Source organism: Amycolatopsis sp., assembly GCF_025464955.1.
Lineage (GTDB): Bacteria > Actinomycetota > Actinomycetes > Mycobacteriales > Pseudonocardiaceae > Amycolatopsis.
Map to the genome: position 1 here is coordinate 56,020 of NZ_JAODNM010000023.1, position 54,789 is coordinate 110,808.

Below are 54,789 nucleotides of genomic sequence, written 5' to 3' on the forward strand. Positions count from 1 at the left end.
TCTTGCGGCACAAGGCGTCCGCATTCCGGTGCAGGACGGCGACCTGGCGACGATCTCGTCGCCGCTGGACTTCCTGGGCGTCAACTACTACTTCGGTCAGCAGTATTCCGGTGCGGGCGAAGGGCCGGACGTCGAGGACAAAGCCGTCCCGTTCGGCAGGCCGGTGACCGCGATGGGCTGGGAGATCCTGCCGGAGAAGTTCACCGAGCTGCTCGTCCGGCTGAGCAAGGACTACCCGGGCCTGCCGATGTACATCACCGAAAACGGGTCGGCGTTCGAGGACGTACCTGACGAGTCGGGTTATGTGAACGACTCCGACCGCACCGGGTACCTGTCCTCGCACATCGCCGCGGTCGCCGCCGCCCGCCAGGCCGGCGCCGATGTCCGTGGGTACTTCGCGTGGTCGTTGCTGGACAACTTCGAGTGGGCGTATGGCTACGCGAAGCGGTTCGGCCTCATTCGCGTCGACTACGAAACCCAGGAGCGCACCATCAAGCGCAGCGGCCTCTGGTACCGCGACACCATCCGCCAAGTCCGCAACTCCTAACCTCGCCCCGGAGGGCACTTTTCCACAAAAGTGGCTCTTCGGTCGTCTGTGAGTGTGGGACTCGCCCTCGCTGAGTGTGGGACTCGCACAGCACATCGGCGAGTCCCACACTCCGACCCGGCGAGTCCCACGTTCAGGCCGACGAGTCCCACAGTCACCACCAGCCGACCACACCCACTGACCTCAAGAACCTCACCCGGCACCCACTGAGGCGTCGCGGACCCACACATACGACACAAGAGCCACTTTTGTGCCCTCGTTGCGTGCGCCGATAACCAGCGCCTGCAACTACCGCAACTCGACGGCGAGTTGCGGTGTGTGGGGGTTAGTTGTAGAGGGCTCGGGCGATGATGGTGCGCTGGATTTCCGAGGCGCCTTCGTAGATGCGCGGGGCGCGGACCTCGCGGTACAGGTGCTCGAGCAGATGTCCTTTGCGGAGCGCCCGGGCACCGTGGATCTGGACGGCGGAATCGACGACGTACTGCGCGGTTTCCGTCGCGAACAGCTTCGCCATCGCCGCGCGTGCCGCGAGTCCGGTTTTGCCCGCGTCGTACGCGCTCGCGGCTGCGTAGACGAGCAGCCGGGCGGCCGCCAGCCGGGTCGCCATTTCGGCGAGGGTGTGCGACACGGTTTGCTGGTCTTTCAACGGCCCGCCGAACGCGATGCGACTCCCGGCGTGTTCGACAGCGGCGTCGAGCGCGGCCTGGGCCATGCCGACGGCGAACGCGCCGACGCTGGGCCGGAACAGGTCCAGCGTGCGCATGGCGACCCGGAACCCGCGATCGGCTTCCCCGAGCAGCTCGTCGTCGTGCACGCGGACGCCGTCGAACACCAGCCTGCCGATCGGATGCGGGCTCACCATGTCGAGGTGCTCACCCGAGAGCCCCGCCCGATCACCGGGGACGACGAACGCGCTGACCCCGCGTGAGCCGGCGCCCTCGGTCGTCCGGGCGAACACGGTGTAGAAATCGGCCTCGGGTGCGTTGGAGATCCAGATCTTTTCCCCGGTCAGCCGCCAGCCGTCGGTGTCCCGTTCAGCGGCGAGCTCCAGGGCGGCCGCGTCCGAACCCGCGTCAGGCTCGGTGAGCGCGAACCCGGCGATGGCGTCTCCCGCCGCGACAGCGGGAATCCACTTTCGCACCTGACCGTCCTGTCCGGACTGCAGCACCGGGTAGCTGCCCAAACCCTGCAACGCCAGCGCCGTTTCGGACTCGGTGCTCTGCGTGGCGAGGGACTCGCGCAGCAGGCAGAGGTCCATCGACGCCGCGTCTCCGGTGGGTACGCCGGTTTCGACCCCGGGAAAGAGGCGCGCGAGCAGGCCCTGTTGCCCCATCGCCTTGACCAGTTCACGGTTGACGCTGCCCTCGACCCCGGACTCGGCGATCGCCCGGAGTTCGCCTGCGCCCAGTTCCTTGACGTCGGCACACAGTTCCAGTTGCTGGGGGGTCAGAGCGAATGCGGTCATTCGGGCCTCCATCGGGCGTGGGCCGTTTTGGGTTCTCCGGTGCGGATGAGGGCGAGCCGCGGCTTCGGCCCGTCGGTCCGGCCGCCCTGCGGACGGCGGTTTCCGGCGGCGAACTGTTTCGGCCACGGAATCGGATAACCTTGCTCGGCTGCCGCGTGCAAAGTCCATTGTGGATCGTAGAGGTGCGTGCGGCCGAGCGCGCAGAGGTCCGCGCGGCCGGCGAGGATGATCGAGTTGACGTCGTCATACGAAGAAATCGCTCCGACCGCGATCACAGCCACCCCGTACTTGCGGCCGACCTCGTTGCGGATCCGGTCGGCATAAGGCGTCTGGTAGCTCCGGCCGTAGGCCGGCTTCTCCTCGCTGACGACCTGTCCTGTCGACACGTCGATCCCGTTGGCGCCATGCTCGGCGAACGCTCGCGCGATCTCGACGGCCTCGTCGGCGTCGATTCCGCCGTCATGCCAGTCGGTCGCCGAGATCCGGACGGTCATCGGCCGTTCGGCAGGCCACACCGCGCGAATAGCGTCGAACACTTCCAGCGGGTAGCGCAGCCTGTTCTCGGTCGAGCCGCCGTAGGAATCAGTACGGTGGTTGGTCAGCGGGGAAAGGAACGACGACAGCAGGTAGCCATGTGCGCAATGCAGTTCGAGCACGTCGAAACCCGCCGAGGCCGCCCGTCGCGCGGATTCGACGAACTGCGCGGTGATCTCGCTCAACTCGGAAACGGTCAGTTCTCGCGGCGTCTGGTTGTCGGCCGAATACGGAATCGCCGACGGCGCGCAGAGGTCCCAGTTGCCGTCGTCCAACGGCTGGTCGATACCTTCCCACATGAGCTTCGTCGAACCCTTGCGCCCCGAGTGTCCTAACTGGACTCCGATGCGGGCAGGACTGCTGCCGTGCACGAAGTCGACTACGCGGCGCCACGAGGCTTCCTGCTCGTCGGCGTAGAGGCCGGTGCAACCCGGAGTGATTCTGCCTTCGGGGGAGACGCAGACCATCTCGGTCATCACCAATCCCGCGCCGCCAAGCGCCTTGCCGCCGAGGTGCACGAGATGAAAGTCGGTCGGCACACCGTCCACCGCGGAATACATGTCCATCGCTGAAACGACGACCCGGTTGGGCAGGTCCAGTGAGCCGAGCCGGTACGGCTGGAACATCGGCGGCCGGACGTCCGAACCCTGCCGCTCGGCGAACCAGGTGTCGAGGTCCGCGACGAATTCGGGATCACGCAACCGCAGGTTGTCGTAGGTGACCCGGCGGCTGCGGGTGACGATGTTGAACGCGAACTCGTGCGGGTCCTGGTCGGTGTACTGCCCGATGTTCTCGAACCATTCGAGACTCGCTTGGGCCGCACGCTGGGTCGAAGCCACGACCGGACCTCGTTCGGCCTCGTAAGCCGTCAGCGCGAGATCCACAGTGGACTGCTCCTGCAGGCAGGCGGCCAGCGCCAGCGCGTCTTCCATGGCGAGTTTCGTGCCGGACCCGATCGAGAAGTGCGCGGTGTGTGCCGCGTCCCCGAGCAGGACGACGTTCTCGTGACGCCAGGTCGCGCAGCGGACCGTGGCGAAGTTCGTCCACTTGGAATTGTTCGCGAACACCTGGTGCCCACCCAGGACTTCGGCGCACAGCTCGCGGATGAGTTCGATGGATGCTTCGTCGCTCTTCCCCGGCGGCAGCGCATTCGTCGCGACTTCGCCGAAGGCGCGCTCCCAGACGTCCTCGTGCACTTCGAGGATGAACGTGCTCGCCTCGCGGCTGTACGGATAGCCGTGGATCTGCATGACCCCGGCCGGGGTGTCGAGGATGTGGAACTTGAACGCGTCGAACACGAGGTCCGTACCGAGCCAGATATAACGGCAGCGGCGGGCTTCCAGCGTGGGCTGGAACGTCTCGGCGAACCGCGTCCGGATCGGTGAATTCACCCCGTCCGCGGCGATGACGAGGTCGTACTCTGCGGCCAGCCGCTCGACGTCCGGGGCCTCGGAGCGGAATTTGATCTCCACGCCGAGTGCCAGGCAGCGCTGCCGCAGGATGGTCAACAGGCGCTTGCGGCTCATGGCCGCGAACCCGTGGCCGCCTGAGGTGAAGGCGGTCCCCCGGTAGTGGACGTCGATGTCGTCCCAGCGCGCGAACTCCCCGCGCATCGCGGCGAAGATCTCGGTGTCGGCGTGCTCGATGCCGCCGAGGGTCTCGTCGGAGAACACGACGCCGAAGCCGAAGGTGTCGTCCGGGGCGTTGCGCTCCCAGATGGTGATTTCGCGGCTGGGGTCCAGCTGCTTGGCCAGTGCCGCGAAGTACAGACCTGCCGGCCCCCCGCCGGCCACCGCGATACGCATGTCGCCGACTCCCTCCGTTGAGTACCGACCCAGGATATGTCGTTGATCCTACGATCGTCAAGAAGACGCGATATCGGGGTAAGCTGTGGCCATGTCGATCGAGCGGATCAACCCCGAAGAACTGGGCAGGCCGTCCGGGTTCACGCACGCGGTGTCCAGCACGGGCGGAAAGACCGTGTTTCTGGCCGGGCAAACCGCCCTGGACGCGCAGAACCGGATCGTCGGCGACGGCGTGGTCGAGCAGTTCGAGCGCGCGTTCGGCAACCTGCTCACCGCGTTGCGTGCGGCCGGTGGCACCCCATCCGACCTGGTCAGCGTCACGATCTACATCGTCGACATGGATGACTACAAGGCACACGCGCGCGAGATCGGCGCGGTCTGGAAACGGCTTGCCGGTTCGGACTACCCGGCGATGGCGGGCATCGGCGTCAGCCGGCTCTGGGACGTCGAAGCGCTCGTCGAGGTCCAGGGCTTCGCCTCGATCCAGTGATCCAGGGACAGCAACTCGACGGCGAGTTGCGATGGTTGCGGACGTCAACTACCGCAACTTGACGGCGAGTTGCGGGTGAAAAGTGCCCTCGGTTAGGCCAGGGAACGGGCGACATGCGCGCGGGCGGGTTCTTCGAGCCGCGCCCGCAGCGCGAAGAAGAGGTCGGCCGCGCGGATCCCGGCCCAGTCTTCGGGCAGAAGTTCCACGGGCAGCCCCGGGTCGAGGTACGGCAGCCGGCGCCAGTCGGTGAGCGCGGCGACGTAGTCGGCGAACGCCTCGCCGTCGTGTCCGGGCCGACGCAGCCGCCCGAGTGCGGAGGTGTGCGTGGTGAGGAAGTCCTCGTACAGCGATTCGAGCTGGTCGAGGTCCCACCACTGGCGGACCTTCTCGCCGAGATCGCCGAACGCGAGATGCTGGGCGTGGAAGAGGTCCGCGTACGCATCGAGCCCGAGGCGCCGCAGGACCTCGGCGGTGGCGTCGCGCAGATGCGCGGGCGCGACCCACACCCCGGACGCGGCCGTGCCGAACCCCAGCCTGGTCAATTGCGCTCGCAGCAGGTGCCGCTTGTGGCGTTCGGATTCCGGCACCGAGAACACGGCAAGCAGCCAGCCTTCGGCCAGCGTCGCGCGCTTGCGCCGGAAGATGCGCTCGTCACCCTCGCGCAGGATTGCGAGCGCCTGCTCGGACAGTTCGTACCCGGCCGTGCCGTCGCGGCGGACGGCTTCGAGGATCCCGCGCCGCTTCAGCCGCGAGATCGACGACCGGACGGCCGGTTCCTCGACGCCGATGTCCGCGAGCAGGCCGATCAGTGACGCGACCGAAAGCCAGCCGCCTTCTTTACGCGAATAGAGCCCATACACCGTCACGATGAGTTGCCGCGGCTGCGCGCCGCGGACGCCACTCTCGTCGTCGGGTGTTTCCGGTACGGCCGTCACGCGGTCACCATAACAAGGGATACGCTCGGTGAGAGGTCGATGGTCAGGGGGTTGAGTGGGTCCGGTGTTGCCCGGTCTGCGTCGCGCGAGCCGTGTCGTCGACGGCCGCTGTACCCGGAGCCGCCACGTCGTCCGCACCGAGCGGCTCCTGCTGCGCACACCGACCGAGTGGGAGATGGCCGCCGCGCAGGCCGCCGCGAGTGATCCGGTGGCCCAGCACTGGATCGGCTGGGCGCCGGAAGCCGTGATGGCCAAGGAAGACCGGCATCGTTTTCTGCAGGTCGTCCCCGGGACCGGCCCGGACCGTGACTGGCCGGACGCGGCGTACCTAGTGGCGATCCACCGGCGCGTGGACCGGATAGCCGGCATGGTCACCGTCTCGCGGATCGAGGGCCGCGGGCACGAGCTCGGCGGCTGGCTCGCGCCGACGTTCCGCGGCAGGGGCCTCGGCTCCGAACTGTTCCGCGCCGGGTTGGAGCTCGGGCACCAGCACCTCGGCCTGCGCCGGATCCGGGCCGCTGTCGAGGCGGGGAACGCCGGCAGCCTCCGAGCCGTCGCCGCCGCGGATTTCGACGCGGTGTCCGGCCCGCCGACGTACATTCTGGAGAACGGACGCGAGATCGCCGCCCGCTGGTTCTCTCACGAAGTCGAGCACGCCGGCTGCTGCCGAGGTCCCCAGCCCGCGTGACCGTCACGCAACGAAGTTTCGTTGGTAGTCCGGTAATGCGATACCGTTGGCGGCTTCCTCGATCGTTTCATGATGCCGCGCATGACCAGGCCCTTCCACGGCAGCTTCGGCAGGATCCTGATCATCTGGTGCTGGAACCAGATCTGCCACCACTTGCCCTGGGTCATCTGCTTGGCGATGTTAACGCCGAGCGCCTGGTTCAGCTGCACGAAGTCCGCGATTTCCTCGGCGTACGCGGGAAACGCCCTCGTGTGGTCGCCGCCGGTCGCGGCCAGCTGGCCGGCCAGCGCGTAGGCACCGACGAGCGCCATGCTGGTGCCCTGCCCCGAGGCCGGGGACGGGCCGTACGCCGCGTCGCCGACCAGGACCGTGCGTCCGCGTGACCAAGTGTCCAGGCGGATCTGGCTCACCGAGTCGAAGTAGAAGTCCGGCGTCGAGGCCATGTCCGAGAGCAGTTGGCCGATCTCCCACTCGCCGTCGGCGAACGCGTCGGCGAGGATCTCCTTCTGCTGGTCGATGTCGCGGTAGTCGTAGTCGAGTTCCGGTGAGGAGAACAGGAAAAACGCCTTGGCGTCGACGCTTCCCTTGGTGCTGTAGACATTGACGACCTTGCCCGGCGTGCTGTGGGTCAGCTCCCACCGGTCGAGGTCGAAGCGGTTGGGCACGGTGAAGATCGAGACGTAGCAACCGAGGTGGTTCGTGATGGGTGCTTCGGGGCCGAACGTCAGCGCGCGGACGCCCGAGTGCTGGCCGTCGGCGCCGACGACGAGGTCGAACCGCCGCGGCGCGCTGGTGGCGAAGGTGACGTACACGCCGTCGGCGTCCTCGGTCATCGAAGTGATGTAGTCGCCGAAGATGTACTCCGTCGTGTCCTTGGTCGCGTCGTAGAGGATCTTGCTGAGGTCGCCGCGCATCAGCTCGAGATCGCCTTCCGACCGGAAGCCGAACAACTCGCCGTCCAGCTCGGCGATGCGCGTGCCCTCGCCGTTGACGAACGAGCCGCCGCGCATCGACGTGTGCTTGCGCTCGAACTCGGCGCGCAGGCCCATCCGGTCGACGACGTCCATCGCGACACCGCGAATGTCCACTTTGTAGCCGCCGGGCCGCAGCTCGGGAGCGCGTTCGGCGATCGTCGGGTTGAAGCCGTAGCGGCGGAGCCAGAAGGCCAGTGCGGGGCCGGCGATGCTGGCGCCGGAGATGAGGATGTCGTTGCTTTTCATGTCACCGAGGCTGGGCCGGGCCGCTTACCGGCCGCGCACCATCCGCGCACCGCCGCGCCGGACCTGGGTGTCTGGGTAGAGTCCCGGTGTCAGCAGGCGCAGCCCGAAGGAGACATCGTCATGCGGTTCATGGTCCTGCTCAAGGCCACCGAAGCGACTGAAGCCGGCAAGCTGCCGTCGACGGAACTCCTCACCGCGATGGGGAAGTTCAACGAGGAAATGGTCGACGCCGGTGTGCTGGTGGCGGGCGAGGGGATCCACCCGAGCTCCCGCGGCTCCCGCGTGAAGCTGCTCGCCGGGAACGCGACGATCACCGATGGCCCGTTCACCGAGACGAAAGAACTGATCTCCGGCTTTTGGATCCTCGACGTCGAGTCGAAGGAAGAGGCCATCGGATGGGCGAAGCGCATGCCAGCGGCGCACGAGATCGAGATCAACCTCGAGATCCGCCAGGTCTTCCAAGCCGAGGACTTCGGTGAGAACTTCACTCCCGAGCTGCGCGAAGCCGAGGAGCGCCTGCGCGCCCGCAGTGACCAGCAGTAGAAATGACTGAAGGGGCCGAACCGGTCGGGTTCGGCCCCCTCAGCCTGTTCTTCAGTCGGTGGTGACGGTGTTCTCCCTGGCACGCGGCAGGTTCGCGATGATCAGTGCGAACGACGCGATGATGATGTTCTGCAGTGCCGACTGCAGGCCGTTCCACTTGGACGACTGCCACATCTGGAAGTACTCGCCGCCGACGGCGATGAACCCGCCGGCGAACAGCACCAGCCACATCAGCCAGCCCAGCGTGGACAGCCGGCGTGCGGTGTCCGTCGTTCCTCGTCCGCCGAGCGCGCGTACCCAGGCGACGACGGCCGCGATCAGGACCAGGGCCGCGATCGTCTCCCACGCGATGATCAGCACGTACGCACTGGTGACCAGGGTCGGGTTCGTGACCGACCGCCACATCAGGTGCGGCGACTTGAAGGTCGTGTCCATGGCGAAGACATGCACCACGAACTGGTGATTGGTTTCGTAGTCGGTGATGTTGCCGAGCGCGATCAGGGTCATCTGCAGGGCAGTGATGACAGTGAGCACGGCGACGACCGTCCGGAGACTCCCCATCCGGTGAAGGACACGCATGGTGGGAATCTAACTCACATCGCTTGAGGAAAGATCGGATCTTAGTTATTGACCTTATGGTCCAGAACGGCTACGGTTATGGACCATAAGGTCAATAACAACTCGACGGGATGGTCTCATGAGCGCCACGCTGCAGGACAAGGTCGCTGTCGTCACCGGTGGCACCACGGGGATCGGGCTCGGGATCGCCAAGAGGTTCGTCGCCGAGGGCGCTCGCGTCTTCATCACCGGCAGGCGCAAGGACGCGCTGGACGACGCGATCGCGGAGATTGGCGGGAGCGTCGAAGGGATCCAAGCCGATTCTTCCAGCCTTGCCGACCTGGACAGGCTTTTCGAGACGGTAAAGGCCTCGGCGGGCAGTCTTGATGTGCTCGTCGCCAACGCCGGTGGTGGCACGATGGAGCCGTTGGGCTCGATCACCGAAGAGGGCTTCGAGGCGACTTTCGCGACGAACGTGAAGGGCGTCGTCTTCACCGTGCAGAAGGCGCTTCCCCTGCTCTCGCCGGGGTCTTCGGTGATCCTCACCGGTTCGACCACATCTGCCAAGGGGATGCCGGGTGGCAGCGTTTACGCCGCCACCAAAGCAGCTGTCCGAAACTTCGCCCGGAGCTGGATCATCGAGCTGAAGGGCCGCGACATCCGAGTCAACGTCCTGAGCCCCGGACCGATCCGGACACCGGGCCTGCTCGGCATCCCCGCGGCCGGGCAGCAGGAGGAGTTCCTCGCCGCTCAGGCCGACGCGGTGCCGCTGGGCCGCATCGGCCGCCCTGACGAGATCGCGGCCGCCGCCCTGTTCCTTGCCACGGATGCGGCCAGCTTCGTGAACGGCGTCGAATTCTTCGTCGACGGTGGCCAGGCGCAGCTCTAGTTCCGGGTCTCCCACCCTCCTTGAACCGGCGAGGCGAGCGCGCGGACGGAGTCGTTATCCTCGCGGCATCGAACGCATCAACCACCTCCTCGACCTGACAATGGAGGACAGCGCAGTCGATGAATCCTCAGAACGAAGCGAAGCCCTGGAACAGGTGACGATCGCGAGCCTGTCCAAGATCAGTACGGCGATGCGGGTTTTTCGGCGGTGGGCGGAAAGCGCGGGCCTGCGACCCAGCGAAACGGTGTACGTCAGTTGGACCAAGGTTCGTCGGCGGCTCCGGTTCTCCAAGTCCGGCAACCCGGACATCGAGCGGGCGTACCGAACCCACTGGTTACCGCCGAAGGTTTGACTGGCCGGGTCGGTTCGGGCCGGGTTTGAGAACCCTCAAGGCCACTTTGACCGCGGTGAACGCGGTCAAAGTGGCCTTGAGGGAACGCGCGTACTACGTCAGACAGCGATCCGGCCGCCGTCCACCGGCAGCACAGCGCCGTGCACGAAGCTGGACCGGTCGGTGGCCAGGAACGCGATCGCCTCGGCGATCTCCGCCGCGTTGCCGGGACGGCCGGCCGGCGCCTGCGACGCCAGCTGGTCGAGGGCCTCGCCCATGCCCACGGTGCCTTCGGTGCGGGTGGGACCGGGGCTGACGGCGTTGACCCGCACCCCGCTCGGCCCGTACTCGGCGGCCCACGACTTGGTCAGCAGCACCAAGGCGGCCTTGCTGGCGCCGTACAGCGCCATGCCGTTGGCCCCGTACTCGGCGACCATGGTGGATACGTTGATGATCGCTCCGTGGCCACGCTTGGCCATCTCCGGTGCCAGTTCGGCGACCAGGAAGTACGGCGCCTTCACGTTGACCGAGAACACCTCGTCGAAATCCGACTCCACGGTGTCGGCGGTCGGCCCGAACGGGAAGATGCCGGCGTTGTTCACCAACACGTCGACGTGCCCGACCAGCTCACGGGCGCGGGCGGCCAGCGACCGGGCCGACGCCTCGTCGCCCAGCTCGGTGGCGACGAAGTCGGCCTGCCCGCCGGCACTGCGGATGGCCTCGACGACCTGCGCGCCTCGGCCCGCGTCCCGCCCGGAGAGCACGACGTGCGCGCCGAGCCCGGCCAGCGTTGTGGCGGCGGCGCGGCCGATGCCACTGGTTCCACCGGTCACCAAAGCCGTGGTACCCGACAATTCTGACGACATGTCATACCCTCGTTTCTTGACGCGGAAAAATCCCGACGGCCGGTGCAACGACAACACCGACCGGCGACTTCCGGCCAATTGGCCGCCATTTCTTATGGCGGCCATAAGAAATTCGGCTAGCCGCGGTCGAGACTCGCGACGAGCAGCCCGAGATCACGCCGGTGCGAACTCGCCGCCCACACCGCCCACGTCCGCCGCACCAGCGGGTGCCCGACCAGGGGTGTCCACACCACGGACTCGGGGACGGGCTGCGACCAGTCCGGTGGCGCCAGCGCGAACGCTCCGCCGCCGGTGACCGCGGCCAGCTTCACCTCGGCGATCAGCTCCTGCCCGGCTGGCGCGGCCGGTCCCAGGTCCAGCCCGTGACTGCGCAGGATCGCGGTCAGCTCGTCGTACCAGGCGGGACTGCCGGACCGGGGAAAGCCGACCCAGTCGAGACCGGCCAGCGCGTCCAGCCGAATGCCGTCGACCCCGGCGATCTTCGAGGCCTGCTCGGCGGCCATCAGCACGCCGAGCCGCTCCTCGGCGACGAGCATCGCGTCGAAGTCCGGCCCGATCGGGTGTTCCCGCACCAGGCCGAGGTCCAGCTCACCGTCACGCAGCGCCTCGAACTGGGCCGCCGTCGAGAGGTGCCGGGCCTGCACCCGCGTGCCGGGACGGGCCGCGGCGAGGTCGGCAAGCGGCTTGGGCAGCAGGTCCGCGGGCAGCTCCAGCGGGATGCCGATGCGCAATACAGTGCTGCCGGCCTCGGTGTGCCGGGCAAGGGCCGACAGCGCCTGATCGTGCCGGGCGAGCACTGCCCGTGCCTCGGTCAGCAGCGTCATCCCGGCCTCGGTGGGCTGCACCCCGGTGCTACGCCGCACCATCAGCTGGACGCCGAGCTGCCGCTCCAGCGCTGTCATCGTCTGCGACAGCGCCGGCTGGCTGATGTGCAGCTTCCGCGCCGCCGCGGACAGGCTGCCCTCTTCCACCACGACGACGAAAGCCCGCATTTCCCGCAATTCCACCCGTCCATCACACCACACACGGGCCAAAGAACGGCTTATGACAGCCATCGGTAAGTCGTCTGGCCGGCGCTGGGATAAGAGCCGGTAATGGGGTTGTGTGGTTTCGACGGAAAGGAATCACGATGAAGGACACCGATTGGCTCGCCGCGTTGCACGCGAGTTCCCGACGACTGGCCGAAGCGGTCGACGGCCTGACCGACAAGCAGCTGGCCACGCCGTCGTACGCGAGCGGCTGGACCATCGCCCAGGTGCTGTCCCACCTCGGCAGCGCCGCCGAGATCGGCGCGGTGCTGGTGCAGCGCGGCATCGACGGCGACCCGACCGGTCCGGGGGAGCAGGACACCAAGCCCGTATGGCAGCGCTGGGATGCGATGTCCGCGCTGGAGCAGCGGGCAGCGTGGCGCGAGGCAGACGCCCGCCACCTGAAACTGCTGGACTCCGCAGACATAGCGGACGTGCAGGTGCCGTATTTCGCCGGCCTGCTCAGCGTTCCCGTCTATGCCGGCTACCGGTTGTCCGAGCATTCGGTGCACGGCTGGGACATCGAGGTCGCGCTCGATCGGTCCGCGAAGATCCCAGCGGACGAGGTGGAACTGCTGTGGCAGCGGCTGGACCGGGTCGCGACCCGCTTCCGCGACGCGAAGACGTTGACACGCCTCAAACCCGGCCAGATCGCCCTCGAGCTGACAGAGCCGCCTCGCACGCTGTGCCTGGACCTGGGCGGCGAGCTGCACATCGTGCCGTGCGAACCCGGCGACCCCACGGCGACGGTACAGGGATCCGCCGAGGCCGTACTTCGCCTTGTGTACGGCCGAAATCGCGTCGAGGACGGCGTCGCCGCCACTGGCGGGGTGACTGTCGACGACGTCCGGTCCCTCTTCCCCGGCTACTGACTACCGCTGACCTGATCGACCGGCTCGTCGAGAGCGTCGGGACCTGGCACACGGCGTGACCGAGGCGGGTCAAAGACGAACGCCGCCGAGCGGAGGTGGCAGCAGCGATTGAGGACGAGCCGTTGTCGCCGACCGCTCTCTCTGCTGGCAACTGCACCCACGAAGCAGCGCGGCAATCGAGTGAAGTCTGTCGGCCGTCGACGACATTGCCCAGTGTGGATCGGATACCGCCGCGCGTGTGGCGGCGATGCTCTCCTGCAGTTGCTCCGACAGCTCGCCAGGTGCCCGCGCAGTAAAGGAGTCGAGCTCGGCGTCGATCGCTCGGAGTCCGTCGCGTGTGTCGGCGAGCGGGGAGCGGCGGCCGATGAGCCGGGCGAACCGGCGGTGTGAAGCGAGGGTGGGAGCGGCATTGTCCGCCAGCGTCAAAGCCTGACGGTACCGCGCTCGCGCCGAGATTCGTCGAGCTGCCGCCGCCTCACCTACTTCGCCGACGTCGGTGAGGTAGGTGGTGAGCGCGGTCAGGGCGGTGGTCGTATGGCGCTTGAGAACGTCAGTCGTCCGGATCGGAAGCACGAACCAGGCGGCTGCCGCTCCGAGTACCGCGCCGCAGGCAATCGCTTCCAGCCGAATGGCGAGCAGGTTCGTCCCGCTGAGCCCGAAATAGGCGTACATCAGGGCCAACCCGCTGGTGATGCTCGCGGCCCAATAGAAGTAGCTGAAGTTCCGAAGCCAGCTGGCGACCGCGAGGATCAGGAAGATCACGACGACGAGCCACGGATCCTGGCGACCGAAGTAGCCGGACAGCAGCGTCGCGATGACCGTTCCGGTGGCGGCGCCGGCCAGGCGCAGCATGCTCTTGTGGATGACATCACCGCGGCCGCGGTTTCCGCTACCGACGATGTACGCGGTCAGGACAGCCCACTGCCAGTGCTCGCCGAACAACCAGTGGCCGGCGGCGAAGGCAGCCCCGAGCGCACACCCCATCTGGACTGCCATCCGCGTTGTCGCCGGAAGTTGTTTCCAGCCACGGGCGGTGTCGCCGGTCGCCCGACCAGGCCGCGTGGCGGGTGGGGAAGCGGGCGGCATGAATCCTGTTCGGACCGCCGCGAGGTGGAGGATAACGGCCCACGACATGGTGGCGGCCGCTATCACCGCGATCCAGGCGATGTGAACAGGGTCGATCCGCGGATCCGCCGGTGTCACCAATGCGACGACGAAGGCGATCGACACGAGCGACCCGGCCCACGTGACGGTCGGGCCGAATTTCCGGATCCAGATCACTCCGGCGACGGACGCGCTGAACAGGGCGGCTCCCACGACCACATGCGTCGACATCAGGCTGCCGATCACGCTGGCAAGTGTCATCGCGGCTGCCTGTAGCAGCACGATGCCGGACACGTTCGCGAATTGGTTGCGGCGCAGGCCGGCGTTGGACGATCGGAGTACGCGTCCCGCGCTGAGCGCGAGCACGATCGAGAGCACGACGACATCGGTATGCAAATGGGCCGCGGTCTCGATGGACCAGGCGGTGAAGAAGCTCGCAAGCACTGTGCCCATGGTGACCACAGTGCCGCGTGCATAGTTGAGCCCGGGGTCCCTCGGTAGCCGCCACTGGTGAAATAGGTTCGCCATGTCGTATCAATCTCCGCGCGTAGTCGTCCTATGGGCCAATCTTACGCGCAATTTAGTTCGCAGTCACGTACTAGTTTCGCTGCGGCTCCTGGTCGGTCGCCTGGCCGGAGCGTCGACGCAGCTGGCTCTCTCGGACCGAACGCGCTGGTGATGACCAGTGAATGCGTACTGTGCCTGCTGCGCTAGCACGTCATGGTCGGGAAAATCTTGCCCATTAGTACTGTGATGCTTACGGTAGGTGCGTGGAACGCCAAACGCCGACAGCCGTGTTGCTTCAAGGGATCCTGCGGCTCGGGTCGCGTCTGCGGCACGACCGCCCGGAAGGCTCGCTCAGCCCGAACAAGATCGCCGTCCTGAGCCACTTGCGTCGCCGCGGTCCGACGTCTCCGGGAACTATTGCCGCGGCAGAGCACCAGCAACCGCAGTCCCTGACCCGCGTGTTCGCGGAACTCGAACACGACGGCCTGTTGGTTCGTGCTGTGTCCGAGGAGGACCGCCGTGGGCTTGTTCTGTCCATCACGGACGAAGGACGCGACACGTTGTCCCGCGACATGGCGCACCGGGCCGCTTGGCTCGGCAACGCGCTGCTCGAACTCACCGAAGTCGAGCGTCAGATGTTGCTTTTGGCCGGTCAGCTGATGAACAAGATCGCCGACTCGCCGTCCGCGCCCGAGCGCGGCTAAGGCGCGCCACGGCGGGCTTCACAAGCGCAGGATCTCCAAACCGTCCCTGGCCATCGGGCGGGCCTGCGGTCAGGCAAGCCGCGGTTCTCCTCCGCACGGGGGATCCTTCGTGACCCAGATAACACCCGGAAGTGCGTCGGGTGGGTTGCCGCCCGTCAGATCACCGACTATCTCGACCACGATCGAATCAGCACGACCCCAGATGACTACCTGGAGCGCGGCGTCGTGGAGGAGCTGGTCAGGCCCGCGCCGGCCGTTCGTCCGGCGATCCGGATTGCCGAAGAGGCCGGTCAGGCAGGTGCCGGTGTACACGAAACCCCTGGTCAACGCTGTGACCAGGGGTTTTGGTGCCCTGGGCAGGATTCGAACCTGCGACCCTTCGCTTAGGAGGCGAACGCTCTATCCCCTGAGCTACCAAGGCGGGTGGTGCTCGGCCAGTTTAGCGGGCATGGTGCGACTTGCCGCGTCCGACCTGGTTGGCCTAACAGGTCACTCGACGGTGTCTGCTTTCGAACTTCTGAACAACAGTAGGTAACCTTCGCTAACGGATGCGGAGAACCCGCTCCACCGGCCGCCGGAGGGCTTAGTTGATCAAGCTCATGTTCGCCGATGACGAAGAATTGGTCCGCTCGGGCCTGCGGGCGATGATGTCCGCGGCATCGGACATCGAGATCGTCGGCGAGGCGAGCGACGGTAGATCGGCGGTCGAGGTCGCCCGGCGGCATCACCCGGACGTGGCGTTGCTCGACATCAAGATGCGCGCGCCCGATGACGGGATCCGCGCGTTGCGTGCCATCCTCGCGTTGCCCGACCCGCCGCGGGTCGCGATGCTGACGACGTTCGACATCGACGAGTACGTGAGTCTTGCCCTGCGGCTCGGTGCCAACGGTTTCCTGCTCAAGGACATCGACCCCGGCGCGTTGCTGCGGGCCGTGCGCGACCTCGCGAAGGGCGGTGCCGTGCTCGACCCCGGTGTCGCCGCCAGGATGGTCGCCACGCATCGCGACGAACAGCGCGCCGCACAGCCGGCCCGCAAGCTTCTCTCGTCTCTTTCGGACCGTGAACGCGAGGTCGTGGCGCTGATCGGGCAGGGACTGTCCAATGCCGAGATCGGCGGTCAGCTGCACCTGTCCGAGGCCACCGTCAAGGGTTACGTGTCCGCGGTGCTGTCGAAGATCGGCGCCGCGAACCGGGTGCAGGCCGCGTTGCTCGCCTATCGGGGCGGCCTGCTCGACTGAGTCCGGAGCGGACGGATGCTGCTCACCGCACTCCAGTACATCGGCCTGGTCGCGTTCGCGGCGTCGGGCTCGCTCGCGGCCGTACGAACCGGTCTCGACGTCTTCGGGGTGATCGTGGTCGGCCTGACCACGGCGCTGGGCGGCGGCATCATCCGTGACGTCCTGCTCGGCATCCATCCGCCGTCCACTTTGCACAGCTGGCCGTACCTGGCGGTGTGCGCGGGGACGGCGCTCGCCGTGTTCGTCTTCCACCCCCAGGTCGCGAAGGTGCGTCGCGCGGTGCTGCTGGCTGACGCGCTGGGGCTCGGCGTCTTCGCGACCGCGGGCACGACCATCGCGCTGAGCACCGGCGCTCCGATCTACACGTCCTGCCTGATCGGCATGACGACCGGCATCGGCGGCGGTGCCCTGCGTGATCTGCTGCTCCGGGAAATCCCGCTGGTGCTGCGCAAAGAGATCTACGCGGTGGCCGCGCTGGCCGGTTCGGTGCTCGTCGGGATCGGTCACGCGCTGCGATTGCCTGCCGGTCCGGTGACCGTGGTCGCGGCCGCCGCCGTGGTCGCGATCCGCGTGCTGGCGATGTGGCGACGCTGGAACGCGCCGGTCGCGAAGGCCCCAGAGCATGACTGATGGGCACGACTGAGGACAAATATCCTTTGTCGATTCTGTGTGAGTTCTTAGGCGGGTCTCAGCACGCTGGGTAAGACTGTCGCTATGCGCATCCTCGTAGTGGACGACGACAGGGCCGTCCGTGACTCGCTCCGACGCTCCCTGGAGTTCAACGGCTACCAGGTCGAGCTCGCCAGCGACGGTGCGCAGGCGCTCGAATCCATCATCGCCAGCAGGCCCGACGCGATGGTCCTCGACGTGATGATGCCGAGGCTGGACGGTCTCGAAGTGGCCAGGCGCCTGCGCAGTACCGGCGACGACCTGCCGATCCTCGTGCTCACCGCCCGCGACACGGTGTCCGACCGGGTGTCCGGATTGGACGCCGGAGCCGACGACTACCTGCCGAAGCCGTTCGCGCTGGAGGAGTTGCTGGCCAGGTTGCGGGCGCTGCTCCGGCGCGCCATGCCGGACGTCGGGGGCGGGCTGGACGCCGAACTGCTGTCGTTCGCCGACCTCACCCTCGACCCCGGCACCCGGGAGGTCCGGCGCGGCGAACGCGAGATCAGCCTGACGCGCACCGAGTTCGCTCTGCTCGAGCTCTTTCTTTCGTATCCGAAGCACGTGTTGACCAGGGGAAGGATTTTGGAGGAGGTATGGGGTTACGACTTCCCGACGTCAGGCAACGCGTTGGAGGTCTACGTCGGCTATTTGCGCCGAAAGACCGAAGCGGAGGGCGAGTCCCGGCTGATTCACACGGTTCGGGGAGTGGGGTACGTCCTGCGGGAGACCCCACCGTGACCGAACCGGTCACCGTTGTCGACGAGCCGGATCCCGAACTGCTGAGGAAGGACAAGCGGCGCGTCTCCCTGCGCTCGAGGGTCACGATCCTCGCGGCGGCCTGTGTGGCGGGCGCGGTCGCGCTGGTGTCACTCGGCGCGTACCTCATCGTGCGCCAGAACCTCTATCAGCAGCTCGACGACAACCTGCGGGCCAGGGCGACGGCCGCGGTGACCTCGCCGGTCGTCTCGAACCAGCTCCAGGAGATTCCCGGCGCCTTTCTGGCCAGCACCGACCTGCAGATCGGCCAGCTCAGCGCCGACGGCGAGCTCGCCTATCCGGCCAACGGCGTCCGGCCGAACTGGGGTCAGCCGGAGCTCGATGTCGCACAGGGGAAGACAGGCGAGGAGCTCCGTACCGACCCGCGCACCGGGAGCCGGATGATCGCCGAGCCGATGGGCCACGGCCAGGCCATGGTGCTCGCGCAGTCGGTCGAACCGACCAAACGCACGCTCAACGAGCTGGCTGTGGTGCTGTTCCTGATCGGTGGCGCCGGCATCGTGGTCGCGGCCGCGGCGGGCACGGCCGTGGCGCGCGGTGGGCTCGCCCCCGTCGAGCGGCTGACGTCGGCCACCGAGCGGGTGGCGAAAACCGGGGACCTCCGGCCGATCCCGGTCAGCGGCGACGACGAGCTCGCGCGGCTGACCCATAGCTTCAACACCATGCTCGGCACCGTCGCGGAGTCGCAAGAACGGCAGCGACAGCTGGTGGCGGACGCGGGACACGAGCTGCGGACGCCGTTGACGTCGATGCGCACCAACCTCGAGCTGCTGCTCGCGGCCAGTCGCACCGGCGCGCGGAACCTGCCGGCGCAGGACAGAGCCGATATCGAGGAGGACATCCGCGGCCAGCTCGACGAGCTGACGCAGCTGATCGGTGACCTCGTCGAGCTCGCCAGGCAGGACGAGTCCCATGAACAGATGGAGCGGGTCGACCTGGCCGAGGTCGTCGAACGCGCCCTCGACCGTGCCCGGCGGCGCGCCGGCGAAGTCGATTTCTCTGTCACGCTGCAGCCGTGGGTGCTCACCGGCGACACCACCGCGCTCGAGCGCGCCGTGCTGAACCTGCTGGACAACGCGGTGAAGTTCTCCCCGGCGGGCGCGAACGTGCACGTCCGGCTGTACCCGCTCGGTGATGGCACCGCGGTGCTGGAGGTAGCCGACGAGGGGCCCGGTATCGCCGACGAGGACCTGCCCAAGGTGTTCGATCGCTTCTACCGCTCGGCGGAAGCCCGCACCCTGCCCGGATCCGGGCTCGGCCTGGCGATCGTCAAGCACGCCGCGGACCGCCACGGCGGCGCCGTCCACGCCGCGCGCGCCCGCGAAGGCGGCGCCCTGCTCACCCTCCGCCTCCCGGGCAGTCCTGTTTAGTTTTCAACCAGCCGTGAAGGCCACCTTGACGGCGTAATCGGCCGTGAAGGTGGCCTTCACGGCCAGTCGCATGTCGCACGCCCGTGTTTAGTCGTGTAGGATTTTGTGTGGTTGGCGGGTGATCCTGGGACGGAGTGGACGGTGCTGGCTCGGCAGAGACAGGCGTTGATCCTCGAAGAGGCACGCCGGACGGGTGCGGTCCGGGTCAGTGACCTCGTGACCCGCCTTGGCGTGTCCGACATGACCGTTCGCCGCGACCTCGACGTGCTCTCCGGGCGCGGTCTGGTCGAGAAGGTCTACGGCGGCGCGACGTCGATTGTCGGTAAGAGCACCGACGAGCCCGGGTTCGAAGCGAAGTCCGTACGCCAGCGCGCGCAGAAAGAGGCCATCGCCGCCGTCGCGGCCGGGCTCGTCCGGCCGGGCACCGCGATCGGCATCTCGGCCGGCACCACGACGTGGACGCTGGCCAGAGCACTCGACGCAGTGCCGGGACTGACCATCGTCACCAACTCCATCCAGGTTGCCGACGTGCTGCGCGGTTCCGGCCAGGCCGAACGCACCGTCGTGCTCACCGGCGGCGTCCGCACGCCGTCCGACGCGCTGGTCGGCCCGGTGGCCGTGGCGAGCCTGCGGACCCTGCATCTCGACGTCGTCTTCCTTGGCGTGCACGGGATGGCGGACGGGCCGGGCTTCACCACGCCGAACCTGACCGAAAGTGAGACGGACCGCGCGCTCGTCGAATCCGGCCGCAAGCTGGTCGTCCTCGCCGACCACACGAAATGGGGCACGGTGGGCATCTCCACCATCGCCGACCTGAACGAAGCCGACGTGGTCGTCAGCGATGACGGCCTGCCCGAACAGGCCAGGGAAACACTCATGGAACAAGCAGGGGAGCTCATGGTCGCCGAGACGGCGGAAACGGTTGAGGCGGAGCACGCGTGAGGCGCACGGTTCGGCACCTGGCGGACGGCCGGGAGATCATCTACTTCGACAGCCTGCCCGACGCTCCCGAGCGGACCGCCGAGGACACGCGGGATCTCCCGCCGGTCGCGGCGACCTCGGAGATCCGGCGCGACCCGCTCACCGGCGAATGGGTGGGAATGGCGGCCCACCGCCAGACTCGGACGTACAAGCCGCCGGCCGACCTCTGCCCGCTGTGCCCGAGCAAGCCGGGAAAGCCGAGCGAGATCCCGGAGGCCGACTACGAGGTCGTCGTCTTCGAGAACCGGTTTCCCTCCTTCTCCCAAGGAGTGGTCGGCGAGAAGTCCACTGTGGACGAAATGGGACTGGTGCCGACCGCGCCCGGCCGTGGCCGGTGCGAAGTCGTCTGCTTCACCAGCAATCACGACGGCTCGTTCGCCAAGCTGACGCCGGCACAGGTGCGCTCGGTGGTCGACGCCTGGGCGGACCGGACCGCATTTCTGTCCACTGTGGACGGCGTCGAGCAGGTTTTCCCCTTTGAGAACCGGGGCGAGGAGATCGGCGTCACGCTGTCGCATCCGCACGGCCAGATCTACGGCTACCCGTTCGTCACGCCGCGGACCGAGCGGATGATCGACGTCGCCCGCGCCTACCAGGCCGAGCACGGCCGTCCGGTGATGGGCGACGTGCTGGCCGCCGAGCGGAAGTCCGGCATCCGGGTCATCGCCGAAAGCGAGCACTGGACGGCGTTCGTGCCGCCCGCCGCGCGCTGGCCGGTCCAGGTGCAGGTGGTGCCGCATCGGCAGGTGGCCGACATTCCGTCGCTCACCGACGACGAGCGCGACGACTTCGCCGGCGTGTACCTCGACGTCCTTCGCCGCTGCGACGCGCTTTACGACCGTCCGCTGCCGTACATCGCCGGGTGGCACCAGGCTCCCGTGCACCGCGATCGCGACCTCGGCTGGCTGCACCTCGAGCTGTTCTCCGTGCTGCGCGCCAAGGACAAGCTGAAGTACCTGGCGGGGTCCGAGTCGGGCATGGCGGTCTGGATCAACGACGCCACGCCGGAGCAGATCGCCGAACGGCTCCGCGCTGCTCTCTGACCCTGTGAGCAGCGGCGGTTCGTGATCGGCGGAGTCCACCGGGGTCCGCCATAATCATCAGCGATGCACAGGTTCGGCTCAGGAACTTCTCAGGACCAACGCGCATGGTGGTGTCATGACCGAGAACGACCCAGGTGCTCCCGGAAACAGCGGTGCGGAACCGTCGCCGTCGACCGGTGAGCAGGCAGGATGGTCCCAGTCCGCACACGGTGAGATCGGGCAGGGCACGCCGTCATCGGCGGCCGGCCCGAGTTATCCCGCGGAACAGGGCTACCAGGCCGCGCAGCCGCACCAGGCCGAACCGGCCTACCCGGCTTCGGAACAGCCGTACGCCGCGCCGAACCCCTGGTCCGCGCAGGCCCAGCAGCAGTCGACACCGCCTCCGGGCCAAGCAGGTCTGCTTTACGGCCAGCCGGTCCAGGCCGGGATCCACGGCGGCCAGCAGGGTCCGCCGACCGGTCCGCTGGGACCGCAGACCAACGTCTACACGGTTCCGCCTGAGCCCAGGCCCGCGCGCAACGGGTCCGCCAAGCTCGTCGTCGGAGTCGCGGTGCTCGCGCTCATCGTCGGCGGCGCGGCCGGCGGTCTCGGCGGCTACCTCGCGGGCGGTTCGAGCAACGGCACGGTCATCAACTCGCTCGACTCGCCGGCGTCCGCGCAGCAGACCGGCAACGCGCCGGCCGGTTCGGTCGAATCGGTCGCCCAGAAGCTTTCGCCCAGTGTGGTCGAGCTGCAGGTCAGCGGCGCCACCGAGTCCGGCGAAGGCTCCGGGTTCGTAATCAGCACCGATGGCTACATCATGACCAACAACCACGTGGTCGCGGTCGCCGCCGGCGGTGGCACGATCACCGCGGTCTTCCCCACCGGCCAGAAGGTCCCCGCGAAGGTCGTCGGGCGTGACCCGACAACCGACATCGCCGTGGTCAAGGTCGACGGGGTGTCCGGCCTGAAGCCGGTCGAACTCGGCCGCTCCGACAGCCTGAAGGTCGGGCAGCCGGTGGTCGCGATCGGTTCACCGTTCGACCTCGCCGGCACGGTCACCTCCGGCATCGTCAGTTCGCTCCACCGCCCCGTGCGGGCCGGCGGCGGCAACGGCGATCAGACGACCGTGATGGACGCCGTCCAGACCGACGCGGCGATCAACCCGGGCAACTCGGGCGGGCCGCTGGCGAATATGGCGGGTCAGGTGGTCGGGATGAACTCGGCGATCTACAGCCCGCAGTCGGCGTCGAGCCAGGGCGGGCAGTCCCAGGGCGGCAACGTCGGCATCGGTTTCTCGATCCCGATCGACCAGGCCAGCCGCACCGCCAACGACATCATCAAGACCGGCAAGGCGATCCAGACCTACATCGGGGCGGGCGTCAGCGACGCGCCACCGCCCGGCAGCCTCGGTCAGGGCGGCGGCCTGGGACAGCAGCAACAGCAGTCCGCGCAGCCCGGTTCCGATGGCGCGCTGCTCAGCAGCATCACCCCGGGCAGTCCGGCCGACAAAGCCGGACTCAAGGTCAACGACGTGGTCGTCAAGCTCGACAACCTGGCCATCCCCAACTCGGACGCACTCGTCGCCGCCATCCGCACCAGGGCGCCCAGCGAGCAGGTCAAGCTGACCTTGTCCGACAACCGGGTTGTCACAGTCACCCTCGGCGGACAGCCGGTCACTCCGAACTGACCCGCCTCAAAGACGCTCGGCCGCCCAGGGCGGCCGAGACCAACCCCGGCTCGTCGTCCCCTTCGAGCCGGATCCTGGCCACGCGCGCCCGGTCTCCCCCTCTCCGGTCGCGCGTGGTCTTTTTCTGCCCTTGGCTCGTGAGTGTTCCGGCTGGTTCTCAGCGGCCGGAACACTCACGAGCGCTACGAGTGGACGAGCTCGGCGAACCAGCGGTGGCCTCGGTGTGCGGTCCACTTGACGCGCAGGGCGGCCTGTTCGGCGATGTCGGCGATGGCGTCCACCCCGACCCACGCCCAGGTGAACCACGACCCGGGGGAGTCGTCGTGCAGGTGGGAGCGCACCTGCACCTGCTCGTACCGGAGCCCGCTGCCGGGCGGTTCCAGCTCGACCAGCGCGCTGCCGTCGCTCGCGATCAGCTCCCGAACCCGCCGCAGCAGCTTCACCGGGTCGCCGCCGATGCCGATGTTGCCGTCGGCCAGCAGCGCGTGCTGCCAGCGCGACTCGCCGGGCAGCCGCTCGAAGACGTCGCGGCGCAGGGCGATCGCGCCGCGTTGCCGGCTGAGTCGCACTGCGGTCGTCGAGCTGTCGATGCCGAGTGAGACCACGCCGCGTTCGGTCAGCGCCGCGGCGAGCCTGCCGGGGCCGCAGCCGATGTCGAGCGTCGGCCCGCCGCATGGCGCGAGCAGCAGCTCGTCGCCTTCGCGGCACCCTTCGGTCCAGCGTTCGACGGCGAGTTCGATGCGGTCGCCGTTCGCCAGCTCCAGCCAGCACCGGTGGCCGAGCAGTCCGGTGTCGAACTCGTTGCCACGACTCACTGAAACGGTCATGACGCGCCTTCCTGCCCGCGCACCGCGGCGACGGCGGTGGCGAACCGGCCACCGGGACGGAGCTTGGCGACCTGACACGCATCGGCCATCGTGTCCACATCGGACAGAACCGTGAGGTGTCGTACGAACAGCCCGGCCGCCGTCAGCGCGCGGACGGTCAGTTCGCCGGTGTCGTCGGTCGACATCGGGACATCTACGAGCACTCGGGCTTGCCGGGGGTCGCGCAGCCCGAGTGCCCACCAGCCACCGTCGGCGGCCGGGCCGAGCACGGCTTCCTCGCGCGCGAGCGAATCCGCGGCCGCGGCAAGGATCTCGGGGGTGAGCTGTGGGGTGTCCATGCCGATCTGCACCACCGGCAGCCCGGGGTGAGCGGCGGCGGTGTCCGCGTGCGCGTTGGCCAATTTTGCCGCGAAGTCGTTGCCCCGCTGGGGAAACACGGTGGTGAGCTGCAAAGCCTCGCTGATTTCGGTGCTGCGTGCGGCAGCCGAGAGGTCGCCGGTCATCGCGACCATCGGGATCGCACCCGGCGTCGCGAGCACGGCGTCGAGCGTGTCCAACAAGGCGGACGCGGCGATCTCGGCGGCCTGGGCGCCGGTCGCGGGCGGGCAGAGCCGGGTCTTCGCGAACCCGGGCACCGGTGCCTTCGCGACGACCAGCAGGCAGAAGGCGGCGGTCATCGCGCCATCACCCGGCCCATGTCGCGCACGGCCCGCGCGGTGCCCCGCAGGGAACCGGACACCTTCGACTTCGTTCCCTTTGCGCGTTCGCCATAGAAGACGTCGAGTTCGCGCACGTCCCATCCCGCGCGCTGCGCTTTGATCAGCAGTTCCAGCGGATAGCCGAACGCCCGATCCGTGATCCCGAGGTCCAGCAACGCCGTGCGGCGCACCGCGCGCATCGGCGCGATGTCGCGGACGGGCAGCCCGCGACGCCGGAGGAGGTACGACAGGATCCTGTTTCCCAGCTTGGCATGCCAAGGCCAGACCCCGGGGCCGGTAGGCACCCGGCGCCCCACCACGAGGTCGGCGCCCGTGTCCCGCAAGGTGTCCACCAGCCGGGGAAGTTCGGCGAGATCCAAAGACCCGTCGGCGTCGCAGAAACACACGACGTCGGCTGTCGCGCCTTCGAGTCCGGTGTGCACGGCCGCGCCATAGCCGCGGCGCGGTTCGTGGAGGACTTTGGCGCCGAGGGACGCGGCGATCTCCGGCGACCCGTCGACGGATCCGTTGTCGACCACGATCGCGCGGTACAGCGGCGGGAGGGCGTTCAGCACGAGGGGGAGCGCGCCGGCCTCATCGAGGCACGGGAGCACGACGTCTACGGTTGTATCTTGATCCACACGCCCAAGGTAGATCCATCTTGGACAGTGTGAAACCCTTGTGTAGCTTACAAAACGCTGACGTTGACCGAATGGGTGAAGAGTTCTTACCAAGTCATGACGGTCCCGTCGTAGAGCCGACGCGATGTGGCCGGCAGCGTTAAAGTGCGCGTGATGAGCGAGTCGACTTCCGCCGCCCGGCTCGCCGAGCCGTCCGGACCCGTACCCGCCGCCGAACCTCCGGAGCGGCGGCGGTACCGAGGCGACCTGATCGCGGTCGGCGCCGCCGTGGTGCTGGTGGCCGTGGCGGTGGCGGTGGGCATCTACTACAACCGCCCGAACTCCGGCGTGATCATCTGGGCGCAGTCGGCGCCCGTCTACGGCACCTGGCTTCCCCATGTCGGTTCCGGCTCGGCGTTCGCCGTCTTGACCGCACTGGCCGTGATCACCTGGGGCCCCGCGCTCGCCGCCCGACTGCCGTGGCGGCGTTTGCTCGTCGTGGGCTACGCCGCGTCGCTGTGCTGGACGATGTCGCTCGCCCTGATCGACGGCTGGACGCGCGGTTTCACCGGCCGCATCACCACCGACTACGAGTACCTGCACGAGGTGCCCGGGATCACCGACATCCCGTACATGCTGAGGACGTTCTCCTCGCGCATCCTCGACTTCCAGCCGCACTCCTGGACCACGCACGTGTCCGGGCACCCGCCGGGCATCACGCTGCTGTTCGTTTGGCTCGACCGCATCGGGCTGGGCGGCGGTGCGTGGGCGTCGACGGCGTGTGTGGTTTTCGGCTGTTTGATCGTGGTCGCGGTCCCGGCGACGTTGTCCTTGCTGGGCAGGCGGGAAGCCGCCCGCGCGATGCTGCCGTTCGCCGTCCTGACGCCGGGCGCGATCTGGATCGGTGCCTCGGCCGACGCCCTGTTCGCCGGCTGGACGTCGACGGGGATCGCACTGCTGGCACTCGCGGCGCACGGGTTCACCACGCGACGTCGTTACGCCTGGCCCGTCGCGCTGCTCTCCGGCCTGGTGCTCGGCTACGGCGTCTACCTCTCGTACGGCCTGTTCCTGCTCGGCCTTGTCGCGCTGGCCGTCGTGTTCCTGGGGCGGCAGTGGCGCGTGTTGGCGGGAGCCGTGGCCGGCGCACTCGTCGTCGTCGCGGTGTTCACGCTCGCCGGGTTCTGGTGGGTCGACGGTTATCACCTGCTCGTCCAGCGCTACTACCAGGGCATCGCGGCGGCACGGCCCTACTCCTACTGGGTCTGGGCCGACCTGGCCGTGACCGCCATCGCCGTCGGACCAGCCGTCGTCGCGGGCACGCGGCGGGCCGTGGCCGACACGTTCCTGACCAGGCAGTGGCGGCGTAGCGTGACTTGGGAGCCGGTGCTGATCATCGTCTTCGCCGCGCTGCTCACGATCGTGTTCGCGGACCTTTCGGGGCTGTCGAAGGCCGAGGTCGAACGCATTTGGCTACCGTTCGCGGTGTGGCTGCTGCCCGGTACGTCGCTGCTTCCGCCGGTCAGCCGCCGTTGGTGGCTGGCGAGTCAGGCGCTGGTCGCGCTACTGGTCAACCATTTGATTCTGACAGTCTGGTGAAGGTGGACGGTGTGAGCGAGCAAAGCGGCCGGATCCTGGTGGTCGACGACGACGAAACGGTTCGCGACGTGGTCCGGCGGTATCTCGAACTCGCCGGCTTCACCGTCGACCTCGCCGGGGACGGCGCCGAGGGGCTGCGGGTGTTCGCCGAGCGGCCGCCGGACCTGGTCGTCCTCGACGTGATGATGCCCGGCATCAACGGGCTGGAAGTGTGCAAGCGGCTGCGGCAGGTCAGCCAGGTGCCGATCGTGATGCTGACCGCGCTCGGCGAGGAGGAGAACCGCATCGCCGGGCTCCAGCTCGGCGCCGACGACTACGTCACCAAACCGTTCAGCCCCAAGGAACTCGCGTTGCGAGTCACCTCGGTGCTTCGGCGCGCGCGGATGCCCAACCAAGCTCCCGCGGCGGCGGAGCTGACCGATGGCAACCTGACGTTGCAGCTGGGTGCGCGGCAGGCGAGCCTGAGTGGTTCGGAACTTCCGTTGACCACCAGGGAATTCGATCTGCTCGCGTTCTTCCTCGGCCATCCCGGCAAGGCTTTCTCTCGGGCGGATCTGCTGGAAAAGGTGTGGGGCTGGGACTTCGGCGACCAGTCCACGGTGACTGTCCACGTGCGACGGTTGCGGGAGAAGATCGAGCGCGACCCGGCGAAACCGGCTCGGGTGGCGACCGTGTGGGGCGTCGGGTACCGGTACGACAGGGGGCAGTCATGATCGATCCCAGTGAGCCGTTCGATCAGGTGATCGCGCACGCGCTGGCGATTCTGCCGCTGGTACTGCTGTTCGCTCTGCCGGTCGCGGGGCTCGGCGCGCTGGTCCTGTACCGGCTGCGGCGGGGTTCGCTTGCGAGCACGTTGACCGTTCTGGTGCTGACGCCGGTCATCGCGACGCTGGCCGGCGTCGTCGGCGTCAGCGGGTTCATGTTCACCCCGGCGCTGACCACGATGTTGTACGTCTGCGTGCTTGTCGCGGTGATCACCATGCCGATGGCGTTCTTGCTCGGCCGGGCGATCGCGCGGCGAAGTGTGTGGGAGCGCGAAGCGCGCAACCGGGAGCGCACGGCCGAAGCGTCACGACGTGAGCTGGTCGCGTGGATCAGCCACGACCTGCGCAGCCCGCTCGCGGGTATCCGGGCGATGGCCGAGGCGCTGGCCGACGGGGTCGTGTCGGAGCGATCCGAGGTCGCGGACTACGCCCAGCGGATCAGCGGCGAGACGACCAGGCTGTCCGCCATGGTCGGGGACCTCTTCGAGCTCTCCAGGATCACCGCCGGGGCGTTGCGGCTCACGATGTCCGCGGTCCCGCTGCGTGACGTTGTCAGCGACGCTGTGGCCGCACAAGCCCCGGTGGCGCAGGAAAAGATGGTGAAGGTACTGGCGACGGCCGAGTCGTGGCCGGTGGTGTCCGGCAGCGACCCGGAGTTGGCGAGGATCGTCCGGAACCTGGTCTCCAACGCCATCCGGCACACCCCGCCCGACGGTACGGTCGCGGTCCAGATCGGCGTCGACGGCCAAGACGCGCTGATCTCCGTTGACGACTCGTGCGGTGGCATCCCCGACGACGAGATCGGCCGGGTCTTCGACGTCGCGTTCCGGGGCACACAGGCCCGCACCCCGGAGCGGGGCGGCAACACCACCGGCGGTGGCCTCGGCCTGGCGATCGCCAAGGGGCTTGTCGAGGCTCACAGCGGTCGTATCGGGGTCCAGAACCACGGCCCGGGCTGCCGCTTCGAGGTCCGCCTTCCGCTGGCGATGCCCTGACGTTCCCTACGGGGTGACGGGGGCGCGGAGTTCGGCTGTCGCGAAGGCCGTGATCCCGTCGGCGAAGCCGGTCTCAGCAGTGAAGCCGAGCAGTCGCTTGGCGCGCGCCGGGTCAGCGACAACGTGACGTACGTCGGCTGGCCTCGCGCCGCCGACGATCACCGGTTTGGGGCCGTCGCAGGCACGCGCCAGCTCTTCGGCGAGTTCGCCCACGGTGTGCGGCTGCCCGGAGCACACGTTCAGCGGCACCAGTTCGCCCAGTGGGCCGTCGGTGCGCAACGCGAGGACGTTGGCCCGCGCGACATCGTGGACGTGCACGAAGTCCCGCTGCTGGCCGCCATCCTCGAGCACGGTCGGCGCTTCACCACGGAGCAATGCCGACCTGAACAGCGACGCCACGCCCGCGTAGGGCGTGTTCTGGGGCATCCGCGGGCCGTAGACGTTGTGGTAGCGCATCGCCCACACCGTCCCGCCCGTCTGCCTCGCCCACGCGCCCGCCAGATGCTCCTGGGCGAGCTTCGTCGCCGCGTAGGTGCTGCGAGGCTGCAAGGGAGCGTCCTCGGGCACGAGCTGCCACTGGAGATCGCGGCCGCACTGCCCGCATGGTGGTTCGAACCGTCCCGCGTCCACGTCGGCTTGGCTCCGCGCCGCGGGAGGCACGACACCGTGCTCCTCGCAGCTGTAGCGACCTTCGCCGTAGACGACCATCGAGGATGCCAAGACGAGCTTGTGCACCCCAGCCGCATGCATGCCAGCCAGCAGGACGGCGGTGGCGTAGTCGTTGTGCAGCGCGTACGACGGCGCGTCGGACGGGTCGATGCCGTGGCCGACGACGGCGGACTGGTGGCACACGGCGTCGACATCGCGCAGCAGCTCGCCGATCAGCTCGACGTCGGCTACGTCGCCACGCAGGAACCGGTGGCGCTTGGTGTAGCCGGGTGGGACGGGGGAACCGTGAGCGGTGGACAGCAGGTTGTCCAGCACGACGACGTCGTCGCCGGAATCGGCCAACAGGTCGGCGATATGGGAACCGATGAACCCGGCTCCGCCGGTTACTAGGACTCGCACGCCGGTGACGTTAGGCGTGATCCGCGGGGCCTGCCGGGCGTGCGGGGGACCTGTCACGGAATCGTCAGAACTCTCGTCAGAACTCTGGGTGGGGATCGCCGTCTGATTGGTCACGGCCACCTCGCCCCCGCCGCCGGTGATCACCGACTACGGTGGGTGTCATGGAACGCAGTGCACAACGGCTGGGACGCGCCCTCGTGGTGATCGTGGACGACCGGGTTGCCCACGGTGAGCATGAAGACACGGCCGGCCCGCTGGTCACGGAGCTGCTCGAAGAGACGGGCTTCATCGTGGACGGCGTGGTGGTGGTCGGCGCCGAGACAGCGGCGATCCGCAACGCCCTGAACACCGCGGTGATCGGCGGCGCCGACCTGGTGATCACGGTCGGCGGAACGGGGGTCGCCCCGCGCGACAACACCCCCGACGCCACGATCGGTGTTCTCGACCGGCCCATCCCGGGCATCGGTGAGGCCTTGCGCGCCTCCGGGCTCGCCGCGGGCGCGGTAGACGCCGGGATCTCGCGCGGGCTCGTCGGGATCTCCGGCAGCACCCTCGTGGTCAACCTGGCCGGCTCCCGCGCCGCGATCCGCGACGGCATGGCCACCTTGTCCGCCCTGGTGCCGCACGTGATCGACGAGCTTTCAGGCCTCGCCGAAGCCTGAGCCGAGGCTCACTCGCGGGGCTTGCGTCCCAGCACGCCCTCGACCTTCTCCGTGACGCTGCCGATGGCGTCCTCGAAGCGTCCGCCGGTCACTTTGTTGGCGCCGGCGGACGCCATGTGCATGCCCTGAACCGTGAGGTCCTTCGCCTTCCCGGCAAGCGGGCCTGCCGTGCTCTTGGCTGTGTTCGTGGCGCCTTTGGCGATGTCCAAAACCTTGCCGAACAGGCTCATGGCCGTACCTTCTGCTGGTGTCGTTCCGAGCCCACATGGTCCCACCGCGCCCGGGGGCGCGCGACCGGTGAGACCATGGGGCCATGGCAGAAGAGCGGGACGAACCCGCACGTCAACCGACCCGTCGCAAGGTCGACGAGGTTTTCGGTGAGGTGCTGCCGGACACCACGGCCGACGAGCGCGACGTCGAATCCGCTCGTGGCGACAGTGACTCCTGGTACCTCGAGAACCGACCGCCCCACCACGACCGGTAGTCGTGCTTAGTCCTTGTTCTGCTGCTGCGCACTGAGCAGGTCGCGGATCTCCTTCAGTAGTTCGATGTCGGTCGGCTCGGCGGGGCCGGCTTCCTGGCCACGCTTGCGCCGCTCCTGGATGTGCTTCACCGGCAGCACGATGGCGAAGTAGACAACGGCGGCAACGATGACGAAGTTGATCGCCGCGTTGATCACCCCGCCGACGTCCATGAACGTCGCCGGGCTGCTGTTGATCTTGAAACCGAGGCCCTGCGCGGCATCCGAGCCACCGAGCGCGCTGATCAGCGGCTTGATCAGCCCGGTGGTGAACGCGGTGACGATCGTGGTGAACGCGGCGCCGATGACCACGGCGACGGCGAGGTCGACGACGTTTCCGCGCAGCAGGAAGTCTTTGAAGCCCTTGAACATGGTGAACTCCTAGCGAATCGGGTCAGCGGAGAGTAACCGCTACCGGTCCGTCCAGCGACAACCCCGCCACCCTGTTCGCGTCCTCGGCAGGCAGCTCCAGCAACACCAGCCGGCCCTTGCTCGACGACCCGGGTCCGTCACGGGGCTCGGCGTCGTCGGCGGTCACCGCCGCGACCGTGGCCAGTCTGGCCAGCACCGCATGGTTTCCCTCATCGCCCGCGACGACGTCCACGCGGGATCCCGGGCGCAGCAACGCGCCGACGGCCGCGTCGGCCAGCCGCACCGGGACGATCGAGCGGCCCGGATCACCCGTTGCGGGGATGCCTGGGGACGGGTCGACGAGCCGGGCGTCCGTGATCGGCTCGCCCGAATGGGCGGCCCCGGCCAGCACTCGGCCCACGGCGGCCTCTGGTGCGGCAAGAGAACCGGTCGCACGGACTTTGTCGGGCATCGATACGACCCGGATGTCAGCTGCGTTGAGCACGCTTCCTGCTGCGATGTCGTGTGCCGAGACCACAGTCGGGCTGCTCGGTGGACCGGCTGCCGCCGCCGGTTGCAAGGCGACGACCCCGGCCAGGAGGAAGAGCGCGGCAGCTAACGCACGACGCGCGAGAATGATCGGGCGGCCTCGAGTACGTCGGCGGAACCTGGTCCACCGAGCCGAAAAAGCCGAGATAACCGAAGCCGAGCTGTCCACTGTGGCCCCCCACGATTCGATCGGGCGGGGACGCTTGAACCCCCGCTGCGATCGACGTTAGGGACCGCCGCGCGGGGGTGGAAGGGGCAAAACCTCAGACTGTGGATAACCCGGGTGCTGTGGACAACTTGCCCGTCAGGGGGCCGCGGTCGCTGTTTTTGTCGTACCCGAGGAGGAGGATGAAGAGTTTGCGCTCGAGCCCGACGAAGAGGACGAGGAGGTCGACTTCGAGTCCGAACCCGACGCGGAACTGCTCGAGGACGACTCGGACTTCGCACTGCTTTCGCCCGAGGACTTCGTCTCACTCGTAGCCGTGGTGCCTGCCGGAATCGTGCTGCTGGCCGACTTCGAGTCCGACCGGGAGTCGTTGCGGTAGAAGCCGCTGCCCTTGAAGATCACGCCGACCGACCCGAAGAGCTTGCGCAGCGTGCCCGAGCACACCGGGCAAACGGTGAGGCTCGCATCGGAGAACGACTGAACCGTCTCGAAACGGTGGCCGCAGTCCTTGCAGGCGTACTGGTAGGTGGGCACAGCTGCTCCTTCGACGTTGGCACTCGATCGACAAGAGTGCTAGCGCTAAACGGTACCTGCGTATTCCCAAGCAGGTCAAAGGGGGCTTCTACGTTCTTCGTCACGCCGACGGCGTCGTGCCTGCTCCGATGACATGACCGACGCGGCACCTTGCCTGGCAATGTGAGATGGCTCACTATCAGCGAATAGATAGATCGACAAATCCGCCCGACGGGGTCACCGCGCCGGTCATCCGGACGTCGTGGGCTTCTGTCGGCAGTTCGTCCACCAGCTCGCTGTCCCGGACGAGAGCGATCCGTGCGGCCGAAGGCGCGGCCAGGATCAGTGTCCGGTCGTAGAAACCTGCCCCGCGGCCGAGACGTCCGCCCGAGCGATCCACGGCGAGCGCGGGCACCAGAATCAGCTCGGCCGAGCTGATCGCGTCGACGCCCAAGCGCGGTCCATCCGGTTCCGAAACCCCGCGTAAACGCCCTGCGACCAGGCTCGATGCACCCTGATAGGTCGCCCAGTCCAGTGGGCCGGGGGCCGACGGGATCACCGGCAGCAGGACCACGGAGCCGCGGGCGACCAGCGCGTCGAGGGTGGCCACGGACCCCGGCTCGGTGCCGAACGGCAGGTACGCGCACACCGTTCGGCCGACGAGTTCGGCCACCGTCGCGGCCAGCGCGAACGCCTCCCTTTGACGCTGCCCCGCGGTGACGGACGCTCGCTCGGCGGCCACGCGGGCGCGCCACTCGGTCTTGCTTGGCAGCTCATTGCCCGGTCCATGCACCTGGCCAGGTTAGGCTTTGCGCCCATGACGGGCGCCTCAGCACACAAGACGTTCCGAACCGCTATCGTGCCGGCCGCTGGCCTCGGCACCCGGTTCCTGCCGACGACCAAAGCCGTGCCCAAGGAGTTGCTCCCCGTCGTGGATACGCCGGGTATCGAGCTGGTGGCCAGCGAAGCGGCGCAGGCGGGCGCGGAGCGGCTGATCATTGTCACCTCGCCGGGCAAGGAATCGGTCGTCAACTACTTCCAGCCGCAGCCCGAGCTCGAGGCCGCCCTCGAACGCAAGGGCAAGACCGAGCTGCTCGAAAAGGTGCGTCGTGGTCCGGGGCTGCTCGCCGTCGAGGTCGCCATCCAGAAAGAGGCGCTCGGGCTCGGGCACGCCGTGGCGCAGGCCGAAGACAACCTGACCGACGAGGACGAAGCCGTCGCCGTGCTGCTGCCCGACGACCTGGTGCTGCCGGCGGGGGTGCTCGACCGCATGGCCGCGGTGCGCCGGGAGTACGGCGGAAGCGTGCTGTGCGCGTTCGACATCCCGAAGGCGGAGATCTCGCCCTACGGCGTCTTCGACGTGTCCGACACGACCGACGAAGACGTCAAACAGGTGCACGGCATGGTGGAGAAGCCGGCGCCCGAGGACGCGCCGTCGACGTACGCGGCGGCTGGGCGATATCTCCTCGATCGGGCGATCTTCGACGCGCTGCGGCGGATCACCCCGGGTTCGGGTGGTGAACTGCAGCTCACGGACGCGGTAGCGCTGCTCATCGCCGAAGGTCATCCCGTGCACATCGTGATCCACCGCGGCGGCAGGCACGACCTGGGTAACCCGGGCGGGTTCATTCGCGCTGCCGTCGACTACACGTTGAAGCACCCTGAGTACGGGCCGTCCTTCCGTGCCTGGTTGACAGAACGAATCGAGACCACCGAGTCATGACCGAACCCCTCGACACGACCCCACTGGGAGACGAAGCCGACCCCGAAGCGACGGCCGAGTTCCGTTCCGTCGACGAGCAGATCGCGCTCACATTGGACGCCGCGGTCCGGCCGCAGCCGGTGCGGGTCGCGATTTCGGAGGCCCAAGGTCTTCTGTGCGCCGAAGAGGTCGTCGCCGAGCACGCACTTCCAGGGTTCGACCAGGCGGCCGTCGACGGCTACGCGGTGCGCAGCGTCGACGTGCGCACCGCGGGCCAGGAGCCCGTGCAGCTGCCGGTCGTCGGCGAGATCGCGGCCGGTTCGCGCCAGCCGCGGCGGTTGCAGCCGGGCCAGGCCGTCCGGGTCGACACCGGCGCGCCGATGCCGACGCTGGCCGACGCCGTCGTGCCCACCGCGTACACCGACGGCCACCAGGCCAGGGTGCTGGTGCACCGGTCGGTGCCGTCCGCGGGTTATGTCCGCCGGACCGGCGAGGACGTGCAGATCGGCGACGTCGCGGTCCGCAAGGGTGACACGATCGGCTCGGCGCAGGTGGGCCTGCTCGCCGCGGTCGGCCGGGCGAAGGTGCTGGTCTACCCCCGGCCGCGGGTGTCTATCGTGTCGGTCGGCGACGAACTGGTCGACATCGACCGGACACCGTCGGTCGGGCAGATCTACGACGTGAACTCGTATGCGCTGGCCGCCGCCGCGCGCGACGCCGGTGCCGAGGTCAGCCGTGTCGGGATCGTGTCGAGCGAGCCGAAGAGGCTGCGTGAGGTCGTCGAAGGACGGCTGCTGATGTCGGAGATCGTCGTCGTCGCGGGCGGTGCCGGCGGTTCCGCCGGGGACGAGGTCCACGCCGCGCTGTCCGACCTCGGCCGGATCGACATGACCAGGATCGCGATGCACCCCGGATCGGTGCAGGGCTTCGGGCGGCTCGGGCCGGATTCGGTGCCGACCTTCCTCATCCCCGGCAACCCGATGAGCGCGCTCGTGGTGTTCGAGGTGCTGGTCCGGCCGCTGATCAGGGCGGCCCGCGGCACCCGCAACCCGCACCGCCGGATCGTCGGTGCGCGACTGCTGTCGCCGATCACGTCGACCAAGGGGCGCAAGGGTTTCCTGCGCGGCCAGCTGCTGCGGGACGAAGGCAATGGCGAGTACCTCGTCCAACCGCTCGGCACGTCAGGCGCGCACCTGCTCGCGTCGCTGGCCGAGGCGAACTGCCTGGTCAACATCGACGAGGACCTCACCGAGGTGTCCGCGGGCGAGCAGGTGAAGGTCACGTTCCTTGCCCAGCGTGCGTAGCCGCGGATGAGCCAGTCGGTTCAGGGCATGCCCTACAACGTCGAGACCAGGCATCCTGGGTGGCCGGCCAAACTCGGGCCGCTGCGCGTCCCGGCCGGTGTCGTCGCCGTGCGCCCGGTGCGGTTGCGCGACGCCGGCGAGTGGAGCCGCATCCGGCTCCGCGACCGTGAGCACCTCGAGAAGTGGGAACCCAGCGCTCCGGGGCTCTGGCGGGACCGCAATGTGCTGCTCGCTTGGCCGTCCCAATGGGCAGCCTTGCGGTCGCTCGCGCGGCGTGGCCAGTGCCTGCCGTTCTCGATCACGGTCGACGGTGTATTGGCCGGCCAGATCACCGTCGGTAATGTGATCAGGGCCTCACTGCGTTCGGCCTGGGTGGGCTACTGGGTGTCCTCGGAAGTGGTCGGCGGCGGTGTCGCGACGGCCGCGGTGGCGCTGGTCGTTGATCACGTCTTCGCCTCGGCGGGGCTGCATCGCATCGAGGCCACCGTGCGCCCGGAAAACGGCCCCAGCCTGCGAGTTCTCGTCAAATCCGGGTTCCGTGAGGAAGGGCTGTTCCAGCGCTACCTCGACGTGGCCGGCGACTGGCGCGACCACCTCTGCTTCGCGATCACCGCGGAGGAGACCGGCAACGGCCTGGTGTCGCGGCTGATCGCGGCGGGCAAGGCCGAGCACACCTGACAGTGATTACCGCGCTGACCGGGTAGCCGCGTTACCACATGGCGTGAGATTCACCTAATCCGGTGATGCATTTTCCTGGTAAAGGTCGGCGTGCCGCCGCGCGATCTGTTACTCCTGTGACTAGCGTGACGGAAGCAGAGGATCGGGGGAGGTGACGGGAGATGCCCAGTTCGTTGATCATCGTCGCACTGGCGGCGGCGTGGCTCGTTGTTCTCGTGCCCATGGTCGCGCGGAAGCGGCAGCAGGTCGCCCGCACCGCCGACTCGGCGATGGCCGCCAGGGTGGTGCGGAGCGGGAGTGCACGCAACGAAGCGCGGGAAGGGTTTGCCATGGCGGACAACGCTGAACCTTCAGTCGAGGACGACCTGGCCGAACTCGAGGACGAGCTCGATGCGGACCTCGAGGACGAGGACGAAGAACTCGAACCGCTTCCGCAGCCTTCACGGCAGAGCAGGGTGCGCGCCGAATCAAGCCACCACGGATACCGGCCGGGCCGAGGCGGCTTCGACCCCGAAGCAGCCGAGATCGCCGCACGCGCCAAGTACGCCTACCGCCAGCGCGTCGTCGTGTCGCTGCTGCTCCTCGTGGTGGCGAGCGCGGCCGTAGCCGGGTTCATGTTCGTCATGGCCTGGTGGGCCAACGGCCTCGCCGACGTGACACTTGTCGCGTACCTCGCCTACCTCCGGCGCCAGGTCCGCATCGAGGAAGAGATCCGCCAGCGACGGCTCTCGCGCTACAACACCGCACGCACCTACGAGCGCGCCCCACTCGTCGACGACACCGTCGAAGACGTCGAAGTCGTGTCCTCGGCACGACGCGAAGTCGTCGAGCGCAAACCCTCACCCACCTCCCGCATGCGACGCCACGCCGTCGTCGTCGACCTCGACGACGAAGACCCCGCCTTCCACGAGCTCGACGACCCCGCGACCAGGTCATTCCGCCGCGCCTCCGGTGAGTAACCCCCTTTCCGGACGCTCCGAAAGCGGCTGATATGCTCTTTCAAGCGTCATTGAGGGGCTGTAGCACAGTTGGTAGCGCGTCTCGTTCGCATCGAGAAGGTCAGGGGTTCGATTCCCCTCAGCTCCACCAGATAGGTCTCATTCAAACCACCCTCCGCGAGAATATCGCGGAGGGTGGCTTTTTGTGCACGTTCGGTAACGGTCTGGTCGGCCTCGTAGGTCGCCGCCAGCACGCCGGACGGTGTGAGCTGCCGAGACGTCGCACTGGCCGTGTCCGGCGTCCGTATTGAGTCAGGGACGACCGAGAGCGCGGAATTGGTGCCTTGGGTCGAGGTTGAGTCCGTCTGGGGAGGTTCCCCGGCTTCGAGCATTGCTTTGAAAGGTTCCGTGAGCTCGGCCCGCTCGACGCTGCCGTCTTCGCTGATGAACAGCTTCACGAAGAAGCCTTGGTTGATCTGCCGCTTGATCGGGTCCGGAGCTGTGAGGTATGCCGCTTCACAGTGGCTCGCCGCTTGGAGTGCCGCGACCAGGGTGGCTTCGATGTCCTTGTTGGTGGTCTTGGCGGCTGAGATTTCTCTCTCAGCTTCAGCCAGTGCCCAAGTTAGCCGTTTCATCTCGCTGGCCAGGAGGTCTTGGGGGATGGCTCCGGCGTAGTGGGCTTCCAGCAGCTTCTTGCGTTCGTCTTCAACGCGCTGCTTGCGCTCAAGGGCACGGTGAGACCCCTCTTGGCTTCAGTCTGCTGGCTGGCCAGCTCCGCCCGGACGGCTGCGCGGATTTGTTCGGCGTAGGCGGGCGGGACTTGGAACCGGCCGTAGAAGTCAGCTATGCCGCCCTCGATCTTCTCCACCCGCACGGCCGGGCGACGGCAGTTATTGGTCTTCGTCTTCTTCTTGACGCACATGTAGTACAGGTAGGTGCCGCCTCGGCCGGTGTTCTGGGAAAAGATCAGGCGACCGCCACAGGCTGAGCAGTAGATGGTGCTGCGCAAGTAATGCAGGTGGACACGGTCCTTCTCGCCGGTGTGGTTGTGGGCAGCGAGGACGGCTTGCACTGCCAGCCACGTATCCGGCTCGATGAGCGCGGGGTGCTTGCCCTCGTAGTGGATGCCCTGGTAGCTGACCACGCCCATGTAGTACGGATTGGCCAAGATGTGGTACATCGTGGTCAGGGGGATGGGCTTGCTTGGCCGGGTCGGCGTGGGCCGAGTTGTCAGCCCCTTGGCTCCGGCCGCCAGCGTGAGGTCAATGGCGCTCCACTCGCCAGTGGCGTACTCCTCCAGGCACCATCGGATGATTTCGGCGCGTTCCGCGTCCAGTTCGACCCAGGAGACCTCGACGCCATTGCGAGCTTCCCGACGGTTGAGGTATCCGAGCGGCGCGCGGAACGGCGTTCCGCCCTCCTCGGCCTTAGGCAATAAGCCTTTCATCACTTCGAGCGCCAAGTTGCCGGAGTAGAACTGGGCAATCTCGGCCATCAGGCCGTAGAGCAGCTTGCCGCTGGGCGTGTCGTCGATGTTCTCGGTGCAGGAGATGAGCTTGACGCCGTACTTGCGCAGCATCAGGTTGATGGCAATATCGTCTTCCCTGTTGCGGGCCAGCCTGTCGATCTTATGGACGTAGACGTAGTCCGGCCGGATCGCCTTGACGTCTTTGAGCATACGTTGCAGATCGTCGCGGTCGGCTGAGCGAGCCGATTCCCCGGCATCGACATACTCTTGGTCGATGATGGCCCCCATCTGCTGTGCCTTGGTTAAACAGGCGTCACGCTGCGCCGGGATGGAGTAGCCCTCAGCGCCGCCCCCAGTCCGGGCTTGCTCCTTGGTGCTGACGCGTAGATAGATGAATCCGACAGGTACGTCACGGGCAGGTGGTGCACCCGTCTCCTTGACGACCAGGCGTGATGGCATGCTGCGGACGGCGTCCAACGCCAATTGCTTTCGGTCGGTGGAGTAAGTCGTTTCCTGTGGTTGTTCGTCGGGTGTTGGCATAATTCCTCCTAGCGTGTGAGTTGCTCGCGGTCAATAATTGATTCCATCACATTTCACTCCTAGTGGTGCGCTCTATACTTGGTTTCACATCTTTTTCTCCCTCAATTTTCTCAGCATTCTTACGGAGTGCCAAGAGAGGATATGCTGTCCTAATGTTGGAATGGCGGTTAAGGGTAGTGATGGATGGCTGCGGAGTGCAGCCATCCATCACCAGACCGGCGCGGTTATTCGTCGGTCGCGGTTTTGCGACTGCGGCTGGTCGGCTTCGGCGAGGTCTCCGGCTGGTCCGGGCTGGTGCCCAACAGGCCTTCAATGGCTCCGCGTCGGGCCGCCGCTTCGCGCTCGATCTCCTCCAGTGCAGCGGAGGCGCGGGCGGCGAAGTCCGGTTCTTGCCGCTTCGTGCTGACGTACAGCTCAACGGCTCGCAGGACGGCGTCACCCAGCGAAATGCCGTCCAGCTGCGCGACGAGCGTGAACTGCGCGTGCAAGGCGTCAGGCAACTTGATGCCCAACGTCTTCACGCCGGAGCGTGGTTCGGTCATTGCCGGTCCTTTCTCGGCGTTGGTGTGACCGCTCACGTTCGGGCCGCGGGGTGCGGTGAACGCTTGGGTGAGCAGCCACACGCCACCGGGAAAGGCGGGGCGTCGGACCGGTGGCACGGCGAGCATCAAGGGGTGCGGGCCGCCTTGGTGCGCCAGTCCGCCAGGCGCTGCTCAACCGTGTGTCTGCAATCCCGCGACAAGGACGCGCGCGCGACGTACTGATCCCTTGCTTTGCCGGCAGGCGCTCTCCCGCTGTGCGGCAGGGCGCCTTTCGCGTATGTGGTTCACGTTTCTCTTGCCTAGTCCGGGTCAGCCCCTTGCGTATCCAATCATGCATGTTTAATGTATCAACCATGCCCGTTGGGGGGTCGGGTCCAACGTCGGGCCGAACCCGTCCGGAGAAGGTGGCAGTCATGAGGTCTCACCGCACCGCCGCGGTCGTAATCGCCGTATCAGCGCTGACAGTCGCGGGCTGTACCGCGGCAGGGGAAGGGTCGAACCCGGGTGGGGACGGTGGTTCGCTCACCGTCCTGGTGGCCGCCGACGGCGGCCAGAACTACGACCCGCAGACGAACGCCGCCCCGTCCAGCGGTGAGTTCATGATGCCGGTGTTCGACACCCTGGTGACTGAAGATGCCCAGGGTGCCGTGACGCCGGGGCTGGCCACCGCGTGGAAGTACGCACCGGACAGCACGACGCTCACCTTGACCTTGCGCGGCGGAGTGACGTTCCAGGACGGGACCCCGTTCGACGCCGCGGCGATCAAGAGAAACATCGAGCGGGGCAAGACCAACCCGAAGTCGGTGATCGGCGGTCAGCTGGGTGCCATCGGTTCGGTCGACGTCCCGGATCCGGCCACGGTCGTGCTGCACCTGAAGTCGGCCGCGGGTTCGCTGCTCGGCTTCCTCGCCGGTCCCGCCGGGATGATGGGCAGCCCCAAGGCCTGGTCGAACGCGAACTACGCGACCCATCCGGTCGGGACGGGGCCTTGGCAGGTCTCGGACAGTTCCCAGCCGGGCAGCGACATGGTCTACACGGCCTACAAGGGCTACTGGAATCCCTCGGTGCAGAAGGCCCAGACCATCCATGTCCGGGTCGGTGCGGAGTCGACCTTCGTCCCCGGACTGACCGGCCACAGCGTCCAAGCCGTCATGTTGACCGGTGCGCCCACCGACGGGAAGACACTGTCCTCGGCGGGGTTGCCGGTCGCCGATGCCGGCATCAGTTACCTGCATCTGTTGTACCTCAACAAGTCCGGGGTGTTCGCCGACCCGAAGGTCCGCGAGGCCGTGTCGCTGGCCGTCGACCGCAAGACGATCTGCGACTCACTGCTGGGCGGTGCGTGCACCACCACCGCGCAGCCGGTCCAGCCGAAATCCTGGGCCTACGATCCCTCGCTGGCCACACCGGCACCGGATGTCGACCGGGCCAAGGAACTGCTTGCCCAGGCCGGCCACCCGGGCGGGATCGCCTTCACCGCGGTGGTTTCCTCCGCCGGCACGCAGCTACAGACCGAACTGACCGCCATCCAGCAGATGCTGGCCAAAGCGGCCATCACGATGACCATCTCCCCGATGCCGGTCGCGCAGCTGCTTCCGGCCCTCGACGCCGGAACGGCCCAGGCCTACTACTCGGTCAACACCGGCGGAGCCGACCCGGCCATTCCGCTGGCGACGATGTCCGCTCCCGCTTACAACCCCGGCGGCTACCACGAACCGGCGCTGGCCGGAGCTCTGGTCGCCGCCGACGCGGCGACCACCCAGGCCGCCCGGGTCACGGCCTACCGGAAGGTGTCCGCGGCCTACCAGGACACGGCGTTCAACGTGGTGATCCTCAACCAGGACCTGCAGTACGCCACCGCCAAGGGAGTGTCCGGGGTCAGCGCCCGCGACCCGCTGGTCCTGGCCACCGGCGCCGCGAGCGTCTCGTGAGCGCGTCCGCCCGCGTCGCGCTGGTGACCGGTGCCTCGTTCGGGCAAGGCGCCGAACATGCCCGCCGGCTCACCTCGGACGGCCTGCGCGTGGTCGCGACGGACCTGTCAGGCACCGTGCCGAGCGGGTTCACCGGCGACTTCCACGTGCTGGACGTCGCCGATGAACGGAACTGGACGCAGGTGGTCGGCGAGGTCCTCGCCGAGTACGGGCACATCGACGTCCTGGTGAACAACGCCGGGATCACCGGCCCCAGCCTGCCCGTCGAAGAGACCTCCCACGAGACCTACCGCCAGGTCGTGGAAGTCAACCAGTTCGGCTGCTTCCTCGGCATGCGGGCGGTGATCCCGGCGATGCGCGCCGCCGGCACCGGCTCGATCATCAACATCTCCTCGGTGGCCGGAATGGGCGGCATACCCGGCAGGATCCCTTACCAGGCCAGCAAATGGGCGATCCGGGGCATGACGCGCACGGCGGCGGTCGAACTGGCGGGCACCGGGGTCCGGGTCAACACGATCGTGCCGGGCTGGGTGGACACCCAGATGGCAGCCAATGCCGAACTGCCGCTCGAGGAGATCGCCGCCGGCATCCCGCTCAAGCGGATCGCGGCACCGGCGGAGATCTCAGCGCTGGTCAGCTTTCTCGCCTCGGCCGAAAGCCGGTACATGACCGGCAGCGACCTGGTCGTCGACGGAGGCCTCCGTGCCCGCATCTGAACACACCCCGATCCCGCCAGGGAGGCGCTGATGCTGAAGATGATCGGCCGCCGATTCGCCATCGCCGTACCGCTGCTGCTGGTCGTCAGCTTCGGCGTGTTCGCCTTGACCGCGGTGTCCTCCGCCGATCCGGCACGGGCCATCCTCGGCGAAGGGGCGAACCCGGCCTCGGTCACGGCCCTGCGCCACCAGCTTGGCCTCGACCAATCGACGCTGCAACGGTACGGGCGCTGGTTGTCCCGGCTGTTCCACGGCGACCTCGGCCAGTCGTGGTACAGCAACGTCCCGGTCACCACCAAGATCGCCCAAGGCCTGCCGATCACGGCGGCGCTGGTACTGGCGTCCATTGTGGTCACCGTGGCGGTGGCCGTGCCGCTCGGCCTGTACGCGGGCATGCGGCCCGGTGGCCGCGTGGACCGGATCGCCGGCGCGGCCGCCGGCCTCCTGCTGGCGATGCCGGAGTTCTGGGTCGCCCTGCTGCTGGTCCTGATCCTCAGCCAGAAACTGCACCTGCTGCCCGGCACCGGCACCACGGTGATCACCGCCGACCTCTGGCGGGACGTCCAATACCTCGCCATCCCGGTGATGGCGATCAGCCTGCCCCAGATTTGCGCGCTGTACCGGCAGACCAGGGCGTCGGCCGCCATCGTGGTGCGCCAGGACTACGTGCGGACAGCGCGTGCCGGCGGCATCGCCGAGGGCGAGCTGCTCCGGACACGGGTGGCCAAGAACGCGCTGGTGCCGTCGGTGACCCTGCTCGGCCTGCAGCTCGGCCGGATGATCGGCATCGCGGCGGTGGTCGAGTCGGTGTACGGCATGCAGGGCATCGGCTCGATGGCGGTACAGGCGGCGCTGAGCTCCGACCTGCCGATCGTGCTCGGCGTCGTGCTGGTCACCGCGGCCGTGGTGATGGCGGCGAACCTGCTGGCCGATGTCACCTGCTACTACCTGGCTCCGAAGGCGAGGAAAACATGATCGACGACGTGGTCGGTCCATCGGCCCTGGTTACTCCGTCCATCCCCAGCGCGAGGCCCGGTGCCTGGCACGCGTTCCGGCGGCATCGCCTGGCCGTGATCGCCTTGGCGGTGTTCGTGGTGGTCGTGCTGGTCGCCGTGCTGGCACCGGTGCTGCCCGTGCCCGATCCGAACTCCCAGGTGCTGCTGGACCGCCTCCAAGGGCCGAGCGCCCGTCATCTGCTGGGCACCGACGAACTCGGCCGCGACCAGCTGGCGCGCTTGCTGTCCGGGACCCGGATCTCGCTGTGGGCGGCGCTGCAGGCGACGGTGGTCGGCGCCGTCTTGGGCGTGCCGCTGGGCTTGCTCACCGGCACGGTCGGCGGCCGCGTGGACAGCGTGCTGAGCCGTGCCTTCGACGCGGTCCAGAGCATCCCCGCGCTGATCCTGGCGATCGCCGTCGTCGCCGTGCTGGGCCGTCAGCTGACCCCCGCGATGGTCTCGATCGGCGTCGCGTTCTCGCCCACCTTCTACCGCGTCTCGCGGGCCGCGGCGTCGACGGTCGCGGGGGAGACCTACATCGAGGCAAGCCGTTCGATGGGGCAGAAGACGGCCCGGATCGTGGTCGACCACGTGCTGGGCAACGTCGCCGCCGCGCTCGTCGTAGTGACGTCGACGACCTTCGCCTTCGGGATCCTCGCCGAGGCCGCGCTGAGCTACCTCGGTCTCGGTACGCAGCCTCCCAGCGCCAGCCTGGGGAGCATGCTCACCAGCGCGGCCAACCTGCTGAACTCCGCACCGCAGCTGACCATCGAACCCGGCCTCGTCATCGTCCTGGTGGTGCTGTGCGTCTCCCTGGTCAGTGACGCCGTGCAGGCCATGACCTCGGCCGGAGGGGATCGCTGAGATGAGCACTCAGACGCACGACGTGGCGCTTTCGATACAGGGCCTCGAGATCGCGCTGGTCGGCGGGGGCCGGCCGCTGCCCGTGGTGACCGGGGCGAACCTGACCGTCGCCCGCCAGGAGATCGTCGGACTGGTCGGCGAGTCGGGGTCGGGCAAGTCGCTGACCAGCCTGGCGCTGGCCCGCCTTCTCGACCCGCGGGTGGCCCGGGTGACGTCGGGATCGGTGACGTTGTTCGGCCGGGAGCTGCTCGACCTGCCCGAACCGGCGATGCGGGCGGTCCGCGGCAAGGAGATCGGCATGATCTTCCAGGATCCGATGACCTCGCTGGATCCCGCCTTCACCACCGGCTACCAGCTGACCTCGGTGCTACGCCGGCACACCGGCCTCAAACGGCCCCAGGCACGGCAACGAGCTCTCGAGCTGCTCGGCCTGGTCGGCATCGCGGACCCGCGCCGCCGCATCGACCAGTACCCGCACCAACTGTCCGGCGGGATGCGGCAGCGCGTGATGATCGCCCTCGCCATCGCGGGTGAACCGAAGGTGCTGATCGCCGACGAACCGACCACCGCACTGGACGCCACGACCCAGGCCCAGATCCTGGAGCTCATCAAGACCCTGGCCGTCACGATGCACATGTCGACGATCATCACGACCCACGACCTGGGTGTCGTGGCCGAGGTGTGCGACCGGGTCGCGGTGATGTACGCCGGTCAGATCGTCGAACAGGCCGCCACCGAGCAGCTGTTCCACCGGCCCCGGCATCCCTACACCGAGCGCCTGCTGCGCTCGTTGCCCCGCGTCGGCGCGGCCCAGGACCTGACCGGTATTCCGGGCCAGCCCCCACGAGCCGGGAACTTCCCGCCGGGGTGCCGCTTCGCCGCGCGGTGCGGGTATGCGGTGGAACCGGAGTGCACGGCGGCCATGCCGGTCCTGCTCGCGATGGAGGACGAGCGGACGGCTCGCTGCGTCCGGACAGCGGAGCTCGACCTGAGAGGAGTCGGCGTATGAAGCCCCCGGTTCCTCTGCTGTCGGTGCGCAACCTCAGCCGGAACTTCGTCGTCCGGCGGGACATGCTGGGCAGGCCCCGCGAATTCGTCCACGCGGTGGACGATGTCAGTTTCGAGGTCGACGCCGGAACCACGCTGGGCATCGTCGGCGAGTCGGGCTCCGGGAAGTCCACCCTCGGCCGCCTGGCCCTGCGGCTGATCGAGGCCGACGACGGCCGGATCAGCTTCGCCGGCCGCGACCTGCGAGCGTTGCCCCCGGGCGAGCTTCGCTCGCTGCGGTCGGACATGACGATGATCTTCCAAGATCCGTATTCCGCGCTCGATCCACGATGGACGGTCGGCCGGAGTGTGGCCGAACCACTGCGCGTCACCGGTTCGGCGAACCCGGCCGAACAGCGGGCCGCCGTCGTCGAGATGCTCGGACTGGTCGGGCTCGACGCGGATGTCGTGGATCGCCTCCCCGGAGCGTTCTCCGGGGGACAGCGCCAGCGGCTCGTCATCGCCCGGGCGCTGATCACGCGGCCGCGCCTGGTGTTCTGCGACGAGCCGGTGTCCGCCTTGGACGTCTCCACCCGGGCACAGGTGCTGGGGCTCCTGCGCGATCTGCAACGGGACCTCGCGCTGGCCTACCTGTTCGTCTCCCATGACCTAGGCATCGTCGAGGCGGTGAGCGACCGGATCGCGGTGATGTACCTCGGTTCGATCGTCGAGGTGGGACCGGCCGGAGCCGTGGCCCATCAGTACCGCCACCCGTACACCGCTTCGCTCGTCTCCGCGTCCCCGGCAGCCGACCCGGTCGCGCAGCGGGCCCGACGCCGGGTGCTGCTGGCCGGTGAGCCGCCGTCCCCGGTCGATCCGCCGTCCGGCTGCGCCTTCCACCCGCGCTGCCCCCTCGCCCAGCCGATCTGCGCAGTCGAGAAGCCGGCGCTGAAGACCGGGCACGACGGGCACGCCGTCGCCTGCCACGTCACCGCCGGCAACCCTCGCCTGGCCGGGGAGGCGCTGCTCTCCCGGATGACCAGCTCCGGACAACCCACGCTGGTAAGTCCTCAGCCCGTAGCGGAAGGAACGTGCTTGTGAAGATTGCGTCGATAGAGACTGGTGCGGGACCGTCGATCGGTGTCCACGACGACGACGGCTCGGTGATCGATCTGCGTTCGCTCGGTGCGGACGTGCCCATCGACCTGCGCGGGCTCCTCGAGCTCGGCCCAGAGGCGCTCGCCGACATCGGCGAGCGGGCCCGGACCTCGGGTACGCGGCTGGACCCCGACGAGATCCGCTTCCTGCCGGTGGTACCGCACTCCCACGCGGTGTGGTGCGCCGCGCTGAACTATCCGACCCACGTCAAGGAAGGCAACTGGGAACCGCCCTCGGCGCCACCGTTCTTCCTGCGGGTGGCGGGCAGCCTGTGCGGACACCTCGAACCGATCGTGCAGCCGTCGGTGTCCGATCGGCTGGACTACGAAGGCGAGCTGGCGGTGGTGATCGGCCGGCGGGCCCGGCACGTTCCCCCGTCCGAGGCCTACGACGTGATCGCCGGCTACTCCTGCTTCAACGACGGCTCGGTCCGAGACTGGCAGCGGCACACCACGCAGATCACCTCGGGCAAGAACTTCGCCGGGACCGGCGCGTTCGGCCCGTGGCTGACCACGCGTGACGAGGTCGAGGATATCGCCGCCGCCCAGCTGACCACCCGGCTGAACGGCAAGGTCATGCAGCAGACCAAGATCGGTGAGATGATCTTCGGCATTCCGGAGCTAGTCAACTACCTGTCCACGATCTGCGAACTGCAGCCCGGCGACGTCGTGGTGACCGGCACCCCCGGTGGTGTCGGCGCACGTCAGACCCCGCAGGTGTTCATGAGCCCGGGAGACGTGGTCGAGGTCGAGATCGACCAGGTGGGCCTGCTGCGCAACCCCATCGTGCGAGAGGAGAGCTGACCTGTGACGGAAACAGAGACTCGTACCCCGGGCCCGGCCGAGCGCCAGCCCGAGCGTCCCGGGCTCGCCGACGAGCGGCATGACGTCGGCGGCGTACGGCTCGAGCGCCCGTTCAAGATCCGCCGGCTCGGGCACTTCGGGTACAACTGCGTCGACACCGACGCGATGCTCGAGTTCTATGTGGACGGTCTCGGTCTGATCATCTCCGACCAGTCCGGCACGATGCCGTCGCGCCTGCCGGCCGAGGAGCAGGAGACCTTGACCCCGAACGAGCGGTTGCTGCACTTCACCCGTTTCGGCAGCGAGCATCACCAGCTGGTGTTCATCAGCCAGCAGGTGTGGGACTGGGTCGGGCAGGCCAACGGCTCGGCCGGTGCGTCGATCAACCAGGTCACCTGGCAGGTCGGCAGCCTCGCCGAGGTGGTCAACGGTGCCGAGTGGATCTGGGGCCGGGGTGAGCGGCTGATGCGGTCCGGACGGGACATGCCCGGCTCGAACTGGCACACCTACCTGTTCGACCCCGAAGGTCATATCAACGAGCTGTTCTACGGTATGGAGCAGATCGGCTGGGACGGGCTGAGCAAACCGCGTCCGATGTGGACCGGCGTGCTCAACGAGCGCCCGACCCTGCCGCAGGCGTCGGAGGCCACCGAGGTGGCCGGCGCCGGGGGAGCGGGCATCGACGTCCTGTCCGGTCATCGCGCGGAGGTCTCGGCGCCCGGCTCGTTCGCCGTGGACGGGGTGCTCATGCGACGCCCGTTCAAGATCGTCGGCATCGGGCCGGTCAGTCTGTTCGTCGAGGATCTCGAAGACACGCAACGCTTCTACACCCAAGTGCTCGGTTTCGACGTCCGTCGCGACGTCGAATGGCAGGGCCATCGCGGGGTGCTGCTCAGCTGCGGAACCGACCATCACAACCTCGCCCTGTACGAGACCGGCTTGCGTGACGCGCTCGGTCTCAACGGCCGCAACGACTCCATGGCACTCGGGTTCCGGCTGGCCAACTACCGCCAGCTCCGCGCGGCGGTCGACTACATGGTGGCCAGGGGCGCCGAAGAAGTCGACGTTCCCGCGGAACTGGTTCCCGGCTTCGACTACGTCAGCCATCTGCGCGACCCCGACGGCAACCTCGTGCAGCTGTACTACTACCAGCGTCAGTGCGCACCCACCGACCCGTTGCCCACCACCGTTTCCGGGGCGGTGGCCGACTGGCCCGAGCTGATCGACGCCCCCGCCGACGTCTTCGGCGGCCAGCAGTTCCTGGGGCCGTGGGAATGAGCCGCGCCATGGCCGCGGTCGAGACCCTGCTCGCCTGTCAGGAAATCGGTGAACTGCTCGCCCGGCGGGGCCGGGCCGCCGACGCGAAGGACCCGGACGCGATCGTGGCCGAGCACGTTCCCGGGTCTCGGGACGAGCACGGCATCTTCGGCGGCACGATCGAGGAGTTCGCCGACTACCTGCGCCACAACAACTACAGCGACGGCAGATATGGGCCGCAGCGCCACACCATCGCCAACCTGCTCGTCGACTTCGACTCGGTGGACAGCGCGCGGGTGGAGTCGTATCACCTGGCCTATCACCGGCTGGTGCTCGGCTCCGGCGAGTACGACGTGGACATCGGCGGTCGCTACCTCGACGTGTGCGAGCGACTGGACGGGCACTGGCGGCTGCGCAGCCGCACGGTCGTCTACGACTGGTCGCGATCGTTCCCGGCGACCGGCGACCAGCTACCCGGCCAACCAGCGAAACGCTTTTCCGGAGGACGTATGACGAACCACCAAGCCGGCGGGGAAGCTACTTCGCCTGACAGCACGGCCGCGGTGGCCGAGCTAGTGGCCAAGCACGAGATCACCGAGCTGCTGTACCGCCGCGCCCGGGCGGGGGATCGTCGCGATCTCGCATTGGCCTTGAGCTGCTACCACCCCGGGGCGACCGAAAACCACGAGGGTTTCGCCGGGACCGCGGCGGACTTCATCAGCGAGGTCTCGATGATCTCGCCGGACTCCACCGCGCCGGTGAACGGGCTGTGGCACTTCGTCTCCAACGTCCTGATCGAGCTGGACGGCGACCGGGCCGAGGTCGAGAGCTACCACATCGCCCTGGTGATCCGGCAGGAGAACGGCGTCGAGACCCAGAGCCGGATCGGCGGCCGCTACCTGGACAAAATGGAGCGCCGGGAGGGACGCTGGGGGATCGCGCATCGCGACGTGGTGTTCGACTGGAGCAGGGTGGACGAATCCGGCCGGCCCTACTGGGACCTGGTCGGCCTCGACGAAGCGAAGCTGCTGCGCGGCGCGTTCGGCCCGGACGATCCGCTGTACTCGCACCTGAACGTGCCCAGAGGCAGTTGAGCCGGTGTTGGATCTCATCGTCATCGGAGGCGGGCCGGTCGGCGCGATGGCCGGCAACCTGGCCGGTCGCGCCAGGCTCACCGCGGTCGTCCTCGACCGCGCTCCCGCTGTGTTCGACCTGCCCCGCGCGATCCACTTCGACGCGCACATCATGCGGATCCTGCAGCAGACCGGGTTGGCCGGTGAGCTGCTGCCGGACGTCCGGGTGTGGAAACGCAGCACCTTCTACGGGGCTGACGGGGAGCCGATCCGGGTACACGACTGGCCCAGCGATCGGCCTTACGGCTGGGACGCGCACTACCTGTTCTACCAACCGAAGCTTGAGGCGGTCCTGCGCGCGGGGCTTGCCCGATTCGACGACGTCGATCTCCGGCTCGGTGTCGAAGCCGTGGCGGTCGAGCAGCACGACGACCACGTCACGGTGACCATCCGCGACCCTGCCAGCGGCGAGGTGAGCACGCTGTCCGCGCGGTACCTGATCGGGGCGGACGGAGCCGCGAGCTTCGTGCGAACCAGCAGCGGAATCCGTTTGGTGGACGGCGATTTCGACGAGCCGTGGCTCGTGGTGGATCTGAGTTGTGCCCGCGAGATCGGCCGGCCGGACGAGTCGGAGATGTTCTGCGATCCGACTCGGCCGGCGACGCGAGTCCCCGGCCCTGGCCGGCACCATCGCTGGGAGTTCATGCTGCTGCCGGGGGAGACCCCGGAGGAGCTGCAGCGTCCGGAGCGCATCCGGGACCTGCTCGCCCCCTGGGTCGGCATGGACGAGGTCGAGATCATCCGCGCGTCGGTCTACCGATTCCATTCCCTGATCGCCGAGAGCTGGCGACGTGGTCGCGTGTTCCTCGCGGGGGACGCCGCACATCAGACTCCGCCGTTCCTCGGCCAAGGGCTGTGCCACGGCCTGCGCGACGTCCAGAATCTGGTCGGCAAGGTCGCTGCTGTCCAGGCCGGGGGACCGGGAGGGCCGCTGCTGGACAGTTATGAGGCCGAGCGGCGACCGCATGTCGAACGCATCATCGGCATGGCCGTCGCCGCCGGGCGGGAGATCTGCGTGCTCGACCCGGCCGAAGCACACGAGCGTGACGCCCGGATGCGGCGCGCGGCGCGTTCAGGGGAGCTGCCCCGGACGACGTTCCAAGGCATGCCACCGCTCACCGGCGGCTTATTCGCGGACACGCCCGGGGCGGGGGAGCTCTTTCCGCAGCCGGCGGTGTTCGACCGGGAGGAGCGGCTGGGGATGTTCGACGACGTCCTGCCGCCGCGTGTCGTGGTGGTGGCACGTGGTGATGCGGTGTCCGAGATCCGGGCTGTCGCAGACCGGTCCGGGGTTCCGCTCGTGGCCGTCGACGATCCCGGCACCGGTCATCTCGTCATCCGCGACGAGCTGGTCGGCGACTGGTTCACTCGGCACGGCGCGCGGTTCGCGGTTGTGCGGCCGGACCGGTACGTGCACGGCACGACGGATTCGGCCGAGGCGGCGACGGCGATGATCCGGGCCGCGTGCACGTACTTTCCGTGCTCCGGCTGACCGGTCAGGGCCGCCGGGCGACGACGGCGCGACCGTGTTTGGCGTGTGCCCGCGCCGCAGACCGCGCGGCCGTCACGTCGCCACGGACGATCGCGTCGGCGATGTCCGCGTGGACCTTCGCCCGGCCGTCGCGCAGCTTCTGTGGATCTTGGCCGGGCAACGGCGTCAGCTTGGGTGCACTGGACTGGACGATCTCCAGCAGGCCGCGATACAACGTGCGGAGCATCTCGTTGTCGCACAGCTCGGCGATCTCGGCGTGGAATTCGAGGTTGCGGCGGTAGAACTCCGCGGTGTCCGTCGCCGCCCGCATGCGGTCCAGTGCCTGGAGCATTCCGTCGAGCTCGGGCGCGCGGTGTGCCGCCTGGGCGGCATGGACGATCACCGCGCTCTCCAGGATGTCGCGCACCTCCAAGGCTTCGACGACCTGGTTTTCCGAGCCGGACACCGCCATCATGCTGCGCGCGAGCCGGACACCGACCGCGGGTTCGGCCACGAAGACGCCGCCGCGGGGCCCGGTTTTGGTGACCACCCGGCCGCGGTCCTCCAGTAGCTTGATCGCTTCGCTCACCGTTTGCGGCGCGACCCCCAGCAGCTCACCGAGTTCCCGCCGGGTCCCGAGTCGTACACCGGGTTCGAGCCGGTCTTGGACGATTCGGCGTTCGACGGCCTGCGCGGTCGATTCCGCGCGGGATTCACGCCGCGGCATGTCATAGGCGAGGTCAGCGGCTTCCGACATGGACCGAGTATATCAGATATGTCGAATATGGATATTTACCCACTAGCGCCATCAGGTGCACTGTAGTGCAATTTAGCACTACAGTGCACCTCAGTGAACGGGAGAAGGCCATGACAACGAACAACGACGTAGGACAGGTTCCCTTCAGCCGCGGCTGGCACCGGATCGGCGAGCACACCTGGACCTGGCTCGAACCGGACGGCGGCTGGGGCAAAGCGAACGCGGGCCTGGTGACCGCCCAAGGCCACGGGCTGCAGATCGACACACTGTTCGACCTGCCCCACGCCCAATACATGCGGGACTCGCTCGCCCTCGCCACACCCGGCGTCGAGATCACGACAGTCGTCAACACCCACGCGGACCCGGACCACTGCTGGGGAAACCAGCTCTTCGGCGAGGCCGCCATCACCGTCTCCGAGCACACCGCACACGAGATGGCGCACGGCCATCAGCCCGAACCCTGGCGCCGGCTACTGGCCGACGACCGGGACTCGGCGCTGCGGCGCTACCTGCACGAGCTGAACACCGACTTCGCGTTCGACGACATCGCACTGCCGGCACCGAGCCGCACCTTCACCGGAATCCTCGACATCGAGGTCGGCGACCTCACCGCCCGCCTTGTCGACGTCGGAGCCGCGCACACCGAAGGCGACACCTTCGTCTGGGTCCCCGAGGACGAGGTTCTGTACTCCGGCGACCTGTTGTTCTCCGGTATCCACCCGGTCATGTGGGGCGGCCCGATCGAAAACTGGATCGCCGCCTGCCGCACCATGGAAGACCTGCGTCCGCGAGTGGTCGTTCCCGGGCATGGCCCGCTGATGGACTTGAACGGGATCGCCGAGTTTCGCGGGTACCTGGACTACCTCGGCACGGAGGCGACCCGCCGTTACGAGGCCGGGATGCCCCGGCGGGAAGCGGCCGCCGACATCCCCGTGGACCGCTGGAACTGGGGATCGCCCGAACGGGTCGCCGTCACCGTCGCCACGATGTACCACCACCTGGACGAAGCACCCCGGATTCCGTTCGAAGCGATCCTTGCCGAGGAAGCGGGTCTCGCCAACGGTTCGCAGCAACAGTCGCGGATCACTCCGTTGCGGGCCGCGGAGCGCGACGACCGCGCGTCGGACCTGCTCCGTCTACCGCGGTCGGACGGCGAACTCACCCGGCGGCTCGCGGACCATCCGCCGCTCAACCTGTTCTCCGTGCTGGTGAAACACCCGGACCTCCTCGAAGACTGGCTGCCGCTGGCCATGCGGGTCACCAACGGCGTACTTCCGGCGGCGGACCGTGAACTTGTCACCCTGCGAACCGCGCTGCGCTGCGGATCACGCTACGAGTGGGATCAGCACGCCCCGGTCGCCCGCGCCGCCGGTCTCAGCGAATCGGACCTCGCCAGGATCGTCAATGGACCCGGAGACTTCGGCTGGTCCTCCGCGCAGAGGGCGCTGCTTCGCTGTGTGGACGAACTGCACGCGATGTCCACAGTCACCGAGGTCACGTGGCAAGAATTGGCGGCGCACTATGACGAACGTCAGCTCATCGAACTCGTCATCCTGGTCGGCCACTACCACGAAGTGGCTTTCGTACTGAACGCTCTGCGCGTTCCCCGCGACGAGTGGACCGGCCCCAGTACCTTCCCCGGCGTACCGGCCTCCTGAACAGGTTTCGGTAGTGTCAGTCCCCTACTCCCAGGATGTGTCGCGCATGGATCAGCCAGTGCCAGAAGACCGCCGCGACCGCCGCCGGCGTGAGGTGCGTGCACGCATCGAGGCGGCCGCGCTGGATCTGTTCGCCGGTGGGGGCTACCGCGCGACGACCATGGACCAGATCGCGGCGAACGCGGACACGGCACGGCGGACACTGTTCAACCATTTCCCGCGCAAGCGGGACATCCTCGACATCTGGAGCGACCGCCGCCGTGAACGCCTGGCGTCGATGTTCGACGACGACGCGCTGGCCGACCTGCCGGCGAGGGAACGGCTGATCCGGCAGTTCGACGCACTGGCTAAGGTCAATACCGATGATCCGGTGCTGGCGCGGGTCATCGTGACCGGCAGGCTCGCCGAAATGGAAGCCGTCGAGGAGCCCTTGCCGGTGTTCGCGGCCCTGGAGAAAACCGTTGAACTGGGCCAGCAGGGGGGAGAATTCACGGTCCGGGTGCGTGCCGGCGTCATCGGCGAAGTGCTCACCGGTTGCTACGCCGACACCTTGCAGCGATGGGTTTTCGCCGGCGAAGCTACTGCCATCGACCTCGGCGACACCTTGCGCGTCAAGTTGGACCTGATTCTGGACGGAATCGCGAGCAGCCAGCGGTAAGGAAACGCTGACCGGCGGATGCTCGAAACGCGGGTCGGTGAAGATCTGGACGTGCTCCCGCCGAGGTTGTTCACCAAGGTCGTCACCGGGCCGAAAGCGAGTGCGGCCGCGAACACAGTGAGGGAATGGTCGGCGGTGGCGAACTCCAGATCGGTGGAAACCAGATAGTTCTTGTTGATATTGCAGCAGCCAGGGTAGGTCAGGCCATAGGGCAGGTATCCGTAGGTGTCGCGGGCAGAAATCAAAGGCAAATCACTCGGTGATACTCACTCCTTTGTTGTGCAAAAAGTAACCAGTGTGGCCTATATGGTGTTTTCGGGCCGGGTGCACTTCATGAAACTGCGGCATCACCCACGACGGCCACCACAGGTCCTCACAGGTCCTCATCCTCGTCGTACACGCGGCGGCCGGCGAACCAGGTCTGCCGCACACGCGTCGCGTGGATCTGTTCCACCGGGATCTCGAAGATGTCGCGGTCCGGCGTGATGAAGTCGGCGGAGAACCCGGCCTTGATGCGCCCGATCTCCTGTCCGAGACCCATCGCGCGCGCGGGATTGACGGTGTGGGCGCTGCATGGCGATGATGTCGTTCATCGGATTCGGGAACCACAGCACGGGGGAGGCGTCGGCCACCACGTCCAGCTCACGGAACCGGGCCACGTCATCGGCGTCGACGAACTCCGGGTGGGCGATGTGGAACACCGCGCTGTGGCCGTGCCGCTCGCGCATGGTTGCCACGGCGTCGAGCGCCTGCCGCACGGTGCCGTCCGCGGTCGCGTGCAGTTTGACATGCAGGCCACGGGAGACCGCCGCGTCGAGCACGTCGAGCAGTTCGCCGTCGCTGAACAGGCCGTGGCCGGAGAATGCGCATTGATGAGCCGACGGTGCCCACGGATCAGGCTTGTAGGGCTCCAGGAACTTCGACGTGCGGGTCATCGGCACTCCGTCGAGAACAGCCTTGACGAAGTCCGGGCGCACATGGGCGGAGCGCCGTTGCCCGGCGGTGTCGAACAAGGCCACGCCGACCGGTCCGGACTCGACGAACTCTCGGGCCGGCAATGATCCCAC

At 68.0% G+C, this 54,789-nt stretch carries 56 protein-coding genes, 2 tRNA genes and 1 pseudogene (2 of these 59 cut by a window edge); 36 read left to right on the forward strand and 23 right to left on the reverse strand.

Features of this window, described 5'->3' with window-relative positions; translation table 11 throughout:
• A protein-coding gene (locus JWQ81_RS03270) for a GH1 family beta-glucosidase (RefSeq protein WP_297537275.1) crosses the window boundary here: on the forward strand, positions 1 to 547 show its 3' portion. Its footprint begins 842 nt before the window's first position; 547 of the gene's 1,389 nt are visible here — the last part of the coding sequence; the start codon falls outside the window, past its left edge; the stop codon is at positions 545 to 547.
• A gap of 325 nt (positions 548 to 872) precedes the next feature.
• On the opposite strand, the gene JWQ81_RS03275 is transcribed toward JWQ81_RS03270, so the two are convergent.
• Together JWQ81_RS03275 and JWQ81_RS03280 are read right to left on the reverse strand one after the other, a co-directional pair.
• Positions 873 to 2,012: an acyl-CoA dehydrogenase family protein gene (locus tag JWQ81_RS03275; protein WP_297537277.1), complete on the reverse strand. Its 1,140-nt coding sequence runs from the start codon at positions 2,010 to 2,012 to the stop codon at positions 873 to 875.
• A complete protein-coding gene (locus JWQ81_RS03280) occupies positions 2,009 to 4,351 on the reverse strand; it encodes a bifunctional salicylyl-CoA 5-hydroxylase/oxidoreductase (RefSeq protein WP_297537279.1) in 2,343 nt (780 codons plus the stop codon). Before JWQ81_RS03280 ends, JWQ81_RS03275 begins: the two co-directional genes overlap by 4 nt.
• 91 nt (positions 4,352 to 4,442) lie before the next feature.
• Between JWQ81_RS03280 and JWQ81_RS03285 the strand changes: the two genes are divergently transcribed.
• On the forward strand, positions 4,443 to 4,841 hold the full coding sequence (locus JWQ81_RS03285; RefSeq protein WP_297537281.1) for a RidA family protein: 399 nt from the start codon (positions 4,443 to 4,445) through the stop codon (positions 4,839 to 4,841).
• A 92-nt stretch (positions 4,842 to 4,933) separates the two neighbouring features.
• On the opposite strand, the gene JWQ81_RS03290 is transcribed toward JWQ81_RS03285, so the two are convergent.
• Complete coding sequence (locus JWQ81_RS03290; RefSeq protein WP_297537283.1) at positions 4,934 to 5,776, reverse strand: PaaX family transcriptional regulator C-terminal domain-containing protein; 843 nt, start codon at positions 5,774 to 5,776, stop codon at positions 4,934 to 4,936.
• A 55-nt stretch (positions 5,777 to 5,831) separates the two neighbouring features.
• Between JWQ81_RS03290 and JWQ81_RS03295 the strand changes: the two genes are divergently transcribed.
• Positions 5,832 to 6,464 carry a GNAT family N-acetyltransferase gene (locus JWQ81_RS03295; protein ID WP_297537285.1) on the forward strand — a complete coding sequence of 211 codons (633 nt, stop codon included), beginning with the start codon at positions 5,832 to 5,834 and terminating at the stop codon, positions 6,462 to 6,464.
• Here JWQ81_RS03295 and JWQ81_RS03300 read toward each other — a convergent pair.
• Positions 6,416 to 7,684, reverse strand: a complete 1,269-nt coding sequence (locus JWQ81_RS03300; RefSeq protein WP_297537287.1) for an FAD-dependent monooxygenase — start codon at positions 7,682 to 7,684, stop codon at positions 6,416 to 6,418. The genes JWQ81_RS03295 and JWQ81_RS03300 overlap by 49 nt on opposite strands.
• 120 nt (positions 7,685 to 7,804) lie before the next feature.
• Here JWQ81_RS03300 and JWQ81_RS03305 point away from each other — a divergent pair, with 120 nt between their 5' ends.
• Positions 7,805 to 8,227, forward strand: a complete 423-nt coding sequence (locus tag JWQ81_RS03305; RefSeq protein WP_297537289.1) for a YciI family protein — start codon at positions 7,805 to 7,807, stop codon at positions 8,225 to 8,227.
• Positions 8,228 to 8,278: 51 nt separating this feature from the next.
• Here the strand turns inward: JWQ81_RS03305 and JWQ81_RS03310 are convergent, their stop codons facing one another.
• Positions 8,279 to 8,806 (reverse strand): DUF2165 domain-containing protein, encoded by a 528-nt coding sequence (locus JWQ81_RS03310; protein ID WP_297537290.1) that lies wholly within the window; start codon positions 8,804 to 8,806, stop codon positions 8,279 to 8,281.
• A gap of 118 nt (positions 8,807 to 8,924) precedes the next feature.
• On the opposite strand from JWQ81_RS03310, the gene JWQ81_RS03315 reads away from it, so the two are divergent.
• On the forward strand, positions 8,925 to 9,674 hold the full coding sequence (locus tag JWQ81_RS03315; RefSeq protein WP_297537292.1) for an SDR family oxidoreductase: 750 nt from the start codon (positions 8,925 to 8,927) through the stop codon (positions 9,672 to 9,674).
• Between the two features lie 450 nt (positions 9,675 to 10,124).
• Here the strand turns inward: JWQ81_RS03315 and JWQ81_RS03320 are convergent, their stop codons facing one another.
• Positions 10,125 to 10,871 (reverse strand): SDR family oxidoreductase, encoded by a 747-nt coding sequence (locus JWQ81_RS03320; protein ID WP_297537294.1) that lies wholly within the window; start codon positions 10,869 to 10,871, stop codon positions 10,125 to 10,127.
• A 116-nt stretch (positions 10,872 to 10,987) separates the two neighbouring features.
• Positions 10,988 to 11,878, reverse strand: coding sequence for a LysR family transcriptional regulator (locus JWQ81_RS03325; RefSeq protein WP_297537296.1), 891 nt, complete (start codon positions 11,876 to 11,878; stop codon positions 10,988 to 10,990).
• Positions 11,879 to 12,000: 122 nt separating this feature from the next.
• On the opposite strand from JWQ81_RS03325, the gene JWQ81_RS03330 reads away from it, so the two are divergent.
• Positions 12,001 to 12,771 carry a maleylpyruvate isomerase family mycothiol-dependent enzyme gene (locus JWQ81_RS03330; RefSeq protein WP_297537299.1) on the forward strand — a complete coding sequence of 257 codons (771 nt, stop codon included), beginning with the start codon at positions 12,001 to 12,003 and terminating at the stop codon, positions 12,769 to 12,771.
• A 69-nt stretch (positions 12,772 to 12,840) separates the two neighbouring features.
• Here the strand turns inward: JWQ81_RS03330 and JWQ81_RS03335 are convergent, their stop codons facing one another.
• On the reverse strand, positions 12,841 to 14,328 hold the full coding sequence (locus tag JWQ81_RS03335) for an FUSC family protein (RefSeq protein ID WP_297537300.1): 1,488 nt from the start codon (positions 14,326 to 14,328) through the stop codon (positions 12,841 to 12,843).
• A 317-nt stretch (positions 14,329 to 14,645) separates the two neighbouring features.
• On the opposite strand from JWQ81_RS03335, the gene JWQ81_RS03340 reads away from it, so the two are divergent.
• On the forward strand, positions 14,646 to 15,086 hold the full coding sequence (locus JWQ81_RS03340) for a MarR family transcriptional regulator (RefSeq protein WP_297537302.1): 441 nt from the start codon (positions 14,646 to 14,648) through the stop codon (positions 15,084 to 15,086).
• A 345-nt stretch (positions 15,087 to 15,431) separates the two neighbouring features.
• On the opposite strand, the gene JWQ81_RS03345 is transcribed toward JWQ81_RS03340, so the two are convergent.
• Positions 15,432 to 15,507 (reverse strand) — tRNA-Arg (locus JWQ81_RS03345).
• 166 nt (positions 15,508 to 15,673) lie between these two features.
• On the opposite strand from JWQ81_RS03345, the gene JWQ81_RS03350 reads away from it, so the two are divergent.
• From JWQ81_RS03350 to JWQ81_RS03380, 7 genes are all read left to right on the forward strand, one after another.
• The gene (locus JWQ81_RS03350; protein WP_297537304.1) at positions 15,674 to 16,324 is read left to right on the forward strand and encodes a response regulator transcription factor; all 651 of its coding nucleotides are present in this window, start codon (positions 15,674 to 15,676) and stop codon (positions 16,322 to 16,324) included.
• Between the two features lie 15 nt (positions 16,325 to 16,339).
• Positions 16,340 to 16,954, forward strand: coding sequence for a trimeric intracellular cation channel family protein (locus JWQ81_RS03355; RefSeq protein ID WP_297537306.1), 615 nt, complete (start codon positions 16,340 to 16,342; stop codon positions 16,952 to 16,954).
• Between the two features lie 84 nt (positions 16,955 to 17,038).
• Positions 17,039 to 17,731, forward strand: coding sequence for a response regulator transcription factor (locus tag JWQ81_RS03360; RefSeq protein WP_297537308.1), 693 nt, complete (start codon positions 17,039 to 17,041; stop codon positions 17,729 to 17,731).
• Positions 17,728 to 19,140: a HAMP domain-containing sensor histidine kinase gene (locus tag JWQ81_RS03365; protein ID WP_297537310.1), complete on the forward strand. Its 1,413-nt coding sequence runs from the start codon at positions 17,728 to 17,730 to the stop codon at positions 19,138 to 19,140. The genes JWQ81_RS03360 and JWQ81_RS03365 overlap by 4 nt, the downstream gene beginning before the upstream one ends.
• Before the next feature lie 141 nt (positions 19,141 to 19,281).
• Positions 19,282 to 20,082, forward strand: coding sequence for a DeoR/GlpR family DNA-binding transcription regulator (locus JWQ81_RS03370; RefSeq protein WP_297537312.1), 801 nt, complete (start codon positions 19,282 to 19,284; stop codon positions 20,080 to 20,082).
• Positions 20,079 to 21,164 carry a galactose-1-phosphate uridylyltransferase gene (gene galT, locus JWQ81_RS03375; protein WP_297537314.1) on the forward strand — a complete coding sequence of 362 codons (1,086 nt, stop codon included), beginning with the start codon at positions 20,079 to 20,081 and terminating at the stop codon, positions 21,162 to 21,164. Before JWQ81_RS03370 ends, galT begins: the two co-directional genes overlap by 4 nt.
• A gap of 115 nt (positions 21,165 to 21,279) precedes the next feature.
• Positions 21,280 to 22,833 carry a trypsin-like peptidase domain-containing protein gene (locus JWQ81_RS03380; protein ID WP_297537316.1) on the forward strand — a complete coding sequence of 518 codons (1,554 nt, stop codon included), beginning with the start codon at positions 21,280 to 21,282 and terminating at the stop codon, positions 22,831 to 22,833.
• A gap of 182 nt (positions 22,834 to 23,015) precedes the next feature.
• Here JWQ81_RS03380 and JWQ81_RS03385 read toward each other — a convergent pair whose 3' ends face one another.
• The 3 genes from JWQ81_RS03385 to JWQ81_RS03395 are packed head-to-tail and all read right to left on the reverse strand — an operon-like array spanning position 23,016 to position 24,999.
• Positions 23,016 to 23,660, reverse strand: coding sequence for a class I SAM-dependent methyltransferase (locus tag JWQ81_RS03385; RefSeq protein ID WP_297537319.1), 645 nt, complete (start codon positions 23,658 to 23,660; stop codon positions 23,016 to 23,018).
• Complete coding sequence (locus JWQ81_RS03390) at positions 23,657 to 24,337, reverse strand: DUF2064 domain-containing protein (protein ID WP_297537321.1); 681 nt, start codon at positions 24,335 to 24,337, stop codon at positions 23,657 to 23,659. Before JWQ81_RS03390 ends, JWQ81_RS03385 begins: the two co-directional genes overlap by 4 nt.
• Positions 24,334 to 24,999 carry a glycosyltransferase family 2 protein gene (locus JWQ81_RS03395; RefSeq protein ID WP_297537323.1) on the reverse strand — a complete coding sequence of 222 codons (666 nt, stop codon included), beginning with the start codon at positions 24,997 to 24,999 and terminating at the stop codon, positions 24,334 to 24,336. Before JWQ81_RS03395 ends, JWQ81_RS03390 begins: the two co-directional genes overlap by 4 nt.
• Before the next feature lie 153 nt (positions 25,000 to 25,152).
• Here JWQ81_RS03395 and JWQ81_RS03400 point away from each other — a divergent pair, with 153 nt between their 5' ends.
• The 3 genes from JWQ81_RS03400 to JWQ81_RS03410 are packed head-to-tail and all read left to right on the forward strand — an operon-like array spanning position 25,153 to position 28,333.
• Positions 25,153 to 26,574: a hypothetical protein gene (locus JWQ81_RS03400; protein ID WP_297537325.1), complete on the forward strand. Its 1,422-nt coding sequence runs from the start codon at positions 25,153 to 25,155 to the stop codon at positions 26,572 to 26,574.
• Between the two features lie 11 nt (positions 26,575 to 26,585).
• Entirely contained in the window at positions 26,586 to 27,287 is a 702-nt protein-coding gene (locus JWQ81_RS03405) for a response regulator transcription factor (protein WP_297537327.1), read from the forward strand.
• The gene (locus tag JWQ81_RS03410; protein ID WP_297537329.1) at positions 27,284 to 28,333 is read left to right on the forward strand and encodes a HAMP domain-containing sensor histidine kinase; all 1,050 of its coding nucleotides are present in this window, start codon (positions 27,284 to 27,286) and stop codon (positions 28,331 to 28,333) included. The genes JWQ81_RS03405 and JWQ81_RS03410 overlap by 4 nt, the downstream gene beginning before the upstream one ends.
• Before the next feature lie 6 nt (positions 28,334 to 28,339).
• Here JWQ81_RS03410 and JWQ81_RS03415 read toward each other — a convergent pair whose 3' ends face one another.
• Positions 28,340 to 29,401 (reverse strand): NAD-dependent epimerase/dehydratase family protein, encoded by a 1,062-nt coding sequence (locus JWQ81_RS03415; protein ID WP_297537331.1) that lies wholly within the window; start codon positions 29,399 to 29,401, stop codon positions 28,340 to 28,342.
• A 161-nt stretch (positions 29,402 to 29,562) separates the two neighbouring features.
• On the opposite strand from JWQ81_RS03415, the gene JWQ81_RS03420 reads away from it, so the two are divergent.
• Complete coding sequence (locus tag JWQ81_RS03420) at positions 29,563 to 30,063, forward strand: MogA/MoaB family molybdenum cofactor biosynthesis protein (RefSeq protein WP_297537333.1); 501 nt, start codon at positions 29,563 to 29,565, stop codon at positions 30,061 to 30,063.
• Positions 30,064 to 30,071: 8 nt separating this feature from the next.
• Here the strand turns inward: JWQ81_RS03420 and JWQ81_RS03425 are convergent, their stop codons facing one another.
• Positions 30,072 to 30,293: a hypothetical protein gene (locus JWQ81_RS03425; RefSeq protein ID WP_297537335.1), complete on the reverse strand. Its 222-nt coding sequence runs from the start codon at positions 30,291 to 30,293 to the stop codon at positions 30,072 to 30,074.
• Between the two features lie 83 nt (positions 30,294 to 30,376).
• On the opposite strand from JWQ81_RS03425, the gene JWQ81_RS03430 reads away from it, so the two are divergent.
• Entirely contained in the window at positions 30,377 to 30,547 is a 171-nt protein-coding gene (locus JWQ81_RS03430; protein ID WP_297537337.1) for a hypothetical protein, read from the forward strand.
• A 6-nt stretch (positions 30,548 to 30,553) separates the two neighbouring features.
• Here the strand turns inward: JWQ81_RS03430 and mscL are convergent, their stop codons facing one another.
• The 4 genes from mscL to JWQ81_RS03450 all read right to left on the reverse strand — a co-directional run bounded on the left by mscL (position 30,554) and on the right by JWQ81_RS03450 (position 32,955).
• Entirely contained in the window at positions 30,554 to 30,955 is a 402-nt protein-coding gene (gene mscL, locus JWQ81_RS03435) for a large conductance mechanosensitive channel protein MscL (protein WP_297537340.1), read from the reverse strand.
• A gap of 22 nt (positions 30,956 to 30,977) precedes the next feature.
• Positions 30,978 to 31,652 (reverse strand): SAF domain-containing protein, encoded by a 675-nt coding sequence (locus tag JWQ81_RS03440; protein WP_366942248.1) that lies wholly within the window; start codon positions 31,650 to 31,652, stop codon positions 30,978 to 30,980.
• 135 nt (positions 31,653 to 31,787) lie between these two features.
• Positions 31,788 to 32,183 carry an FmdB family zinc ribbon protein gene (locus JWQ81_RS03445; RefSeq protein ID WP_297537344.1) on the reverse strand — a complete coding sequence of 132 codons (396 nt, stop codon included), beginning with the start codon at positions 32,181 to 32,183 and terminating at the stop codon, positions 31,788 to 31,790.
• Between the two features lie 178 nt (positions 32,184 to 32,361).
• Positions 32,362 to 32,955 carry a 5-formyltetrahydrofolate cyclo-ligase gene (locus JWQ81_RS03450; RefSeq protein WP_297537345.1) on the reverse strand — a complete coding sequence of 198 codons (594 nt, stop codon included), beginning with the start codon at positions 32,953 to 32,955 and terminating at the stop codon, positions 32,362 to 32,364.
• 24 nt (positions 32,956 to 32,979) lie between these two features.
• On the opposite strand from JWQ81_RS03450, the gene JWQ81_RS03455 reads away from it, so the two are divergent.
• The 5 genes from JWQ81_RS03455 (at position 32,980) to JWQ81_RS03475 (ending at position 36,935) form a co-directional block, all read left to right on the forward strand.
• On the forward strand, positions 32,980 to 33,885 hold the full coding sequence (locus JWQ81_RS03455; RefSeq protein ID WP_297537348.1) for a UTP--glucose-1-phosphate uridylyltransferase: 906 nt from the start codon (positions 32,980 to 32,982) through the stop codon (positions 33,883 to 33,885).
• The gene (glp, locus tag JWQ81_RS03460) at positions 33,882 to 35,168 is read left to right on the forward strand and encodes a gephyrin-like molybdotransferase Glp (protein WP_297537350.1); all 1,287 of its coding nucleotides are present in this window, start codon (positions 33,882 to 33,884) and stop codon (positions 35,166 to 35,168) included. The genes JWQ81_RS03455 and glp overlap by 4 nt, the downstream gene beginning before the upstream one ends.
• Before the next feature lie 6 nt (positions 35,169 to 35,174).
• The gene (locus JWQ81_RS03465; RefSeq protein WP_297537352.1) at positions 35,175 to 35,846 is read left to right on the forward strand and encodes a GNAT family protein; all 672 of its coding nucleotides are present in this window, start codon (positions 35,175 to 35,177) and stop codon (positions 35,844 to 35,846) included.
• Positions 35,847 to 36,007: 161 nt separating this feature from the next.
• The gene (glpR, locus tag JWQ81_RS03470; RefSeq protein ID WP_297537354.1) at positions 36,008 to 36,805 is read left to right on the forward strand and encodes a gephyrin-like molybdotransferase receptor GlpR; all 798 of its coding nucleotides are present in this window, start codon (positions 36,008 to 36,010) and stop codon (positions 36,803 to 36,805) included.
• Positions 36,806 to 36,859: 54 nt separating this feature from the next.
• Positions 36,860 to 36,935: transfer RNA gene (locus JWQ81_RS03475), tRNA-Ala, on the forward strand.
• Between the two features lie 480 nt (positions 36,936 to 37,415).
• Here JWQ81_RS03475 and JWQ81_RS03480 read toward each other — a convergent pair.
• Positions 37,416 to 38,792, reverse strand: coding sequence for a recombinase family protein (locus JWQ81_RS03480; RefSeq protein WP_297537356.1), 1,377 nt, complete (start codon positions 38,790 to 38,792; stop codon positions 37,416 to 37,418).
• A gap of 224 nt (positions 38,793 to 39,016) precedes the next feature.
• Complete coding sequence (locus tag JWQ81_RS03485; protein ID WP_297537358.1) at positions 39,017 to 39,334, reverse strand: hypothetical protein; 318 nt, start codon at positions 39,332 to 39,334, stop codon at positions 39,017 to 39,019.
• 413 nt (positions 39,335 to 39,747) lie between these two features.
• Between JWQ81_RS03485 and JWQ81_RS03490 the strand changes: the two genes are divergently transcribed.
• Genes JWQ81_RS03490 through JWQ81_RS03535 form a run of 10 tightly spaced genes read left to right on the forward strand, consistent with a single transcriptional unit; the run spans position 39,748 to position 50,670 of the window.
• On the forward strand, positions 39,748 to 41,265 hold the full coding sequence (locus JWQ81_RS03490) for an ABC transporter substrate-binding protein (RefSeq protein WP_297537361.1): 1,518 nt from the start codon (positions 39,748 to 39,750) through the stop codon (positions 41,263 to 41,265).
• Positions 41,262 to 41,981 (forward strand): SDR family oxidoreductase, encoded by a 720-nt coding sequence (locus tag JWQ81_RS03495; RefSeq protein WP_297537363.1) that lies wholly within the window; start codon positions 41,262 to 41,264, stop codon positions 41,979 to 41,981. The genes JWQ81_RS03490 and JWQ81_RS03495 overlap by 4 nt, the downstream gene beginning before the upstream one ends.
• 30 nt (positions 41,982 to 42,011) lie before the next feature.
• Complete coding sequence (locus JWQ81_RS03500) at positions 42,012 to 42,956, forward strand: ABC transporter permease (RefSeq protein WP_297537365.1); 945 nt, start codon at positions 42,012 to 42,014, stop codon at positions 42,954 to 42,956.
• Positions 42,953 to 43,840, forward strand: a complete 888-nt coding sequence (locus tag JWQ81_RS03505; RefSeq protein WP_297537367.1) for an ABC transporter permease — start codon at positions 42,953 to 42,955, stop codon at positions 43,838 to 43,840. Before JWQ81_RS03500 ends, JWQ81_RS03505 begins: the two co-directional genes overlap by 4 nt.
• Before the next feature lies 1 nt (position 43,841).
• Positions 43,842 to 44,849, forward strand: coding sequence for an ABC transporter ATP-binding protein (locus tag JWQ81_RS03510; protein WP_297537369.1), 1,008 nt, complete (start codon positions 43,842 to 43,844; stop codon positions 44,847 to 44,849).
• Positions 44,846 to 45,928 carry an oligopeptide/dipeptide ABC transporter ATP-binding protein gene (locus tag JWQ81_RS03515; protein ID WP_297537371.1) on the forward strand — a complete coding sequence of 361 codons (1,083 nt, stop codon included), beginning with the start codon at positions 44,846 to 44,848 and terminating at the stop codon, positions 45,926 to 45,928. The genes JWQ81_RS03510 and JWQ81_RS03515 overlap by 4 nt, the downstream gene beginning before the upstream one ends.
• Positions 45,925 to 46,788 (forward strand): fumarylacetoacetate hydrolase family protein, encoded by an 864-nt coding sequence (locus tag JWQ81_RS03520; protein ID WP_297537373.1) that lies wholly within the window; start codon positions 45,925 to 45,927, stop codon positions 46,786 to 46,788. The genes JWQ81_RS03515 and JWQ81_RS03520 overlap by 4 nt, the downstream gene beginning before the upstream one ends.
• Before the next feature lie 3 nt (positions 46,789 to 46,791).
• Positions 46,792 to 48,066 (forward strand): VOC family protein, encoded by a 1,275-nt coding sequence (locus JWQ81_RS03525; RefSeq protein WP_297537375.1) that lies wholly within the window; start codon positions 46,792 to 46,794, stop codon positions 48,064 to 48,066.
• 8 nt (positions 48,067 to 48,074) lie between these two features.
• A complete protein-coding gene (locus tag JWQ81_RS03530) occupies positions 48,075 to 49,139 on the forward strand; it encodes a nuclear transport factor 2 family protein (RefSeq protein ID WP_297537377.1) in 1,065 nt (354 codons plus the stop codon).
• A 4-nt stretch (positions 49,140 to 49,143) separates the two neighbouring features.
• On the forward strand, positions 49,144 to 50,670 hold the full coding sequence (locus JWQ81_RS03535) for a bifunctional 3-(3-hydroxy-phenyl)propionate/3-hydroxycinnamic acid hydroxylase (RefSeq protein ID WP_297537379.1): 1,527 nt from the start codon (positions 49,144 to 49,146) through the stop codon (positions 50,668 to 50,670).
• A gap of 4 nt (positions 50,671 to 50,674) precedes the next feature.
• Here JWQ81_RS03535 and JWQ81_RS03540 read toward each other — a convergent pair whose 3' ends face one another.
• The gene (locus JWQ81_RS03540) at positions 50,675 to 51,406 is read right to left on the reverse strand and encodes an FCD domain-containing protein (RefSeq protein ID WP_297537380.1); all 732 of its coding nucleotides are present in this window, start codon (positions 51,404 to 51,406) and stop codon (positions 50,675 to 50,677) included.
• A 110-nt stretch (positions 51,407 to 51,516) separates the two neighbouring features.
• Between JWQ81_RS03540 and JWQ81_RS03545 the strand changes: the two genes are divergently transcribed.
• Positions 51,517 to 53,064 carry an MBL fold metallo-hydrolase gene (locus JWQ81_RS03545; RefSeq protein ID WP_297537382.1) on the forward strand — a complete coding sequence of 516 codons (1,548 nt, stop codon included), beginning with the start codon at positions 51,517 to 51,519 and terminating at the stop codon, positions 53,062 to 53,064.
• Positions 53,065 to 53,110: 46 nt separating this feature from the next.
• Positions 53,111 to 53,722, forward strand: a complete 612-nt coding sequence (locus JWQ81_RS03550; RefSeq protein WP_297537384.1) for a TetR/AcrR family transcriptional regulator — start codon at positions 53,111 to 53,113, stop codon at positions 53,720 to 53,722.
• Between the two features lie 373 nt (positions 53,723 to 54,095).
• Here JWQ81_RS03550 and JWQ81_RS44775 read toward each other — a convergent pair whose 3' ends face one another.
• A complete protein-coding gene (locus JWQ81_RS44775; RefSeq protein ID WP_366942249.1) occupies positions 54,096 to 54,263 on the reverse strand; it encodes an amidohydrolase family protein in 168 nt (55 codons plus the stop codon).
• Positions 54,264 to 54,282: 19 nt separating this feature from the next.
• Positions 54,283 to 54,789 (reverse strand): annotated as a pseudogene (locus JWQ81_RS03555) (amidohydrolase family protein); its annotated part runs 612 nt beyond the window's last position; the annotation flags it as partial.

Excerpts from the sequence above, each read along its gene's own strand:
- JWQ81_RS03515 (WP_297537371.1), top strand. The coding sequence starts at position 44,846 with ATGAAGCCCCCGGTTCCTCTGCTGTCGGTGCGCAACCTCAGCCGGAAC.
- JWQ81_RS03500 (WP_297537365.1), top strand. The coding sequence starts at position 42,012 with ATGCTGAAGATGATCGGCCGCCGATTCGCCATCGCCGTACCGCTGCTG.
- JWQ81_RS03335 (WP_297537300.1), bottom strand. The coding sequence starts at position 14,328 with ATGGGCACAGTGCTTGCGAGCTTCTTCACCGCCTGGTCCATCGAGACC.
- JWQ81_RS03480 (WP_297537356.1), bottom strand. The coding sequence starts at position 38,792 with ATGCCAACACCCGACGAACAACCACAGGAAACGACTTACTCCACCGAC.
- JWQ81_RS03425 (WP_297537335.1), bottom strand. The coding sequence starts at position 30,293 with ATGAGCCTGTTCGGCAAGGTTTTGGACATCGCCAAAGGCGCCACGAAC.
- JWQ81_RS03310 (WP_297537290.1), bottom strand. The coding sequence starts at position 8,806 with ATGCGTGTCCTTCACCGGATGGGGAGTCTCCGGACGGTCGTCGCCGTG.
- JWQ81_RS03385 (WP_297537319.1), bottom strand. The coding sequence starts at position 23,660 with ATGACCGTTTCAGTGAGTCGTGGCAACGAGTTCGACACCGGACTGCTC.
- JWQ81_RS03280 (WP_297537279.1), bottom strand. The coding sequence starts at position 4,351 with ATGCGTATCGCGGTGGCCGGCGGGGGGCCGGCAGGTCTGTACTTCGCG.
- JWQ81_RS03380 (WP_297537316.1), top strand. The coding sequence starts at position 21,280 with ATGACCGAGAACGACCCAGGTGCTCCCGGAAACAGCGGTGCGGAACCG.
- JWQ81_RS03315 (WP_297537292.1), top strand. The coding sequence starts at position 8,925 with ATGAGCGCCACGCTGCAGGACAAGGTCGCTGTCGTCACCGGTGGCACC.
- JWQ81_RS03275 (WP_297537277.1), bottom strand. The coding sequence starts at position 2,012 with ATGACCGCATTCGCTCTGACCCCCCAGCAACTGGAACTGTGTGCCGAC.
- JWQ81_RS03540 (WP_297537380.1), bottom strand. The coding sequence starts at position 51,406 with ATGTCGGAAGCCGCTGACCTCGCCTATGACATGCCGCGGCGTGAATCC.
- JWQ81_RS03530 (WP_297537377.1), top strand. The coding sequence starts at position 48,075 with ATGGCCGCGGTCGAGACCCTGCTCGCCTGTCAGGAAATCGGTGAACTG.
- JWQ81_RS03285 (WP_297537281.1), top strand. The coding sequence starts at position 4,443 with ATGTCGATCGAGCGGATCAACCCCGAAGAACTGGGCAGGCCGTCCGGG.
- JWQ81_RS03390 (WP_297537321.1), bottom strand. The coding sequence starts at position 24,337 with ATGACCGCCGCCTTCTGCCTGCTGGTCGTCGCGAAGGCACCGGTGCCC.
- JWQ81_RS03490 (WP_297537361.1), top strand. The coding sequence starts at position 39,748 with ATGAGGTCTCACCGCACCGCCGCGGTCGTAATCGCCGTATCAGCGCTG.
- JWQ81_RS03420 (WP_297537333.1), top strand. The coding sequence starts at position 29,563 with ATGGAACGCAGTGCACAACGGCTGGGACGCGCCCTCGTGGTGATCGTG.
- JWQ81_RS03505 (WP_297537367.1), top strand. The coding sequence starts at position 42,953 with ATGATCGACGACGTGGTCGGTCCATCGGCCCTGGTTACTCCGTCCATC.
- JWQ81_RS03430 (WP_297537337.1), top strand. The coding sequence starts at position 30,377 with ATGGCAGAAGAGCGGGACGAACCCGCACGTCAACCGACCCGTCGCAAG.
- JWQ81_RS03550 (WP_297537384.1), top strand. The coding sequence starts at position 53,111 with ATGGATCAGCCAGTGCCAGAAGACCGCCGCGACCGCCGCCGGCGTGAG.
- JWQ81_RS03410 (WP_297537329.1), top strand. The coding sequence starts at position 27,284 with ATGATCGATCCCAGTGAGCCGTTCGATCAGGTGATCGCGCACGCGCTG.
- JWQ81_RS03485 (WP_297537358.1), bottom strand. The coding sequence starts at position 39,334 with ATGACCGAACCACGCTCCGGCGTGAAGACGTTGGGCATCAAGTTGCCT.
- JWQ81_RS03510 (WP_297537369.1), top strand. The coding sequence starts at position 43,842 with ATGAGCACTCAGACGCACGACGTGGCGCTTTCGATACAGGGCCTCGAG.
- JWQ81_RS03545 (WP_297537382.1), top strand. The coding sequence starts at position 51,517 with ATGACAACGAACAACGACGTAGGACAGGTTCCCTTCAGCCGCGGCTGG.
- mscL (WP_297537340.1), bottom strand. The coding sequence starts at position 30,955 with ATGTTCAAGGGCTTCAAAGACTTCCTGCTGCGCGGAAACGTCGTCGAC.
- JWQ81_RS03465 (WP_297537352.1), top strand. The coding sequence starts at position 35,175 with ATGAGCCAGTCGGTTCAGGGCATGCCCTACAACGTCGAGACCAGGCAT.
- JWQ81_RS03300 (WP_297537287.1), bottom strand. The coding sequence starts at position 7,684 with ATGAAAAGCAACGACATCCTCATCTCCGGCGCCAGCATCGCCGGCCCC.
- glpR (WP_297537354.1), top strand. The coding sequence starts at position 36,008 with ATGCCCAGTTCGTTGATCATCGTCGCACTGGCGGCGGCGTGGCTCGTT.
- JWQ81_RS03305 (WP_297537289.1), top strand. The coding sequence starts at position 7,805 with ATGCGGTTCATGGTCCTGCTCAAGGCCACCGAAGCGACTGAAGCCGGC.
- JWQ81_RS03330 (WP_297537299.1), top strand. The coding sequence starts at position 12,001 with ATGAAGGACACCGATTGGCTCGCCGCGTTGCACGCGAGTTCCCGACGA.
- JWQ81_RS03455 (WP_297537348.1), top strand. The coding sequence starts at position 32,980 with ATGACGGGCGCCTCAGCACACAAGACGTTCCGAACCGCTATCGTGCCG.
- glp (WP_297537350.1), top strand. The coding sequence starts at position 33,882 with ATGACCGAACCCCTCGACACGACCCCACTGGGAGACGAAGCCGACCCC.
- JWQ81_RS03355 (WP_297537306.1), top strand. The coding sequence starts at position 16,340 with ATGCTGCTCACCGCACTCCAGTACATCGGCCTGGTCGCGTTCGCGGCG.
- JWQ81_RS03360 (WP_297537308.1), top strand. The coding sequence starts at position 17,039 with ATGCGCATCCTCGTAGTGGACGACGACAGGGCCGTCCGTGACTCGCTC.
- JWQ81_RS03320 (WP_297537294.1), bottom strand. The coding sequence starts at position 10,871 with ATGTCGTCAGAATTGTCGGGTACCACGGCTTTGGTGACCGGTGGAACC.
- JWQ81_RS03400 (WP_297537325.1), top strand. The coding sequence starts at position 25,153 with ATGAGCGAGTCGACTTCCGCCGCCCGGCTCGCCGAGCCGTCCGGACCC.
- JWQ81_RS44775 (WP_366942249.1), bottom strand. The coding sequence starts at position 54,263 with ATGGGTCTCGGACAGGAGATCGGGCGCATCAAGGCCGGGTTCTCCGCC.